Raw genomic sequence first — 57,671 nt, forward strand, 5'->3', positions numbered from 1 at the left:
TCGCCAGCCCCGCCTCAAGTGCACCCGGCGCATATAGTTTTGCGTTTGCGCCGGGGTGTGCGGAATCAGCGCGCCAACAGGTTGCGCCCCTGGCTGGCAATCTGGGCGAGCATGGCTGGGGTTGCAGGCACGGCGGCGCGCGCACGGGCCACGGCGTTGCGGAACTGGGCGATGGCAGGTTCCTGCGCCTGCGCCCAGCTTTCCACCGCCGCTACCGGCCCGGATTTGCGGCCCATCGCCCGGCGCAGGAAATCCAGCCGCATATGCTGGAAATCGCGGGCGAGGCCGTTCACCAGCAGACGCTCCCATGGGTCGGAAGGGCTCATCCGCGCGGCTGTCTGCTGCGCCCAGTCCAGCCCCAGCCTTGCGCCCAGATCGATGAAGGCGCGGGTCAGCTCCAGCGTATCGGTGCCGCTGCCGCGCGCCAGCAATGCAAGGCCGATCGCACCGTCCAGATCGTAGAGATGGGCGACGGATGCGGCTTCTTTTGGCGGGGCGCCAGCGTCGATGAAGGCGTTCTGCATCCGCGCCGAAAGGGCAAGCGCTTCGGTGGCGAGCAGCCTGTCCGCCGCGCCGGACAGGGCGCTGACGCCCTTGCCCAATTCCTCCACCAGTCTCGACGGGCGCAGCGATCCCTTACCGGCGCGCAGCAGATCGGCCATGTGGTCGGTCAGGGCGGCGGCGGCACGGTCGAACAGCTTCAGCCTTGCGCCTTCGGGCATGGGGGCGGTTTCGATCCGCTTCCAGATGGCGCCCATGCCGAACAGCGCCTCCGCACCGGCGAAGGCGGCGGCGATCTGTTCCAGCGGGGCGCCTTCTTCCTCGGCCAGTTCGAAGGGGTGGATCAGCCCCATGCGGTTGACGATGCGATTGGCCAGCTTTGTGGCGATGATTTCCCGCCGCAGCCGATGGCCAAGGATCTGCTTGCGGAACTTGTCCTGCATCGGGCCGGGGAAGGCCGCGATCAGCGTGGGTTCCAGCAAGTCGTCATCGGCCAGCACGCTCTGTTCGATCGCGCTTTGCAGGGCCAGCTTGCAGCTGGACAGCAGCACGGCCAGTTCCGGCCGGGTCAGTCCCTGTCCGTCGGCTGCGCGGCGGGCGAGCGTTTCGTTATCGGCAAGGCCTTCGGTCTTCCGGTCAAGCTGACCGAGTTCCTCCAGCTTGTCGATCACCCGAAGGTAGGATGGCATGGCCGCCGCTCCGCCCGCCTGAGCGATTGAAAGGCCCAGCGCCTGCAGCCGGTTATCTTCCAGCACGATGGCCGAGACATCGTCGGTCATCTCGGTCAGCAAGGTATCGCGCCGTTTCTCGCTCAGCTTGCCGGTGCGCTTTGCCGCTGCGAATGCGATCTTGATATTCACTTCATTGTCGGAACAATCGACCCCGGCGGAATTGTCGATGAAGTCGGTATTGATCCGGCCGCCATGTCCGCCATTGCCGCGCAAAGCGAATTCGATGCGGCCAGCCTGCGTGCAACCCAGATTGGCACCTTCGCCGATCACCCGGGCGCGAATGTCCCGTCCGTCCACGCGCAGCATGTCGTTCGCCGGATCGCCGACGGCCACGTTGTTTTCGCCCGATGCCTTCACATAGGTGCCGATACCGCCGAACCACAGCAGGTCCACTGGCGCCTTGAGGATGGCGGAGATCAGGCTTTCCGGGTCGATCTGGCTGGCATTGATGCCCAGCGCTGCTTGCGCTTCGGGTGATAGCGGAATGCTCTTCATCCCGCGCGGGAAGACCCCGCCGCCGGTGGAGATCAGCGCCTTGTCGTAATCGTCCCAGCTTGAGCGCGGCAGGCCGAACATGCGCTTGCGTTCCTTCCAGCTCTTCGCCGGATCCGGATCGGGGTCGATGAAGATGTGGCGATGGTCGAATGCGGCAACCAGCTTGATTGACTTGGACAGCAGCATGCCATTGCCGAACACGTCGCCCGACATGTCGCCGCAGCCCACCACACGCACCGGCTCTTCCTGAACGTCCACACCCAGTTCCAGGAAGTGGCGCTGGACGGAAAGCCACGCACCGCGCGCGGTGATGCCCATGGCCTTGTGATCATAGCCATGGCTGCCGCCGCTGGCGAAGGCATCGTCCAGCCAGAAATCGCGCTCTTCCGCCAGTGCGTTGGCCGTGTCGGAAAAACTGGCGGTGCCCTTGTCTGCCGCGACCACGAAATAGGGATCGTCGCCATCGCGCACCACGACGCCTGCCGGATGGACCACCTTTTCGTTCACGATATTGTCGGTCAGCGACAGCAGGCTGCGGATGAAGATCTGATAGCTTGCCTTGCCCTCTGCCGCCCATGCGTCCCGGTCACGGCGGGGATCGGGCAATTGCTTGGGATAGAAGCCGCCCTTGGCCCCGGTTGGCACGATCACGGCGTTCTTCACGCGCTGTGCCTTCATCAGGCCCAGAATTTCCGTGCGGAAATCGTCGCGCCGGTCCGACCAGCGGATGCCGCCGCGCGCCACCGGGCCGGCGCGCAGATGGATGCCTTCCAGCCGGCGCGAATAGACCCAGATCTCGCGCCATGGCACCGGCCGGGGCAGGCCCGGCACTGCGGCGGAATCGAGCTTGAAGGCCAGCGCCTCGTCGCTCGCATGGCTGAAGGCATTGGTACGCAGCACCGCTCCCAGCACGGAATGGTAGAGCCTCAGCAGCCGGTCATCATTGATTGCTTCGACCCGGGTCAGCCCATCGCGGATCGCTTCTTCGGCAGCGGCGGCAGCGTTCTGGCGATTGCCCTTGAAAGCGGGATCGTGCTGCGCTTCGAACAGGGCGATCAATGCGCGGGTGACATCGGGCGCGCGGCCAAGTGCGTCCACCACAGTGTAGATTGTGTAACTGACCCCAGTCTGCCGCAGATAGCGATAGAAGGCGCGCAGCAGGTCCGCATCACGGGCGGACAAAGCCACGCCCACGGTCAGCCGGTTGAACACGTCGTTTTCCGCGCTGCCGTTCAGCACGGCGGAAATCGCCTCTTCCACGGCCTCGGCCCGGGCCATGATCTTTTCGGCATCGTCGCCCGCTGCAAGGGCCAGCGTGAAGTCGTGGACCGTGGCCAGCCGCCCGCCTTCCAGCGCGGTGGGCACTTCCGACACCACGCGGAAGCCGAAATTCTCCAGCGCAGGCACGGCATCCGACAGGGGCAGCGAGCCGCCAAGCTGATAGAGCTTCAGGCGCAGGCGGGAATTGTCATCCCCCTCGCGTCGATAGAGCCGGGCACTGCGCCCTTCGGCATGGGGCGGCTCGGCATTTTGCAGTGCGCGCAGGCGCAGGATGTCGCGCGCGGCCTCTGCCGGGCCGTAATCGGCATGATAGGCAGGCGGAAACGTTTCGGCATAGCGCGCGGCGAGCGCGGCGGCGCGGCCCGGTTCCTCGAACTGGGCCAGTTCGTTCTCTACTGCCTCGGTCCAGCCGCGCAGCATGGCCTGCAGCCTGCTGTCCAGCAGAGCTTCGTCGGGGACGGTGGCGGAACTGTCGCGGATGTCGATCAGCACGCGCAGGGTGACGAGATTGCCGCCCTCCACCGCAAGGCTCCAGTCCAGCACGTCGCCGCCGGTTTCCGCTTCCAGCATGGACTGGATGCGCAGGCGCACAGCGGTGGACAACATGTCGCGCGGGAACCAGACGAAGGCGAACAAATGCCGTTCCAGCGCGGCGGGCACGATGGCCACGCGCGGACGGGGGCGGTCCACCAGCGCCATCATGGTGGTGATGACACGCTCCACTGCTTCGTCCGAAAAGCCGATCACCACATCATGTGGCAGGGTGGCAAAGGCGTGGGCCAGGCTCTTGCCGTCATGATCGTTGGGTTCGAAATGCAACCGCTCCAGCAGGCGGCTCATTTGCAGGCGCAGGCGCGGTACACTGTCGGGCGTGGCGGCCAGCGCGGCGCTGGTCCAGATGCCGGCGTGGACGGACAGCGCCTCGACCTTGCCGTTCTCGATCACCGGAACGATGAACAGGTCCAGCGGCACGTTGCGATGCACGCGGGCAAGGCGGTTTGCCTTTACCACCAGCGGAGCACGGATAGCGCCGGTAGCATTTGCTTCGTCGAACCGGGCGAAGGCCCGCTCATACGTCGCATCGGCCAGGATTGCGCGGGCGGAGCGGCGGCAGATGCCCAGCAGGCTCGAATTGCCGCCATCGCGCCTGCGGGTGACGTGGCCAAGCTGGGTCAGCATGCCGCTGCCCAGCCAACGCAGCAGTTCGGCGCCTTCGCCATCGGCCAGTGTTTCGGCGTCGGCCTGGATCAGCGCCTGCATGCGAGGCCAGTCGGCAACGGCGGCGCGCACATCGGCCAGCGTATCTTCCAGCGCTTCGGCCAGAACCCGGCGCTGGCGCGCGTCGACCCGGGTGGTTTCGACATAGATCAGCGATTCGCGTTGCCCGGCGGAATCGTCTTCCGGATATGCGATCAGCTGGCCGTCTTCGGCGCGCTGCGCGGTCATCACCGGGTGGATCAGCTGATCGATGGCAAGGCCCTGTGCCGCGATGGCCGCCGCGACCGAATCGACCAGGAAGGGCATGTCGTCATTGATGACGGCTATGGCCATTGTGCGGTGCCCGTCCGCGCCGGAACGGATGGCGATGGAAGGCTTTTCGGGCGCGCGCTGCTGCGCTGTCTCCAGCAGGAAGTCCGCCGCTTCGGCCAGCCGTTCTGCGCCAAGCGGCGTGTCGCCGGGCAGGACCGATTCCGCCAGCGCTCTGGCGATTGCATCGGCCAGCGGGTCGCTTGCGGGGCGCTGTGATGCCGGGTCGGCGGTTTTGGAATGCTTGGATTTTGCCTTCGAACGCGACGGGGCCATCGCTTGCTCCTCTCGGGGCCGGACTTGCGCCGGCATGAAATTATCTTACGGCAATTGGTTTCATTTGATCCTAACGCTGCAATCCGGGCTGTTCAAGGCGGCACGGGCGTTTCCCGCCTATTCCTTCAGGGCCTCCATGGTGACTTGCAGCGATCGGATACGGGCATCGGGATCGTAAGTCGCGCCGGACAGGATCAGTTCGTCGGCCTGCGTACGCTCGGCAAAGCGCAGGATTGCCTCGCGCACTGTGGCGCGCCCTCCCACCGCGCGGGCAACGCCCATATGTTCCAGCATGGCCAGCGCCGGGGGCGGCAGAGTGGCCCGATAGCCGGGCAGGGGCGGGGGAAGCTTGCCAGGATCGCCGCTGCGTAGCCTCACGAAGGACTGGTCCTGCGAGGAGGCGAGCAGTTCGGCATCGGCATCGGTTTCTGCCGCGATAACGGTCATCGCCGCCATGGCATAGGGGCGATCCAGCGCCGGGGAGGGGCGGAAATTGCGGCGATAGAGTGCCAGCGCCGCGTCCAGATGATCGGGCGCGAAATGGCTGGCAAAGGCATAGGGCAGGCCCAGATGGGCGGCGAGCTGCGCGCCGAACAGGCTTGATCCCAGCATCCACATTTCAACCTGAGCGCCAAGGCCGGGCGTGGCGCGGATCGGCAATTCCAGATCGCCGGTCAGCAAGGCGCGCAGTTCCACCACATCTTGCGGGAAACTCTCGGCAGCGGCCATCAGATCCTTGCGCAGGGCCTGTGCGATCCGCCCGCCTGCACCGGGCGCGCGGCCCAGCCCCAGATCGACCCGGCCGGGAAACAGCGCATCCAGCGTGCCGAACTGTTCCGCGATCACGAAGGGATTGTGATTGGGCAGCATGATCCCGCCCGAACCGATGCGGATGGTGTTTGTCGCGTTGCCGATATGGGCCAGCACCACCGATGCCGCACCGCCCGCCACGCCCTCTGTCGCGTGATGTTCGGCCACCCAGAACCTTTTGTAGCCCGCTGCTTCGGCAGCCTGGGCATAGCGTGCGGCCTCAGCCAGAGCTTCTGACACACCGCTGCCTTCGCGGATGGGAACAAGGTCGAGGACGGAAAGGGGGATCATCCACCGGTTCCTTCGTTGGCCGGATCGGCGCCGGTTGCGGCCGCTGCCGGGGCAGGCGCTTCATTCAATTGAGCCAGATAGTCGCGCGCGGTCTGCGCTTCCGCGCTGTCGGGAGAAGTTTGGACGACCGATTGCCAGCTCTTGCGTGCGGCATCGTCCCTGCCGGAAAGGGCGGCAATCACCCCGGCTTCCAGCCCAATTGCGGGATTAACCGGGTCCAGCCCTGCGGCAGTCTGGATCTGCGCCTGGGCGCTTTCCAGATCGCCATCGCGGCGCGAAAGGGTCGCGGAAAGCAACCAGCCATCGGAATTCTGCGGGGAATCGCGCCGGGCATCGGCAAGGGCGGCAGCAGCTTCTGCAGCGCGGCCCAGCCCCACCAGCGCGCGGGCGCGGTCGATCTGGATGTCGCCCGCCAGCATTGCATCCCCGGCGGAGGCCGCATCGCCAGAGGCAAAGCCAAGATCGGTCAGCGCATCGTCATAGCGGCCTTCGGCCAGCGCCGAATTGCCCGCCATGGCGGCGAACCTTCCGCGCTGGGCGGGGTTGGTTTCCGGCACGTCCGCACGAGCGCCAAGGAATGCGTCTTCCGCGGCCTTCCAGCGCAGCAGGCGGGTGTAAGCGATGCCCAGGCATTGCTGGGGAAAGCTGCGTTCTGCATCGAGCGCTTCGCCGAGCCAGGCACTGGCGGTAACGATGGCAGTCGATGGATCGTTACGCGCCTGATCGAGGCACACGGTCAGGCGGTCCTGCTCCAGCGTAGGCGGAATCTGGTAAGTGCTGAACTCGGCGATGTCCGGTGCGGCGGCCTGAGCGAGAAGGGGGAAAAGGAAGGCGGCAGCAATCATGGGGCGACGGTCCGGCTGAGCGCGTCGACGGTTCGCAACAGCAGGGCGATATCCGCCTCGCGCGAGAGGCGATGGTCGCCGTCCTTGACCAGCACCACCTGCACATCGTCTGAACGCAAGCGCTCCGCCAGTTGCAGCGCGATGGTCCAGGGCACGTCCTCATCCGCCTGCCCGTGCAGCAGGCGGACCGGGCAATCGAGCGCGATCTCGCTTTCCAGCAGCAGCAGGGCCTGCCCATCCTGCCAGAACGCGGCATGGGTGGGGGTTGGCTCGGGGCCATAGGGATTGTCTTCCAGAAGGGTTTCGCCTGCCGCCAGCAGCGCCTTCTGGTCCGGATCGTAACCCCATTGGGTGAAGTCCGGCGCGGCGGCGATGCCCACCAGTCCGGCAAGCCTGTTGCCCAGTTGCAACCCGCAAAGCAGCATCAACCAGCCGCCCATGGATGAACCGACCAGCACGACCGGCCCCTGCGTCTCCGCTTCGAGCAGGGCCAGCACTTCGTCCCGCCAGCGGGAGAGCGTCCCGTTGGAGAAGGTGCCTTCGCTTTCTCCGCAGCCGGAATAATCCAGCAGCAGGCAAGCGCGATCTTGGCTTATGGCCCAGTCGAACAGGGCAGTCGCCTTGCTGCCTGCCATGTCGGACATGTAGCCCGGCAGGAAAACCAGCGTGGGGCCAATGCCCTCCGTCTTGCGGAAGGCGATCCGCCGGCCATTGGTTGCGAGGCTATCGGGCAGAACGTGGAAGCGTGTTTCGCTCATCTGCGGCAATGTGGTCCGGCGGTCTGCAATCGGCAAGGGGCATGGGGTGCTCAATCACGCAGGAAGATCTCCTCGATCGACAGGCCGAACAGATCGGCAATCCGGAAGGCCAGCGGCAGGGAAGGGTCATATTTCCCGGTCTCGATGGCGTTCACGCTCTGACGGGAAACATCGAGCCGGGTGGCAAGATCCTGCTGGCTCCAGCTGCGTTCCGCGCGCAGAATCTTGAGCCGGTTCTTCACTGCCGCGCCTCGGTATGAAGACTGACATTGTTGAGGATCGCACCGATGCCCAGCCCCACGAACCAGATGAAGGTTGCGCCGAAACCGTGCGTCCCCTGCGAAACCAGTTCGTAATTCTGCAGGAATTCCCACCCCGTCATGATGGTGAGGCAGAAGCCGGTGGCGAACAGGCTCTGTCTCACGAACAGCATGCGCATATATTCGTCAGTCTCTTCCGCCAGCAGCCGCATGACGGACCAGATTACCCCGATGATCGGCAGGGCGGGCGCCAGCGCCAGTGCATATGCAAGCGGGCCCTGTGGTGGATCGTGCCGGAACAGATAGCCCGCCGCGAAGATCAGCACGACATAGGCCGCCATCATCATGGTGAGGCGGCGGAGGTAACGGCGAACGGCGGGTGATTTGCTGCGCATGGTCAAGTTTCCTTGTAAATATGTAAAGGAACATTGACCAAGGCGGGCGTGTTGTCAAGCGCCCTTGACATGATGGGCGTGAGATTTCGTGATGCGTGCCGATAGGCTGGCTGAGAGGGTGATGGCCCGCGCAGTGGTGGCTTCAGGCCACGCGCCGCCGTTCCTCATGCATGCGGGCGAAATAGGGCGGCACTTCATGCGGCTCGATGGGGCGGCTGTAATGGAAACCCTGCATGTGGGTGCAGCCAGCGCGGCGAACGGGTTCCACCAGCTCCTCGTCGCTGATCCCCTCGGCGACCACTTCGGCGCCGATCTTCAGCGCCATGGTTACGGCGGCATCGAACACAGCCTGAGACGTGGGATCCTTGCCCAGATCGGCGATCAGGCTGCGATCCAGCTTGAGCCGATCGAACTTGAACGTCTTCATCAGACAAAGCGAGGAATAGCCGGTGCCGAAATCGTCGAGCGCGATGCGGAAGCCGGCATTGCGCAGCAGGTTGAGCGTCATCAGCGCGCGGGTATTGCGTTCGATGGAAAGCGATTCCGTCACTTCCAGGATCACGCGCCGCGGCGTGATATTGTGCTTGCGGCAACAGCGCATCAGGAAGCCGACGAACCCTTCCTGCTGCAATTGCAGCGAGGAGATGTTGAGGCTCATCGAAAGGCCCGGCCACCCCGCAAGGTCTGCCAGCGAACGTTCGATGATCCAGCTTCCCAGGCGGACGATCTGGTTGGAGCGTTCGGCGGCTGGGATGAAGCGCGAAGGCGATATTTCGCCGAGTTGAGGATGGGTCCAGCGCACCAGCGCCTCCACCTCGTCCTCGCGTTCGACATTCGCGTGGATCGGCTGGTAGACCATGCGCAACTGGCCGCGTTCGAAAGCAGAGGCGAGGTCGCGTTCCAGCCCGCGATCTGCCTCGCGTTCGTTTTCGAGTGCCGCTGTGTAGGACGATGCACGGTTGCGGCCGTTGTTCTTGGAGGCATAGAGCGCCAGGTCCGCGCGGTTGAGCAGATTATGCACAGCCGCCTCGCCGGTTTGCCCTTCCGCCTCTGCCAGGCCGAGCGAAATGGAAATCGTGACCATGAAGCCGCCAAGGTCGAACGGCTCGCGCATGGCAGTGACGAGCCGGGCGCCAACGGCATAGGCCGAGGCAGTGTCGTAAAACGGCGCGCAGATCACGAACTCGTCGCCGCCCGAGCGGCCGACGATGGCGTGTTCGCCCAGCACAGCCTGCATCCGCTCGCCAGCCAGCCGCACCAGCAGATCGCCGCAGGCGTGGCCGTAATCGTCATTCACATGTTTGAAGTTATCGACGTCGGCGACCATCACCGCCAGTCCGGTTTCACCGTTGCGCGGCCCGGCATCCAGCCGGGCGCAGGCCAGTTCCATGAAGGATCTGCGATTGGGCAGGCCGGTGGCGGGATCGGTATAGGCAAGGTTCTGCACTGCCAGCGCGTTGCGGCGGAAGGTTTCCAGCGGCCCGGCGAGGGCGGCCAGCTCCTTGAGCGCGAAGTGCCCGATTTCAACGTCGAGATCGCCGCTGGCAAGGCGGCGGATGATCAGGTTGATCCGCCGCAGGGCAGGCAGGATATTGGCGATCAGATCGGCCAGGATCACCAGAGCGAGCACCATCATCAGAATGCCGATGACGCTGATCTGTGTATGCCAGCCATAGGTGGAGGCGCTGATCTGGGAATATGCGCGGTCGCGTTCCTTATCGAGCTTCGCTTCGATCGCGCGGGCCAGTGTCTGCATCTGCGCTGTGCGCGCTTCGATGGAAACCAGCAGCGCCAGATCGCGGCCGCCCAGCGAGGCTTCAAGCCGGATGTCCTCCACCAGCTTGCCCAGATCGTCGAAGGCAGAAGTGTGCTGCGGCAATCTGAAGAGCTCGACGCCGTTGAGGCGCAGCGCCGTGATCTGCTGGTCGATGCGCACTGCCGTATCGGTCAGCACGGCTTCGGAATTATCGGGCCGGTTGGGCATGAGCGCAAAATGCGACTGCATGTGAAAATCGGCGACCGAGCGAATCAGTTCGCCTGCATGTTCTGAATTTTCGGAGGCGATGCGCATGGCTTCGCTCTCTTCGCGCAGGGTGATCGCGCGTTCGTCCGAAACGATCTGCAGAGCCGCGGCGGCAACCACGATCAGCATCAGCGCACCGGAAAGCCGCCGTTCGAGCGACCCGAAGATCCAGCGGTATGCGCGCAAGGGGCCCATCCGCCACAAATGCCACATCAGCTATTCCCCCTGCCCCGAGCGTTCCGGCTGAAAAATGGCCAAGCCATGCGATTGAGAACTGAGCTTCGGCATAGGTGGAAAAGGTTGAGAAATTCTGCCTCGGGGCACTGCCTTGTGCCGGTTGGGCAACTTAGTGACTTTCTTGCGAAGTTTGCCTATATGGGCGCCGATGACGCAAAATTGTCTCACGCCGCTGACTACCACCACCACCCGGGTTTCCCGGGGGCGGGCGGTCGCCTAACGAAGCGTGCCGCCGCCCGGGTTCGGGCGGTGCGGCGTCTCCCTCCCGAACCTTGCCGATCCGAATGACGCCGGGCCTTTGCGCGCACGGCCAATTCTGCCATGGCGCCCCCACTGGAATGAAAGACGGGTTCGATGAGCGAGATGTTGAAGATCAGCCTGCCTGACGGTTCGGTTCGCGAAATGCCGGTCGGGTCCACCCCGGCGGATGTTGCCGCGGCCATCGGGCCGGGCCTTGCCAAGGCAGCGCTGGCCGCGCGCGTGGATGGCGAACTGGTCGATATTACCCGGCCCTTCACGGGCGATGCGCAGCTCGCGCTGGTCACGTCGCGCGACGAGGCAGAGGCGCTTGAACTGGCCCGCCACGATTTCGCGCATATTCTGGCCGAAGCGGTGCAGAGCCTGTTTCCCGGCACGCAGATCACGTTCGGCCCGTCGACCGACGATGGTTTTTATTATGATTTCGCCCCGAAAGACCGGCCCTTCACGGATGAGGATCTTCCGGCGATCGAGGCAGAGATGCGCAAGATCATCGCGGCGGACAAGCCGCTGCGCCGCGAAGTGTGGAGCCGCGAACAACTGATCAGCCGCTGGAAGCAGCAGGGCGAAAGCTTCAAGGCCGAATGGGCCGCCGAACTGCCCGAGAACGAGGAACTTTCGGTCTACTGGTCGGGCGATGACTGGCTGGACATGTGCCGCGGGCCGCACCTTGCCTCCACCGGCAAGCTGGACCCGGCGGCCTTCAAGCTGACCCGCGTTTCGGGCGCCTATTGGCGCGGCGACCAGAAGAACGCGATGCTCAGCCGCATCTACGGCACCGGCTGGCTGAACAAGAAGCAGCTCGACGCGCATCTGACGCGGCTGGAAGAAGCCGCCAAGCGCGACCATCGCAAGCTGGGCCAGGAAATGGACCTGTTCCACCTCCAGGCCGAAGCCCATGGTTCGGTGTTCTGGCACCCCAAGGGCTATCTCATCTGGCGCGAGCTGGAAGCCTATATGCGCCGCGCGATCGACGATTCCGGCTATCGCGAAGTCAAGACGCCGCAGGTGATGGACGCCCGCCAGTGGGAACAGTCCGGCCACTGGGGCAAATATCGCGAGAACATGTTCGTCATCCCCGACGAAGTTCCCAACGTGGATGACGAAGGGCCGATCATCTCGGGCGATGCGGACTGGATGGCGCTGAAGCCGATGAACTGCCCGGCCCACGTGCTGATCTTCAAGCAGGGCATCAAAAGCTATCGCGACCTGCCGCTGCGCATTTACGAAAATGGCTGCTGCCACCGCAACGAACCGCATGGCGCGCTGCACGGGCTGATGCGCGTGCGCCAGTTCACGCAGGACGATGCGCATATCTTCTGCCGTGAAGACCAGATCGTCCACGAAGTGCAGAAGTTCTGCCAGCTGGCGGACCGGGTCTACAAGCACTTCGGCTTCACCTATTCGATCAAGCTCGCCCTGCGTCCGGAACAGCGTTTCGGCACGGACGAGATGTGGGATCAGGCGGAAAACGAACTGCGCAACGCGGTCGCCGCTGCAGGCCTGAACACCGAGGAATATGGATGGGAAGAACTGCCGGGCGAAGGCGCCTTCTATGCGCCCAAGCTGGAATGGCACCTGACCGACGCCATCGGCCGCACCTGGCAGGTGGGCACGATCCAGTCGGACCGCGTGCTGCCCGAACGTCTCGATGCCAGCTACATTGCCGAGGATGGCGAACGCCATCGTCCGGTGATGCTGCACCGCGCGATCTTCGGTTCCTATGAACGCTTTATCGGCATCCTGATCGAGCATTTCGCCGGTCGCATGCCCCTGTGGCTGGCCCCGGTGCAGGCCGTGGTGGCCACCATCGTTTCCGATGCGGACGATTATGCCCGCGATGTGGAAGCGAAGCTGAAGGCCGCGGGCATTCGCGTGGAAACCGATCTTCGTAACGAGAAGATCAACTACAAGGTGCGCGAACATTCCGTGGCCAAGGTTCCGCACCTGCTGGTGGTGGGTAAGCGCGAAGCCGATGAAGGCACTGTTGCCATGCGTACGCTGGGTGAACAGCAGCAGGAATTCCTCTCGCTCGACGATGCGATTGCCCGGCTGGTGGCAGGCGCCAAGGCGCCTGACCTGCGCAACTGATCGCGAAATCCCCGCCGGGCCGACCGGCGGGGCCAACCTCCCCCCTGTGAACTCCCCCCGGTGAAAACGGGCGCTTGCGGCCCGCGTGGTTCCGCCTATTGTGCGCTCGCATAAGGGCGAAACGCCCCGGGATCGGGAGGATGGATGTTCAAGCGCGCATTGGCGGCAGCGGCACTGGCCCTGCTTGCGGCCTGCAGCCAGCAGGCAGATAACGGAGCAATCGACGAGCAGCGGCTGCTTGCCGCTGAGGACGATCCCGATAACTGGCTGTCCTATGGCCGCACCTATGCCGAACAGCGCTTCTCCCCGCTCGAAGATGTGAACGACGGTAATGTGGGCAAGCTGGGGCTGGCCTTTGCCGTGCAGCTGGACACCAACCGCGGGCAGGAAGCCACGCCCATCGTGGTGGATGGCATCATGTATTTCTCCACCGCATGGTCAAAGGTGATGGCCGTCAAGGCCGATACGGGCGAAGTGCTGTGGCAGTACGATCCGAAGAATATCGGCGCCAAGGGCGTCCATGCCTGCTGCGACGTGGTCAATCGCGGTGTCGCGGTGTGGGAAGGCAAGGTCTTCGTCGGCACGATCGACGGCCGGCTGATTGCGCTGGATGCGGCCAGCGGGAAGGAATTGTGGTCCACCGTCACGGTTGACCAGAAGAAGCCCTATACGATCACCATGGCCCCGCGGGTGGTGCGCGGGAAGGTCATCATCGGCAATTCGGGCGCCGAACTGGGCGTGCGCGGCTATGTCAGCGCCTATGATGCCAATTCGGGCAAGCTGGTCTGGCGGTTCTACACCGTGCCCGGCAATCCGGCCGACGGGCCGGACGGGGCCGCTTCGGATGAAGCCTTTGCCAAATTCGCAGGCAAGACCTGGAACGGCAATTGGTGGGAAATGGGCGGCGGCGGCACCGTGTGGGATTCGGTGGTCTACGATGCCGATTTCAACCAGCTGATCGTGGGCGTGGGCAATGGTTCACCCTGGAACCACCGCGCGCGCTCGGCAGGCAAGGGGGACAATCTGTTCCTCTCCTCGATCCTCGCGCTCGATCCGGATACGGGCAAGTACAAGTGGCACTATCAGGTGAACCCGGGCGAGACCTGGGACTTCACGGCCACGCAGCAGATCACGCTGGCGGATCTGACCATCGACGGGAAGCCGCGCAAGGTGCTGATGCAGGCGCCGAAGAACGGGTTCTTCTATGTGATCGACCGCAGCAACGGGAAGCTGATCAGCGCGGAGAACTTCGTTCCCCAGAACTGGGCCGAGAAGATCGACCTCGTCACTGGCCGCCCGGTTGAAAAGCCCGAGGCGCGTTTCGCCAACAAGCCTTACATGATCTATCCGTCCGGCCTCGGCGCCCATGCCTGGATGCCGATGAGTTATTCGCCCAAGACCGGGCTGGTCTACATCCCGGCGATGCACGCGCCCATCGTGATGTCGGACAATGTGAATTACGAACGCCACCCCGGACGCTGGAACACCGGCGTCAATATGGGCGGCCCGCCGCCCAAGGGCCAGGAGCACGAGGCCGCCTTCATGGGCTGGCTGGTTGCGTGGGATCCAGTGAAGCAGAAGGCCGCATGGAAGGTCGAGCGGCCATGGCCGTGGAATGGCGGCACGCTGGCGACCGGCGGCAATCTGGTTTTCCAGGGCGATGCCCATGGCCAGTTCCACGCCTATGACGCGCGAAACGGCAAGGAATTGTGGACCTTCAATGCCGGGCAGGGCGTGATGGCCGGGCCGATCACTTACCGGGTGAATGGCGTGCAATATGTCGCGGTGCTGGCCGGTTACGGCGGCTCCATGGGCATGGCGCGTCCGGCGGACTGGATGGAAACCCCGCCCCCGCCGGGCCAGTTGCTGGTGTTCAAGGTTGGCGGCACGGCCAAGCTGCCGGAACGTCCGCCCTATACGCCCCCGCCCTTCGCGGTGAGCGACGAGAAGTTCACGCCTGCCCAGCTGGAAGAAGGCCAGAAATGGTATCTGACCTATTGCAGCATCTGCCATGCCGGGCCGACCAATCCGGACCTGTTCCGATCGCAATATGCGCTGAGCGCGGATGCGTGGCGTTCCGTGGTGATCGACGGTGCCTTGCAGGACAACGGCATGGCCAGCTTCTCCGAACAGCTGACGAAGAATCAGGCCGAATCGATCCGCGCCTATATGCTCAAGCTGGGCAAGGAAGGTGCGGCGGCGGAGGCAGCACGCGCAGGCAAGGGGAAAGCCGGGCCTTAGAACAGCGCGGGAAGCGCAGGCCCTGCGGCAATCAGGGCCAAAGCGCAGCCCCAGACCACGACGCGGCGGAGGACTTCCACCGGATCGGGTGCCATGTCGTAAGCGAGGGCGAGCGCGCGTGCCATGCACGCTTTCTCGCCCCGAATGCCCTAATGAAGCGTTAAGCCTCGTTTCCGGCGCTGGCGCTGGGCATTTGCTGGCTGGCGCAGTGGAAGCTGCCGCCGCCCGCCAGCACACCGTCGGCGGGAAGGCCGATGGTCTCGCGATCCGGGAAACAGGCCGCCACAGCCGCCACGCCTTCGGCATCCATTGCCGTGCCGTAAGTGGGCACCACCACCAGCTTGGAAGTGATGGCGAAGTTCATGTAGCTGGCCGGTTCGGCATCTTCATCGCCGACCAGGCCGGGCGAGGGAATGTCGCGTACTTCCAGTCCGAAGGCCTTCGCCCGTGCCCGCGCATCGTCATAGACTGCGGCATTGGGATCGCTTGCCCCGCTGGCCACCGGCAGGGCCAGCACGCCCGGGGCCACGAAGCGGGCCAGATTGTCGACATGGCCGTCCGTATGGTCGTTCAGCAGCCCGTCGCCCAGCCACAGCACCCGGCCAAAGCCAAGGTCGCGAGCCAGCCGCATTTCGATGTCCGCGCGGGATAGCTGCGGGTTGCGATTGGGGTTGAGCAGCACCTGCTCGGTCGTCACGACAAGGCCGGTCCCGTCATTGTCGATCGCGCCGCCTTCCAGAATCCAGTCGCAACTTTCCACGGCCAGCCCGGCATCGCGCGCGATTTCGGCGCCGATTTCCTGATCGCCCTCCATCAGATATTTGCCGCCCCAGCCGTTGAAGCCGAAACGCCGGGCAATGCGGTTGCCGCTTTCGTCCATCACCACCAGCGGGCCGGTATCGCGCAGCCACACATCGCCATAGACGCGCCGCTCCACCGTGACGGCGCTGCTCACCAGAGAGCGGGCGCGGGCCTCGTTTTCCTCATTGCGCACCAGCAAGCGCGCCTGCTGCCCGCTTTCAGCCACGGCGCTGGCGAAGGCCGCGATCTGTTCCTGCGCGCGCGGCAGCGAATCCGGCCATTCCACCGGATCGTGGGGAAAGCCGATCCACAGCCAGTCCTGCGGGGCGAATTCTGAAGGCATTCGAAAGGTCATTATCTGTCTCAGCAACCGCCCTTGGTCTTCTTGCAACTGGCATCGCGGATACGGCGGAATTCGTCGCCTGCTACCCAGTTGGGCCAGGCAGAGCTTTCGGCCAGCATCCGCCCGATCATGTAATAGAGTTCCATGTCCTGCTTCATCGATCCGAAGTCCCACTTGGGATCGAATTCGTCATTCGCCGCGTGATAGGCATTGGCCGTGTAGCGTTCCTGCCAGGCGCCGCCAGCAGCGGGGCCGCCGTCCACGAAATCCTCGCCCCCTTCGACATAGAGCATCGGCACGCCGCGCTTGGCGAAGCTGAAATGGTCCGACCGGTAATAGAAACCCGCCTGCGGGGACTGGTCTGGCGTGGCGGTGCGGCCCTGCTTCTTCAGCACCTTGGCAAGGAAGGCGTCCAGTTCGCTCTTGCCGCCGCCGATCACGCTGACATCGCGCGCCGGGCCGGCCAGCAGCGGCGTGTCGATATTCAGGCCGCCCACGATATGGTCGAGCGGGAAGACCGGATTGGCCGCCAGATATTCGCTGCCCAGCAGGCCCTGCTCCTCTGCCGTCAGCGCCACAAAGGCCATGCTGCGCTGGGCTGGACCGGATTGCGCCTGCGCCTTGGCCAGCGCGACCATGGCGGCAACGCCCGCCGCATTGTCGATCGCGCCGTTGCAGATGTCGTCGCCCTTATCGTCGGACGTGCAATGGCCAAGATGGTCCCAATGGGCGGAATGCAGCACAAATTCGTCGGGCCGCGTGGTGCCCGGCAATATGCCGATCACGTTCCTGGAGGTATAGCGGCGGATGTCGTTGCCGAAGGCGGTGGAGACAGACAGGCCCAGCGGCACCGGCTTGAACCCCTTCTGCATCGCCGCGCCTTCCAGCGTGTGCAGATCCTTGCCGGCGGCCTCCATCAGCTTTCTGGCGGCATCGTTCTGCAGCCAGCCATTCATCAGGGTCTGCCCGGCCCCGCCATCGGCGCGTTCGGCAAAGGCCTGCGGGCCGGTCCAGCCTTCCTGCACCACATTCCAGCCATAGGATGCGGGGAAGGTGTCGTGCACGATCAGCGCGGCGGCCGCGCCCTGCCGGGCGGCTTCCTCGAACTTGTAGGTCCAGCGCCCGTAATAGGTCATTGCCGCACCGCCGAAGGGGCCTTCCAGCCCATCGGTCAGCCAGTCCGGATCGTTGACCAGGATCACGGCGGTCTTCCCGCGCATGTTCACCCCGGCATAATCGTTCCAGCCCTTTTCGGGCGCGACGATGCCATAACCGACGAAGACCAGCTCGCTGTCCTTCAGCTCGACCTGCGGTTGTTCGCGATAGGTGACGCCAACCCAGTCCGCATTATGCGCAAGGTCGAAGCTCCGGTCGCGCCCGGAGACCTTCATCGGCCCGAAATCGCGCCCGGTGATTTCCACCAGAGGCACGTCCTGGAACCAGCTGCCCTTGTTGCCCGGCTGCAGCCCGGCGGCAGTGAACTGCTTCACCAGATAGTCCAGCGTCTTGGTTTCGCCCGTCGTGCCGGGGAAGCGGCCCTCGAACTCGTCGGACGAGAGCACTTTCGTCACTTCCCGGATCAGCGCCGTGTCGATCGGGGCGGGTTCCACATCGGGAATGTCCATCGCCGCCACATCGGTCATGCCTTTGGCCATTCCCGATCCTTCGGTTCCGGTGGTGGCACAGCCGGCCAGCAACAAGGCTGCACCTGCGGGTAGGAGAAAGCGTAGCATCGCGGACCCTGTTCGAATGCGTGAACCGCCCCAGCCTTGGCAGAGCGCAAGGTGCGACACAAGCAGGTGCCCGCTGGCGCCTGTCCGTTGGCGCCTGTCCGTTGGCGCCTGTCCGTTGGCACCTGTCCGTTGGCACCTGTCCTTTGGCACGTGTTCGCTGGCACTGGCCTGCCCGCCCTTGCCCGCCCCGGCGCGGCAGTGCAGGGAAGGGGCGATGGAACGTTCCTGGCAATCCGCGCTCGAAAGGGCCCGCAAGCATTCGCCCTTCCTCTCGCTGGGTCTGGACCGGCAGCCGCAGCTTGTCGCCCTGCTTGAAGCGGGCAGGGGCGAGGATGCGCTGGCATGGGCCAAGGCTGCAGGCGAAGGCGCGCCGGATGTCGCCACGGCCTTGCGGCGCGAGAAATGGGGGCTGGCCGTCGCGCTCGGCATCGGCGATCTGGCAGGGGCCTTCCCGCTGGCGCAGGTGATGGCGGAACTGTCCTCTTTCGCTGACCGGGCAATGGATGCGGCCATCGGCGCCGCGATCCGTGCGCGGGTGGAAGATGCAGAGCCGGCAGGCTTCACCGCGCTGGCGCTGGGCAAGCATGGCGCGGGCGAGTTGAACTATAGTTCCGACATCGACCCGATCCTGCTCTACGATCCGCAGACCCTGCCCCGGCGCGAGCGGGACGAACCGGGCGAAGCCGCGCAGCGCATTGCCCGCACTCTGGTGGAAACGCTCTCGCGCCAGACGGCGGATGGCTATGTTTTCAGGGTCGATCTGCGGCTGCGCCCGGCATCCGAAGTTTCGCCCCTGGCGATTTCCTTCAATGCGGCGCTCTCCCATTACGAATCGCTGGCGCTGGCGTGGGAACGGGCGGCCTTCATCCGCGCGCGGGCCTGTGCGGGGGATATTGCGGCTGGCGAGGAATTTCTGCGCCAGATCCGCTCCTTCGTCTGGCGGCGCAATCTCGATTTCGGGGCGATCGAGGAAATCCGGCGGCTGACCGCGCGCATCCGCTCGCACCATGGCGGGCCGCAGGCGCCGGGGCCGGGCTTTGACGTCAAGCGCGGGCGCGGCGGCATTCGCGAAGTGGAATTTTTCGCCCAGACCCATCAGCTGATCCATGGCGGGCGCAAGCCCAGCCTGCGGGTGCGCGGCACACGCGCCGCGCTGGATGCGCTGGCGGATGAAGGGATCATCGCGGGCGAGGACGCGCTGGTTCTGGGCGAAAGCTATGACCGGCTGCGCGAGATCGAGCATCGGCTGCAGATGGTGGCGGACCGGCAGACGCACAGCCTGCCAATTGATAGCGATGCGCTGGATAATGTCGCCCGGCTGGACGGTCTTGCCGATGGCGCGGCCCTGTTGGGCGAACTGGCGGAGATCACCGAACGGGTGGCAAGCCGGTATGACGCGCTGCTGGATGGGCCGGACAGTGCAGCCTCGCCTGTCTCGCTGGGCCAGGATGGCGCACTGGCCGAACGGCTGGGCCAGCTCGGCTTTTCCGATCCCGTGCATCTGGCCGAACGGATCGCGGGGTGGAGCGACGGGCGCGTGCGTGCCTTGCGCAGCGAAGCGGCCCGCGCCGCCTTCGAGGCTGTGTTCCCTGCCCTGCTGGAAGCCCTAGCCAATGCGCCGGACCCGGACCGGGCCGTGGCGCGGTGGGAGACCTTGCTGGTCAATCTGCCCAGCGCCGTGAACCTGTTCCGCCTGCTGGAAGCGCGCCCGGGCCTGATGGAACAGCTTGTGGCGATCCTCACGCTCGCCCCGCCGCTGGCGGATGAACTTGCCCGGCGGCCGGACCTGCTCGACGCGCTGATCGATACGACCGCGCTCGATCTGCCCGGCAGTGTCGATGAACTGGCCGCGCGGATGCGCAGCCTGCCCGAAGGCGTGGGCTATGAAGAACTGCTCGACCGGGTGCGGCGCGTGGTGGGTGAAACCCGCTTCGCGCTGGGCGTGCAATTGATCGAGGCCGCGCAAGACCCGCTGGAGATCGCCGAGGCATTGTGCCGCACGGCGGAGGCCGCGCTGGATGTGTGCCTCAAGGGCGCGGAAGAGGAATTTGCCCGCGTCCATGGCCGGATTCCGCAGCACGATCTGCTGGTGCTGGGCCTCGGGCGGCTGGGCGGCGGGGCGCTGACCCATGCCTCCGACCTCGATCTGATCTATCTGTTCAGTTCTGGTGACGGGACAGATGAATCCGGCCTGCAGTCGGACGGGGAACGTCCGCTGGGCGTCACGCTCTATTTCAACCGGCTCGCCCAAAGGGTGACCGCGGCGCTCAGCGTGGCAACGGCGGAAGGCCCGCTTTACGAAGTGGACACCCGCCTGCGCCCGCAAGGCAATCAGGGGCCGCTTTCGGTCAGCCTCGACAGCTTCGAACGCTACCAGAAGGAAGACGCCTGGACCTGGGAGCATATGGCGCTCAACCGCGCCCGCGTGCTGGCCGGCCCGCCACAGGCGCGCGCAAGGCTGGAAGCGATCCTTGCCGAAGTGCTGCACAGGCCGCGCGATCCGGAAAAGCTCAGGGCGGATGTGCTGAAGATGCGGCATGAAATGGCCGCGCATAAGCCCCCCAAGGGCGTGCTGGACGTGAAGCTCCATCGCGGCGGGCTGGTCGATCTGGAATTCCTGATTCACTATCTGCAATTGCGCGAACGGATCGCGATCACGCCTGAAATGGTCGGCGCGCTGACCGGGTTGATCGAGGCGGGGCTGCTGCCTGAAAATCTGCTCAAGGCGCAGAAAGTGCTGATCCGCGTGCTGGTCGCCGCACGGCTGCTGGCGCCCGATTCACAGGAACCCTCGGCTGCTGCCTGCGGTGTGCTGGCGCGCAGTTGCGGCGCGGCCAGCTATCCCGATCTGCTTGAACTGCTGGCCGAAGCGCGCCACGGCGTCGCGGCGGCCTGGGCTGCGACCTTTGGTGAAACACTGGAGATGGAATGATGAGCGAACGCCCCGATATCGGCGATGCCGTGCCCGACATTGCCCTCGAAAAGCCCGAAGGCGGCGTGGTGAAAGCGTCGGACTACAAGGGAAGCAAGCTGGTTCTGTTCTTCTATCCGAAGGACGATACGCCCGGCTGCACTACCGAGAACAAGGATTTCTCCGCGCTGGCTGGTGAATTCGCCGAAGCCGGGATTGCCCTGTTGGGTGTCAGCAAGGACCCGCCGAAGAAGCACGCCAAGTTCATCGAAAAGCACGCCCTGTCCGCTCCGCTCGCTTCCGATCCGGAAGTGGATGGCCTTGCCGATGCACTGGGCATCTGGGTGGAAAAGAGCATGTATGGCCGCACCTATATGGGCATGGAACGCACCACCTATCTCGTCGATGCCGATGGGAAGATCGCCCGCGTCTGGCGCAAGGTGAAAGTGAAGGGCCACGCGGAGGAAGTTCTGGCCGCCGCAAAGGCGCTCTAGGCTCCGTTCGGTTGCCCTAAGGCCTCCTTATGTCCCGTTCTGTCGCCTTTGCGATTCGCTCCGCCCTGCTCACCGCAAACCCGCGGGAAAAGGTCTTTGCCACGCGGGAAGTGGCGCGCAGCTGGCGGCTCGGGCGGCTGGATTACGCTTTTGACGTCGCCATGCCGGACAGGCCCGCATGGCCGGAAGTGCCGGAACTGCTGCCGCCCAACCGCATGCCCAAGCGCGGCAAGGGCGGCTCCGAACGGGCGCGCATCGCCCTGTGGCATGCGCTTTGCCACATCGAATTCGTCGCCATCGATCTCGCGCTCGACATGGCCGGGCGATTCGGCGCGGAGATGGGGGAAGGCTTCGTGTCGGACTTCCTCTCCGTCGCAGCGGATGAAGCGATGCATTTCGCCCTGCTGGAACGCAAATTGCACTCGCTGGGCAGCTTTTACGGCGCCCTGCCCGCCCATGGCGGCCTGTGGGAAGCGGCGGAAAAGACCCGCCACGATGTCGGCGCGAGGCTCGCCGTGGTGCCGATGGTGCTGGAAGCGCGCGGGCTGGACGTGACCCCGGCCACGCTCGAACGGGTGCGTGCGCAGGGTGACGAAGGCGGTGCCCGCATCCTCGAACGCATTCTAGCCGATGAAATCCGCCACGTTTCTACCGGGACGAAACACTTCACCGCATGGAGCGCCAGAGTGGCAAAAAGCCCGGAAATCCTGTGGCGGGAACTGGTCACGACCCATTTCACCGGGGCTATTAAGCCACCGTTCAACGACTCAGCGCGTTCCGCAGCCGGTTTATCGCTGAGCTACTACGGCGCGCTTGCCACCTGAGCACGGCCCTGTTTACGTCCCTGTCAACAGGGGGCACGGGGTCACTTTCCCGGCTTTTGAGAATAAACATCCGGCCTGTTCCTGGGCCATCGCTCTTGGGGGATCGAGGGCGGCGAGAGCCGCGCAAGATTTTTAGGACGGGACAGACAGGTCGCACATGGTATTCTCGCTTTCGCTTCGCACCCTGCCGGCAGCACTACTTGCCGCTCTGGCTATCATGGGTGCCAGCCCCGCCTCGGCTCAGACCGAAGCTACCGCCGCCCAGATCACCACCAACGTTCATAACCTGACCGAAGGCCCCGATGCCCAGCTCGGCAAGGGTGACGAGGAATTCAGCCAGCTCTTCGCAAGCTGGAAGTCTCTGGATAACGGCACGGGCGTTGCAATGCCCGCCGCGCGCCCGACCATTTCGGTGCCGTCGCGTTCGCCGCTCGCCAAGATGACGCTCACCAGCGGCTTTGGCATGCGCAATCACCCGGTTCTGGGTGGCCGCCGCAACCACAAGGGTATTGATCTGGCCGCCCCGTCGGGCACGCCGGTTTATGCCCCGGCTGATGGCCTGATCGCCCGTGCAGATTGGTTCTCCAGCTACGGCAATTACATCCAGATCGAACATGGCGGCGAACTGCAGACCCGTTATGGCCACCTTTCCGGTTTTGCGGTCCAGTCCGGGCAGCGTGTCCACAAGGGTGACCTGATCGGTTATGTCGGCTCGACCGGCCGTTCCACCGGCCCGCACCTGCACTATGAAGTGCGCGTCGGCGGCGTTGCGGTGGACCCCAGCCCCTATCTCGTCGGCGATGTCTCGCTGGCCAACCTCGACCAGAAGGTTGCCGAAGGCGCCATTGGCGGCCCGGACGACGACGAGGAATAACAGACCGGCTCATAGCGGCCAGTTCAGAAGGCGGCAGGGGCATCCCTCGCCGCCTTTTTTGCTGTCTGCGCTCCGCGCCCCCTTTCACATTACGCACCAGTTCTGGGCGCAAGATGGCATCCGGATTCGCTGCGATGTGATGTTTCGGAGGGCAATTGCGCTGCCCGGCGCGGTCAGCCCAGCAGGCGCTTTGCGATGGCGCGTACTTCCTCGCCCATATCCTCACGCTCCAGCGCGAGGGCGAGGGTGGCTTCGATGAAGCCGGTCTTGCTGCCGCAGTCGTAGCGGCGGCCGGCGAAGGTCACGGCGTGGAAGGGCTGGTGGCCGATCATCTTTGCCATGGCATCGGTAAGCTGGATTTCCCCGCCGGCGCCCTTTTCCTGGCTTTCCAGCGTGCGCATCACTTCCGGCTGCAGGATGTAGCGGCCAGAGATGATCTTGTTGGAAGGCGCATCCTCGCGCTTCGGCTTTTCGACCAGCCCGGTAACCTCGGTCAGCGCGCCATGCGCCTCGCCCGGGGCGATCACGCCGTAAGAGGAGACTTCCTCCATGGGCACTTCCAGCACGGAAATCAGATTGCCGCCCACTTCCTGATAGGCTTCCACCATCTGCTTCATGCAGCCCGGCGTGCCGATCATCAGCTCGTCCGGCAGGAAGATGGCGAAGGGATCGTCGCCCACGATGGCGCGGGCGCACCAGATGGCATGGCCCAGACCCATCGGCACCTGCTGGCGCACGGTGATGATGTCACCCGGAGTGGCGCGCGTCGGCTCCAGGATCGAGAGATCCTTGCCGCGTTCCGCCAGGGTCGATTCCAGTTCATAGGCGACGTCGAAATGTTCGACGATGGCCGATTTGCCGCGCCCGGTGACGAAGATCATCTGTTCGATCCCCGCCTCCCGCGCCTCATCCACTGCATATTGGATCAGCGGACGGTCGATGACCGGCAGCATCTCCTTTGGGATAGCCTTGGTCGCGGGAAGGAAGCGCGTGCCCAGTCCGGCGACCGGAAAGACGGCTTTCTTGATCGGTTTGCGGCTGCTCATGGATGGGATGTATGAACGCCCTGCGCGCAGCGTCAACCTGCTGAAATTAACTATCGGCGATCCACCGCTTGCCCCGTTCTGCATTCAGGTTAAACGGCATCATGGACAAGATCATAATCGAAGGCGGCCGCCGCCTTTCCGGCACCATTCCCGTCTCCGGCGCGAAGAATGCCGCACTTACCCTGCTCCCTTGCGCCCTGCTGACCGATGAGCCGGTGACCCTGCGCAACCTGCCGCGCCTGGCCGATATTGACGGCTTCCAGCACCTGATGACCCAGTTCGGCGTTTCGACCTCCATCGCGGGTGCGCGGCCGGAGGATTTCGGGCGGGTGATGACCCTGGAGGCGACGCGCCTCACTTCCACTACCGCGCCTTACGATCTGGTCCGCAAGATGCGCGCCTCGATTCTGGTGCTCGGCCCGATGCTGGCCCGTGCGGGCGAGGCGACCGTCTCGCTGCCCGGCGGCTGTGCCATCGGCAATCGCCCGATCGACCTGCATTTGCGCGCGCTGGAGGCCTTCGGCGCCGAGATCGAGCTGGCGGCAGGCTATGTCCGCGCCCGCGCGCCTGATGGCGGCCTGCCGGGTGGGCGCTATTCCTTCCCGGTCGTGTCGGTCGGCGCCACGGAAAATGCGCTGATGGCGGCCGTGCTGGCCAAGGGGAAGAGCACGCTGCACAATGCCGCGCGCGAACCTGAGATCGTCGACCTGTGCAACCTGCTGGTGGCGATGGGGGCAGAGATCGAAGGTATCGGCACGTCCGACCTGACCATCCACGGCGTGCCACGCCTGCATGGCGCCACTTACAAGGTGATGGCAGACCGGATCGAAGCGGGTTCCTATGCCTGTGCGGCGGCGATCACCGGCGGTGAAGTGACATTGCAAGGCGCCAAGTTCGAGGAAATGGAAGCCACGGTGCAGGCCCTGCGCGATGCAGGTGTGACGGTGGAGGCCGTGAAGGACGGCATCCATGTCGCGGCGGATGGTCCGCTGAAGGCAGTTACCCTGTCCACGGCCCCCTATCCCGGTTTCGCCACGGATATGCAGGCCCAGCTGATGGCGCTGCTCTGCCGCGCGGAAGGCACCAGTGTGCTGACGGAAACCATCTTTGAAAACCGTTACATGCATGTGCCGGAACTCAACCGCATGGGCGCCCAAATCGAGACATCGGGCCGGACGGCTATCGTCCACGGGGTGCAGAAGCTCACCGGGGCTGAAGTGATGGCAACCGATCTGCGTGCTTCCATGAGCCTGGTGATCGCGGGCCTTGCGGCCGAGGGCGAGACCAAGGTGCACCGGCTCTATCACCTCGATCGCGGTTATGAGCGACTGGAAGAAAAGCTGGCGCTGCTCGGCGCACAGATCGAACGCGTCGGCGACGGTTAAGGCCCTGTTCGGACCCATGGGCCGAGCCTGTGCGTTGGTTGAACGAACCTAGCAAAGGAGCGACTCATATGGGAATCGTCAGGCTTGGAATCTTCGCCGCACTGGGCGCCTTCGTCTACAAGAGCTGGCAGAAGTCACGCCGTGCTGCCCCTGCGGCCTTTGCCGATGGGCAGGGTGAGCCGGGCAACCAAACACAAGTGCGCGACGCAGGCCCCGAAGCTATGCGCGACGGCCCGCGCCGTCCGTGGACCAGGGAAGACGAGGCAAGCGACGAGAGCTTTCCCGCCAGCGATCCGCCAGCGACCTATTGAGCGCCGTAGCGCGCCGCCAGCCAGAGCCGGATGGCGCCAGCCAGCCCGGGCGGCGTTTTTGCAGCAATCCGCTCTGCGTCGATCCGGGCGACCAGCGCATTGATCGGCACACCTTCGTGTGCGGCGGCATTGCGCAGCAATTCCCAGAAAAGCGGTTCCAGGCTGATCGAGGTCTTGTGTCCGGCGATTTCGACCGAGCGTTTGACCGGCGGGTGATAGAGATCGTCCATCGATGTCAGGCGCGGTCCGGCCCCAGCATCTTTTCCGGTCGCACGATCCGGTCATATTCCTCTGCCGAAACCGCCCCGCTGGCCAGCGCGGCCTCACGCAGGGTCATACCTTGCGCATGGGCATTCTTGGCGATGGCGGCGGCCTTGTCATAGCCGATGGTCGGGGCCAGCGCGGTGACCAGCATCAGCGATCGTTCCACCCCGGCGGCAATATTGTCTTCACGCGGTTCCAGCCCGTCCAGCAGGTTTTCGGTGAAGCTTTCCGCCGCATCGGCCAGCAGACGCACCGATTGCAGGAAGTTCTGGGCGATGACCGGGCGATAGACGTTCAGTTCGAACTGCCCCTGGCTGCCCGCAAAGGTGAGCGCGGCATTATTGCCGAACACCTGGGCGCAGACTTGCGTCATCGCCTCGCATTGGGTCGGGTTCACCTTGCCCGGCATGATGGACGATCCCGGCTCGTTTGCAGGCAGGGCCAGTTCGCCCAGCCCCGAACGCGGGCCGGAGCCGAGCAGCCGGATGTCGCTGGCGATCTTGTACAGCCCGGTGGCCAGCGCGTTAAGTGCGCCATGGGCGAAGACGAGGCCGTCCTCGCTCGCCAGCGCCTCGAACTTGTTGGGCGCGCTGGTGAAGGGCAGGCCGGTGATGGCGGCGATTTCCTGCGCCATCGCTTCGCCGAAGCCTGCCGGCGCGTTGAGGCCGGTGCCCACGGCAGTGCCGCCCTGCGCCAGTGCAAGGATGCCGGGCAGGGTCAGTTCGATCCGCTCGATCCCTGTGGACACTTGCCGGGCATAGCCGGAAAATTCCTGCCCCAGCGTGAGTGGCGTCGCATCCTGCGTATGCGTGCGGCCGATCTTGACGATCCTGTCCCACGCTTCCGCCATGGCGGAAAGCGATACATGCATCAGCCGCAGGGCGGGCAGCAGGCGGTGAGACACTTCCCTTGCGGCCGCGATATGGATCGCGCTGGGGAAAGTGTCGTTCGATGACTGGCCCAGATTGACGTGGTCGTTGGGGTGAACCGGGCTTTTCGCGCCCAATTGCCCGCCAAGGGCGAGGTTGGCGCGATTGGCGATCACCTCATTGGCGTTCATGTTGCTCTGCGTGCCAGAGCCTGTTTGCCAGACGACCAGCGGAAAGTGATCGTCCAGTGTGCCGGAGGCGACTTCACCAGCGGCCACCGTAATGGCATCGGCCAGGCGGGGATCAAGCAGGCCGAGCCGGGCATTCACCCGTGCGGCCGCCTGCTTGATCACCCCCAGCGCATGGATGACGGGAAGCGGAATGCGTTCGCCGCCGATGCGGAAATTCTCGAGGCTGCGCTGCGTCTGCGCCCCCCACAGCCGGTCGGCCGGGACGGCGATTTCGCCAAACGTGTCAGTCTCGATCCGCGTCCCTGCCATTCCGATACCTGTTCCGAAGCGCAGGTGCGCCTCAATACATATGCTGGCCACCATTGAGCGACATGGTCGATCCGGTGACGAAGCCGGCTTCCTCGGCAGTGAGGAAAGCCACGCCGCGCGCGATTTCTTCCGCATGGCCCAAACGGCCAACGGGGATCTTGGCGACGATCTTTTCCAGCACCGGTTCCGGCACGGCAGCAACCATGTCGGTATCGATATAGCCGGGGGCAATCGCGTTCACGGTCACGCCCACGCGGGCGCCTTCCTGCGCCAGCGCCTTGGTGAAGCCGTGAATCCCGCTTTTGGCCGCGGCATAGTTTACCTGACCATATTGCCCGGCCTGTCCGTTGATCGAACCGATGTTGACGATGCGGCCCCAGCCACGTTCGCGCATGCCGGGGAAGCAGGCCTTGGCCATGTTGAAGCAACCGCCGAGGTTGATTCGCATCACCTCGTTCCAGTCGTCGAAGCTCATCTTGTGAAGCGTGGCGTCGCGGGTGATGCCGGCATTGTTGACCACGATTTCAATCGGGCCGACTTCGGCTTCAACCTTGGCGCAGCCCGCCAGCGTCGCTTCATGGTCGCCTACGTCCCATTTGTAGGCGGGGATACCGGTCTCTTCGGTGAAGGCGCGGGCCTTTTCTTCGTTGCCGGCATAATTTGCCACGACGGTGCGGCCCTGTTCCTTCAGTGCAAGGCAGATTGCCTTGCCGATGCCGCGAGTGCCGCCAGTGACGATTGCGACGCGTGCCATGTATGCTCCTTTTCAGATGTTATTTTCGTACCTCACTCTCCTCGGTGCCATCGTTACGGTGAACCGGGAAAGCAGGCAAAGAAAAACCCCGCATTGCTGCGGGGTTCTTTCAAACTCGCGACAATTGCATCCGATCAGAAGCGGAACTGCGTCCCGACATAAACGGCCTGGCTATCCTGTTTGCCATTGGTAAGCGGCTCAAGCCGGTCACGATCCTGCGAATAGCGCACACCTGCGGTGACGTTGAGGTTGCGGGTGAGCGAGTAGCTGCCACCGACATCCACCGTCTGATCGCCAAGCGAATCGCGGGTGCGGGCGCCACGGCCGGTCTTCTCTTCCTGATCGAGTGCGATTCGCGCGGCAAAGCGGCTCGGCTTTTCAGCAACACCAGCGGAGGGCTGGTAAGCGGCCAGATCGGGAATCGCCGCATCGCTCAGCGTGTCAGACAGCAGCGGCGGGCGGGCAAAGCTCTGATAGCCGAGCGAGCGGCCCAGATTGTAGCGCGTCGGTGCGATGCGGGGGGCGGCCACGCTGGCTGACGAATCGCCAGCAGCGGCGAGTGCCTGACGCACCGAAATCGCACGGGCAGTATTCTCATCTACGCGCACGGCCACGGTAACGGCCCGGTTCGTGCGGTCTGACGCGCCAGCCGGCGTGAAACGCATCAGCTTGCTGCCCGGCAGGGACTTGTGTGAAATCAGTTCCGCCAGGCGCGGATCGACCGAAGCGGGTGTAAAGGAAGCGAGCCGTGCGGAAGCAGGCAGGCTGATGCTTTCGGCATCCAGGGCGCCAAGCGCGAAGCCGGCGCTGGGAATGGCCACCAGCAGTGCGGCACCGGCAAATGCGAGCGCTGCGGGAATCCCGCTACGCCGTGCCGATTTACGCTGCTTTGCCATTACCCCTTACACCTTGTCCCAGTGTGCGACCGCATCAAACGCCCGAGATCCTGAACCTTCCCTTACAGGTTAAAGGAATCGGCCCATTAACTCTCACCTGACACCGATAGTTTTTCCACAAGCGGATGACCAGATTCGAATTTGATCTACGACGCCTGTTTTGCAGGAGTGTTGCAGCACATCCACAATTAGCATTTTCCCGGAAGCAGTCTCGGTTGGGCACGGTTAAGCGCGCATTCACGCCCAGGCTGCGCATTGCGGCCTGTCCGCGAGGCCTCGCGCGCACTTGCCGCACAGTGTGTGGCGGCTATAGAGGCTCGGATGCGGTGAAGGCCCTGCAAGGGGCCGTGCGCCTGCCTTTGATGAGCAACGGGAATGACATTCGTGATGACGGTCAGCAGCGGGAACGGGATTTCTTCGATGAAGCGCGCAGGCCGGGTCCTGCTGGTCGTGGGTGCGCTTGGCGCCCTCGCTGCCTGCGGCGGTGGCCGCGACGAACGGCCGCAGGCCGATTATTCTTCCGCGCAGGTTACTTCGATCGGCGTCAATTCCTATCTCTGGCGCGCCACGCTGGAAACGCTGGTCTTTATGCCGCTGACGCAGGCAGACAGCGCGGGCGGCGTGGTTGTGACCGATTGGTATGCCAACCCGTCCAACCCCAATGAACGGATGAAGGTTTCCGTGACGATCCTCGATCAGGATCTGCGGGCCGATGCCGTGCGCGTTGCCGCCAGCCGGCAGGTGCTGCAGGGCGGCGTCTGGGTGGAAGCCCCGGTCGAGGCCGCCACTGTCCAGAAGCTGGAAGACATCATTCTTACCAAGGCCCGCGACCTGCGCCGTTCCTCGGTCGGCTGATCCGCATAGAAGGCCTGGGCGCCTCGGCCGCGGTGCAATTCCGCGCGAGGCGCTTCAATCTGTGCCGTTGAGGCACTAGGGGCACATCATGAGCGAAACACGATTCGATCCGTCGCAGGCCGACGGGCGCTGGCAGCGCGCGTGGGACGAAGCACAGAGCTTCCGTGCCGACGACAGTTCCACCAAGCCGCGCAGCTATGTGCTGGAGATGTTCCCCTATCCTTCGGGGCGCATCCATATCGGCCATGTCCGCAATTACACGATGGGCGACGTGCTGGCCCGCTACAAGGCGATGACTGGCCATGAAGTGCTGCACCCCATGGGGTGGGATGCCTTCGGCATGCCGGCGGAAAACGCCGCGATCGAAAAGGGCGTGCATCCTGGCGCCTGGACCTATCAGAACATTGCCAACATGAAGGCGCAACTCCAGCGTCTGGGCTTCGCGCTCGACTGGAGCCGGGAAGTCGCGACCTGCGATCCTTCCTACTACGGCCACGAACAGGCGCTGTTCCTCGATCTTTATGCGGGCGGGCTCGTCTACCGCAAGGAAAGCGCGGTTAACTGGGACCCTGTGGACCAGACCGTGCTGGCCAATGAGCAGGTGATCGACGGGCGCGGCTGGCGTTCCGGGGCATTGGTGGAGAAGCGCAAGCTTTCCCAATGGTTCCTCAAGATCACCGATTTCGCGCAGGAACTGCTCGACGGCCTCGGCTCTCTGGAGCATTGGCCCGAGAAGGTGAAGCTGATGCAGGAAAACTGGATCGGCAAGAGCCAGGGCCTGCAATTTGCCTTCACCCTGTCCGATGGGGAGAAGCTGGAAGTCTACACCACCCGGCCCGATACGATCTTCGGCGCGAGTTTTGTCGCCGTGGCGGCGGATCACCCCGTGGCGCAGAAGGTCGCGGCGGACAGCGCCGAGGCGCAGGCCTTCATTGAGAAGTGTCGCGAAGGTGGAACGACGGCAGCCGAACTGGAAACCGCCGAAAAGCTGGGCTTCGATACCGGCCTTACCGCGAAGCACCCCTTCACCGGGGCCGATTTGCCGCTCTACATCGCCAATTTCGTGCTGATGGATTACGGCACCGGCGCGATCATGGCTGTGCCCGGGCATGACCAGCGCGACTTCGATTTTGCCACCAAATATGGCTTGCCGATCACCCGCGTGGTTGCCGCCAGTGCTGAAGACGCCAGCAAGCCCTTCGCAGGGGCGGCCGAGGCGGGCGACGGCGTGTGCGTCAATTCCGGCTTCCTTGACGGGATGAGCGTGGCCGATGCCAAGGCCGCGGTGATCGCACGTGCGGAAGGCGAAGGCTGGGGGCAGGGCCAGACCGTGTGGCGCCTGCGCGACTGGGGCGTTTCGCGCCAGCGTTACTGGGGCACGCCGATCCCCTTCATCCACTGCCCCAGCTGCGGCGTGGTGCCGGTGCCGAAGGATCAACTGCCGGTCACCCTGCCGGAAGACGTGGACATGGCGATCCCCGGCAATCCGTTGGTGCGCCACCCCACGTGGAAGCATGTCGACTGCCCGGCCTGTGGCGGCGCTGCCGAGCGGGAGACCGATACGCTCGACACTTTCGTCGACAGTTCTTGGTATTTCCTGCGCTTCGCCAGCCAGCCGGCCGACCGGCCCTTCGATCCCGAAGAGATCGCGCGCTGGATGCCGGTGCAGCAATATATCGGCGGGATCGAGCATGCGATTCTACATCTGCTCTATGCCCGTTTCTGGACCCGCGCGCTCAAGGCGATCGGCAAGCTGGACGTGGCCGAGCCGTTTGCCCAGCTCTTCACGCAGGGCATGGTGACGCACGAGACCTATTCGCGTGAGGAAGATGGGCGCCCGGTCTATTTCAGCCCGGGCGAAGTGGAACGCAGCGCCGATGGCGCCGTGCTGAAGGACGATGGCCAGCCGGTAGAAATCGGCCGCGTCATCAAGATGTCCAAGTCGAAGAAGAACGTCGTCGATCCGGACGAGATCGTCGCGAAATACGGCGCCGATGCCGTGCGCTGGTTCATGCTGTCCGACAGCCCGCCCGAGCGTGACCTGCCGTGGTCCGAGGCCGGGATCGAAGGCTGCTGGCGCTTCGTCCAGCGCCTGTGGCGCCTGTTCGGCCAGTTCGATGCCGCCGCTACTGGCGAGGATAAGGCGCTCGATCGCAAGGTGCACCAGACTATCGCCGCCGTGGCCGACGATATCGAGGCGCTGAGCTTCAACAAGGCCGTCGCCCGCATTTATGAGCTGACCAGCGCAGCCGAAAAGGCCGCGCCTTCGGCCAGCCGTTCAAATGCGATTCGCGTCGTGCTGCTGCTGGCTTCGCCCATGATGCCGCACCTTGCCGAAGAAGGCTGGGCCGCGATGGGTGAAACTGGGCTGGTGGCCGATGCCGAATGGCCCGAAGTCGACCCGGCTCTTCTGGTTGAAGACGAGGTCACGGTGGCTGTTCAGGTGAAGGGCAAGCTGCGCGACACGCTGACTGTCGCCAAGGGCACACCCAAGGAAGAGCTTGAGGCGCTTGCTCTCGCTTCCGAGAAAGTGCAGCGTGCACTTGATGGTGCGGAAGTGCGCAAGGTGATCGTGGTGCCCGACAGGTTGGTCAATCTCGTCGCATGAGGCGCGCAGGCGGCCTCCTCGCTCTGGCGCTGATCGCTGCGTCGGCACTCGCTTCCTGCGGCCTGCAGCCGATGTATGCGGGCGGGGGCAGCGGCGAGGTCGCCCGTTCGCTCGCCTCGGTCGATATTCCCTCAATCGAGGGTCAGGCCGGCTGGTTGGTGCGCAACGCTCTGCGTGACCGGCTGGGCGAGCCGGACGGATCGGCGCGCTATCGGTTGGACGTGCGGCTCGACGATAATCTCGAAGGCCTCGGCCTGCTGACTGACGATACGATCGGGCGCGAACGCCGCACCCTGCGCGCGCGCTATCAGCTGGTCGATACGGCCACGGGTGAAGTGTTGCTGGATGCCAGCGATGGGTCCGACGCCGGCATCGACGTCGTCAGTTCCGAATATGCGACCATCGCGGCAGAGCAGACTGCGCTTGAGAACCTCGCCCGCGACGTGGCTGACCGCATTGTTACGCGGCTGGCGCTGACGCTGCGCAAAGAGCCGTGAAGGCAACCCAGCGCGATTTTGCCAATGTCGCCCAACGTGCGGCGGGCGCCTGCAAGGTTTTCTTCTTCTGCGGTCAGGACGAGGCCGGTGCGTCGGCTGCTGCTGAACGGATCGTGTCGCTTTTCCCCGACGCCGGTGAGCGAGTGGAGATGCAGGGCGGCGATCTGCGCAAGGATCCGGTCCTCCTGGGCGACGAGGCCCGCTCGACTTCCCTCTTCGGCGATACCCGCCATATCGTGGTGCGCGCCAATGGCGATGAAGTGCATGACGCGCTCGCGCTATTGCTGAAGGCGATTGACGCCAAGGAAGGGGAGCCATGCCCCGTTCTGGTGATTGCCACTGCCGCCACCGATAAATCGCGCACGGCCAAGCTGCTGGAAAAGCGCGAGGATGCGCTGGTGGCAATGTTCTATCCCCCGGATCTGGCGCAGGTGACGCAATCCGTGCGGACGATGGCCAGTGCGGCAGGCCTGCGGCTTTCGGGCGATCTTGCTGAGCGGATTGCCCGTGCGGCAGGGCTGGACGTGCGGCTGGCCCAGTCGGAAGTGACCAAGCTGGCCCTCTATCTCGATGCCAGTCCGATCGAACCGAAGGATGCCAGTGTCGACGCACTCGATGCAGTCGGCGCGAAGACCGAGGAAGACGGGTTCATGCCGTTGGTAAACGCCGTGCTTTCCGGGGAGACGGGCAAGCTGGCGGGCGAATTGCACCGCATGCGCGAGACGTCGATGAACCCGGTGGGCCTGCTGCTTGCGTTGGAACGCCGCGCGGCACAACTTGCCGCGCTGGCGGCAAAACTGGGGCCGCGCGGCGACGTCAACGGCCTGTTGGAAGCGGAGAAACGCGCCCGCCGGATATTCTGGCGCGATGAGCGAGACCTTTCGGTGCAGTTGCGTCGCTGGCGCGGGCGCAAGCTTGACCGGCTTGTCGCCAAACTGGTGGAACTGCACCGTGCCCTGCTCGCCAACAACCAGTCGGCTGAATTGCTTCTCTCGCAAGGCCTCGCGGAAATTGCACGGGCCGCCGCGCCGAAGCGTTGACGAGAAAGCCTGCGGTAACCTTATAAATCACTGATTTATAACAGATTATATGGTGATTTCCGTCACGAAAGGCCTGTTCTGCGCTAACCAACGAATTGCTGCGCATGCGAGAAAACGGGTGGCCGGGCGTTTCTTAATGGGATAACAATTGCCCTGTTCCAGAAAGTGGGCGGTGGGTTTTGTGCCCAGTGAGGGAATGGAAATGATCAGGAAATTCAACATCGGTCTGGCGGTCTGCGCGCTGGGTGCGATGGTTTCGGCCAATCCTGCCTTTGCCGCCGGGGCAACCCGCTCGGCACAGGCGCTTCCGATGCTCGCTGCCAGTGTTGGCTCGGTCGCCTATTCGCCGGGCGTCGAAAATACCTGGCGCTGTGTCCAGGTTTCCGATGAGGCGCTGAAGCTCAAGAAGAAGCACGTCAATGTCGATCAGGCAGGCCGCGTGGTCCTCAGCCCCAAGGGCGCACCCTATGGCTGCAAGCCCAGCCCCAGCGGCTACAAGGTCAGCTCCGGCGGCGGCTTCCCGTTTGAAATCGTGCTCGGTCTTGCCGGCCTCGGCGGTGCGCTGCTGGCGCTCGCCGGTTCGAAGGGCAGTGACAGCCCGGGTTGAACTCGGGCGGCGCCCTAAAGGAAGGGGGAGCGGCGATGCCAATTGCATGCCGCGATTTCCCCGGCGGCGCCTGTTGCCACAAAATCTGACCATGGGCTTCCACCAGCCCTGATTTCTTAACCGTTTTTGCGGCAGTCTGTCCGCGTGCTTGTTCGAAGCAATCCGACTTTCAGAATCATGCGCCATCGTCCCGGCGCCTAATGAGAAGTCGGAAGATTAGTCGAGGCCGGGAGGGAATTGGTCTTCCGGTCGTGCCTGAAGGGGAAACAGTGCGAATAGCCCAGCCTTTCAGCCTCTTGCGGCTTGCCCCATTTGCCCTGCTGGCGGCCTGCCAGCCGCAGCTGCATCCCGATCTGCCGACTGGAGCGGCCGCCTATGAGGTGCTGAACGCTGCCACAGCGGAACAGAACGGAGCCTACCTGCTCCATTCAGGTGACATCCTGTCGGTCAATGTCTTTCAGGAACCGGACCTGACGGTCGAGGAAGTGTCGATCGACGGCATGGGCAATCTATACCTTCCGCTGATCGGTGAAGTGCGTGCGGCCGGCCTTAGCCAGACCGAGCTTTCGCAGCAGATCGAGCGTGCTTATGGCGAAGGCTATCTGCGCAATCCGCGCGTTGCCGTTTCAGTGAAGCAGGCGTTGTCTGCCACGGTCTCTGTGGAAGGCGATGTCATGCAACCGGGCGTCTACCAGATCCAGCCCGGTGCCACTTTGCTTACAGCGATGGCGCTGGCGCACAGCCCCACGCGAACCGCCAAGATGGATGAAGTGCTGGTCTTCCGTATGGTCAATGGCCAGCGGATGGGCGCGCGCTTCAATCTGACAGATGTGCGTTCGGGCACGGCGCCCGATCCGCAGATCCTGCCCGGCGATGTCGTCGTGGTTGGCTTCTCGGCCGTGCGCGGCGTGTGGCGCGATATTCTGGAGGCGGCGCCTCTGTTCAACATCTTCACGCGGTTCTGATGGCCGTGGGGTTCAGCGGTCCGATGGATGCAAGGAGCGACAAGTGAACGTGCCCGCGCCTGAGACACACGAGCCGGCCTATGGCGGCCAGCAACCCTATGGCTTGCCGATGGGCGTCTATGGCCCGGGGGCCATCGGCGAGGTCATCCGGTACATTCTCGCACTGATCCGCCGTAATCGCTGGCTGATCGCGGCAGTGATCGGCCTCGCTGTGATCGCGGCAGTGGCGCTCACCATGCTCGACACGCCACGCTATACCGCTTCGGCGACGGTTCAGATCAACGACCAGAGCGAGCAGGTTCTGGGTGAGGAACTCGACGCGCAAACCGAAGTGAACAAGGCTTCCGATGTCGAGCGGTTCCTCAACACGCAGATCGAAATCCTGCGCAGCCGTGCGCTGGCCCAGCGGGTTGCACGGCGCCTGGATCTGATCGGCAATGAACGCTTCTATGCTGCCATGGGCCTTCCGCTGCCTGGGCAGGATGCTTCGGAAGCGGCCCGCCGCGAACAAGTGATCGGCCTGCTGCAAACCAATATGGAAGCGGTTCTGCCGCGCAACAGCCGCATCGTGACGATCAGCTTCTCCAGCACCGATCCGGCGCTGTCGGCGCAGATCGCCAATACTTTCGCGGACGAGTTCATTCAGGCGAACCTCCAGCGGCGCTTCGACAGTTCGGCCTATGCCCGCAGCTTCATCGGCGAACAGCTCGAAGAAGCGCGTGTGCGGCTGGAAACTTCCGAGCGTGAGGTCAATGCTTACGCCCGTAACGCCGGCCTGATCCGCATGCGCGAAATGACGCCGAACGGCGAGAATGCCGACGCGGTTTCCAGCAGCGTTACGACTTCCAGCCTCATGCAGATCAACGAGGCCGCCAATCATGCCAAGGCTGATCGGATCGCCGCGGAAGGGCGCTGGCGGGCAGAACAATCGACGCCGCTCTTCGCTTCGGCTGCCGTGCTTTCCAACCCGACGGTGCAGGATCTGATGACCCGCCGGGCCGAACTGGACGCAGAACTGAAGAAGAACCGCGAACGCTATCTCGACGATCACCCTTCGGTGCTGCAGGGCAAGGCGCAGCTTGCGACCGTAAACCAGCAGCTCAATCAGGTTGCCGCGAATGTGCGGGATTCGATCCGGGCGCAATATACGGCCGCACTTGCGGCGGAACAGCGCCTGACTTCGCAGGTCGAACAGTTGCAGGGCGCCACGCTGGCCGAACAGGACCGCGCGGTGCGTTACAACACACTTGCACGCGAAGCGGATACGAACCGCTCGCTCTATGACGGCCTGTTGCAGCGCTTCCGCGAACTCAATGCTGCCGCCGGGATCGCAACCAGCAATCTGGCGATTATCGACCGGGCCGATGCGCCGCTGGCGCCTTCCTCGCCCAGCCTGCCCAAGAACCTTGCCATTGCGCTGGTGCTGGGCGTGGTGGTTGCCGCAGCGGTCGTGTTCATGCGCGATCAGCTGGACGATGCGATCCGCATCCCCGAAGACGTGGAAGAAAAGGTCCAGCTGCCCTTGCTGGGGATCATCCCCAATACAGGCGACATCTCGCCAGCCGAAGCCATGGCCGATCCGAAATCGGCCGTGGCGGAAGCCTATGGCTCGCTGCGCGGTGCCTTGCTTTATTCCACCCGTCAGGGCCTGCCTCGCCTGATGCTGGTTACCAGCGCGCAGCCGACCGAAGGCAAGAGCACCACCGCCTTCGCCATCGCCACCGGTTTTGCGCGCATGGGCCGCACTGTGCTGCTGATCGATGCGGATATGCGCCGCCCCTCGGTCCATGGACGTATCGGGCATGACAATCGCAAGGGCCTTTCCAGCCTGCTCGTTTCACAGGATCCGGCAGATAGCGCGCTGGTGGCGACCACGATCCCCAATTTCTACGCCTTGCCCTCCGGCCCGATTCCTCCCAGCCCGACCGAACTCCTCACGTCGCCGCGCATGCCTGCCCTGCTCGATGAGTTCCTCGGCCGGTTCGATGTGGTGATTTGCGATAGTCCGCCAGTGCTCGGCCTCGCGGACGCCCCTGCCCTGTCGGCGTTGGCTGATGGTGTGGTGTTTGTCATCGAGGCGGAACGGGGCCGTCGCGGGGCTCTCAAGACTGCGCTCAAACGCCTGCGGGCCGTGAATGCCGTGCTCTTGGGTGCAGTGCTGACGAAGTTCGATCCGAACAAGTCCGGCAACCGCTATTCCGAATATTACGGCTATTCCTATTACCGCTACGAAGCGGATGATGAGTCCAAGAGCTGAGTTGCATGGGCGCTTCCGGACCAGCCGTGCGCCTGCTTCTCTCGGCCCTCCCGCTCGGCTGCCTCATCGCCGCATGGGGCAGCGGTCTGGATCGCGCCAGCGCCGATTCGCCCGGACTGGAACGGCTCGTGCCTGGTCCGCTGCGCGCGCAGGCCGATCGCAGTGCCGGGGCCATGGCACTGGTGCGGGGCGATTTGCCGGGCGCGCTTGCCCATGCGGAAGATGCGGTACGCCGTGATCCAGCCGAGGCGCTGGGCAATTCGTTGCTCGGCACCGCACGCGTCATGACCGGCGACACGCAGGGGTCAGAGGCTGCGTTTCGCGTTTCCGCCGAGCGTGGCTGGCGTGACCGGTTGACCCAGCTTTACTGGTTCGATGCGGCGATGCGTGCGGACGATGTTGAACGGGCGGCACTGCGTGCGGATGCGCTGTTGCGCGCAGACCCCGTACTGCCTGCTGCCGATGACCTGCTGACGCCGCTGGAGGCAAGCCCGCAGGGCCGTGCCGCGCTTGCGGCAAGGCTGGCGCAGAAGCCCGGCTGGAGTGCGGCCTATTTCCGCCCCAGAAACGATCCCGATCCAGCAATGTTGCAGCACCGTACGCAGGTGGCACTGGCCGTGGCGGCGTTGGGCACGCCGCTGGAATGCGGCATGATCGGTGATTTCTCCGCCATGCTGATCGGCAATGGAATGCGCCGCGAGGCAGAGCAGCTCAGGCGCGCCAGTTGTCCTGGCTCCGGCCCTGGCGCTGGTGACGGCATTCTGGCCGATGGCGGCTTCGGGCAGCTTGCGCGCAAGCAGGATGGCGGGCCGTTTGGCTGGAGCCGGTTCACCTCCGGCGATCTTGCCGTGGAAGTGACTGAACAGGCGAAGGGCGATTACGCCGTGAAGGCTCGCAACTCGGCCTCTGTCACCCGGCTGATTCTGTCGCAGGCAATCGACCTGCCGCCAGGTGCATGGCGGGTGAAGGCAAATGCCAAGGCGGAGCCGGGCAGCCTTGTCGCTTCGCTCGATTGCGACGGGCGCGCCCGCCGGCCCGCGCAGGTCGATGGAGAGCTGACCGGGGCTGGCCAGTTGCTGAAAGCTGAAACATGCGACCGCGCCGTTCTTGGCGTGTGGCTCCGGCCCGGCGAAGGCGAAGCCGTGATCGACGACATCGCAATCACCAGGGTGAATTGACGTATCTGCCTTCGCCCCGCCCGCAAGCCGGGGCCGGGCGGATCAATTCTTGGGAACGGTGAAGCTGCCGGTAACGCGGCCGGATGAGGAAGGCGTTGCAGCCGTGCCGCCTGCCTTGCCGTCCACGCTGGAAAGGCCGGTGCGCAAATCGATCACCAGTCGCCCGCCGGAAAGCGAATCGCTGCCGCGGCGAAGCTGCACGCCGCCCGACATCACGATCACCCGGCGATTGAAATCATAGACCGCCGCCGCACCGCGCGCGGATTCATTACCGCGCGTCACCACTACGCCGCCGGTTGCGTCCAGCCGCTGGATTTCCAGCGAACCGCTATCCGTATAGGCCACCGTGGTGCGCCCCGCGGTCAATTTGAGGTCGCTCTGCGTGATGACCACGTTGCCCGACAGCACCACGCGGTTCTGCTTGTCCTGCAATTCGATCCGGTCGGCGCTGAAGTTCACCGGGGCGTCGGTGTTATGCGATCCGAGTGCCTGTGCGGCAGGTTGCTGCAGGCCCGCCACTGCTGCGGCGGTAACGGCGAAACCGGCAAGCGCGGAACGGACAGAGCCGCTTCGAAGCAGGGCAGGCAGGGAAAAATTGCGGTCCATTATGGCATCCTGAGCTTGCCGGGTTCCATATGGAGCCGGGCATTGCCGTCCAGCATGATCGTGCGCTCATCGAGATTTGCCACGATCCGGTTGGCGCTGAAAGTTCCGGCGGGAATCGCGCCTTCAACCCTGCCTTCGCCTACCAGCGTCTTTTTCTCAAGGTCGATCGCGACGTCGCGTGCGGAGGCGCGATAGCCGTCGGCGGCGGAGAATTGCACAAGGCCATTGATCGCCACCTTCTGCGTCTCGAAATCATATTCGCCCGCTTCTGCGCTCAGCAGGGCGGGGCCTTCCGACAGCAGGATGCGTGCCTGCAGGTCGCGCATGCGCACCACGGGCACGCGGGCGCTCTGTTGCACGGCCTCGCCGGCGGTGAGCGAGAAGGGGCGGCCCTTCTCGTCCTCGCCGCGATACATGGCGTTCTGGACCCGCAGCCGGTCTTCCGCGATGGCCACCTTGTTGCGGTCGAGGATGAAGCTCACTTCGCCGCGCGGGGCGAGCGGAGTGAAGATCATCAGCGCCACCACCACGCCGATCAGCGCGGGAAGGAACCGAGCGAGCACTGCCACCAGCCGGTCATGCGAACCGCCGGGCCAGGCAAAGCGGCGCCTGTCCTTGCGCAGGATGTCGGCTTGTTCAGTCATGATCGCGGCCGGTCATGGGCGGGGCTTTCATTCAGCCTATTCGTGGCTGAAAATATCCTTGTCCGCCCAGCCCGCAATGTCGAGCCGCGCGCGGGCGGGGAGGAAATCGAAGCAGGCCTGGGCGAGTTCGGTCCGCCCTTCGCGCTCCAACCGCTCGGCCAGAATATCGCGCAGGCGGTGGAGGAAGCGCACGTCGGATGCGGCATATTCCCGCTGCGGTTCGGTCAGCGTGGGGGCACCCCAGTCGGAACTCTGCTGCTGCTTGGAAATATCCGTGCTCAGCAGTTCAGAGACGAGATATTTGAGGCCGTGCCGGTCCGTATAAGTGCGCGTCATCTTGCTGGCGATCTTGGTGCAGAACACCGGCGCCGCCGTGACGCCCAGATAATATTCGATTGCCGCCAGATCGAAGCGGGCGAAGTGATAGATCTTCACGCGCGCAGGATCGGCCAGCACCGCCTTCAGGTTCGGCGCATCATAGGCGCTGCCCTTGGCAAAGCGGACAAGGTGTTCGTCACCCTTGCCGTCGCTGATCTGGACCACGCACAACCGGTCGCGCGGGGTGATCAGCCCCATGGTTTCGGTATCGACGGCGACCGGGCCGGGCGCGAGCACGCCTTCGGGCAGGTCTTCTTCATGAAAATAGACAGCCATGGCTTTCCCTAGAGCATTTTCGGCACCGGTGGAAACACCTGTCCGTGCGGAAAATGAACCGGCACCGCGCCGAGGCCATTGGGGAAAGGGTGAAAGGGATGCTGGAAGGGAGTGACGCGACAGGATAGCAGGGGCGCATGGCCGAAAATGCGCTTCCCCCGTCGTGGCAACCGGAACTTGGCAGCGTGCTGCAGACGCCGGAGGCACGGAGGCTGGGCGGATGGCTGAAGGCGGAGGAAGCCGCTGGCAAGCAGGTCTTCCCCCCGCGAGGTGCCCGGTTGCGCGCGTTGGAACTGACCCCGCTGGATCAGGTGAAGGTCGTGATCCTGGGGCAGGATCCCTATCATGGGCCCGGCCAGGCCCACGGACTGGCCTTTTCCGTGCCCGAAGGGGTGCGGGTGCCCCCTTCGCTGGTGAACATCTACAAGGAACTGGCCAGCGATCTGGGTGTGGCGGCCCCGCCGCATGGCAATTTGGAGAACTGGGCGCGGCAGGGCGTGCTGCTGCTGAACAATGCGCTTACCGTGGAGGCCGGGCAGGCCGGGTCGCATCAGGGACGCGGCTGGGAAGCCATCACGGATGCAGCGGTGGCTGCCGTCGCCCGGCGCGAGGAGCCTTGCGTGTTCATCCTGTGGGGCAGCCATGCCAAGAAGAAGGCGATGCGTGTGCCGGAACTGGCGAACAATACTCGCCATCTGATCCTCACCGCTCCCCATCCCAGCCCTCTTTCGGCGCATTCCGGATTTTTCGGGTCGAAGCCGTTTAGCAAGGCCAATGCCTTCCTCACTGCCCATGGGCGGGGCGCGATCGACTGGTAGGCGGAAAAATTCTGCGCTCAATTTGTCCCCGATCAATTCGGCAACATCATTAGCTCGCTATCCAAACCCCAAGAGAAATGGGGAGAGAGATACGTCATGGCTATCAAGGTTGAACCGATCTCCGAACGTTTCGGAGCAGAAGTTTCCGGCGTCGACATTACCAAGCCGCTCGACCGGGCGACCCAGCGCGAAATCGTCGACATCCAGAACAAATGGGGCGTCACCGTGTGGCGCAATACTGGCCTAACCGATGCCAGCCATGTCGCCTTTTCCCGCATTTTCGGCCATGTCGAACTGGCTCCGCGCCATTCCGGCAAGCCCTGCCGGATGAGCGAGCCGGAGCTGTTCGACGCCTCCAATCTCGATATTGAGGGCAACATCGTCAGCAACGAGAGCATAAGGCTGGGCGCCAAGGGCAATCGGCTGTGGCATTCGGACTCCTCTTTCATGGATGTCCGCTCCGCACAGGCCCTGCTGCTATGCCACGAAGCGCCCCCGCATGGCGGGCCGACCTGGTTTGCCGATACGCGCAGCGCCTATGACGATCTGCCGCAGGCGATGAAGGACCGCCTTGAGGGGCTGGAAGCCACGCATTCCTATTTCTGGTCCCGCCGCCGGGCCGGCTATCCCTATACGGAAGAAGAAATCGACGCGAAGCCGCAGGCCACCCATCCGGTGGTGCATGTCCATGCCGGTTCCGGCCGCAAGGCGCTGTTCGTGGGTGCCCACACCCGTGACATTCTGGGCATGGACCGCGAGGAAGGGCGCAAGCTGATCGACGAACTGGTCGAATGGTGCACCCAGCCGCAATATGTCTTCGCGGTGCACTACAAGCCCGGCGACATGACGATCTGGGATAATCTGTGCACGCTGCATCGCGGCGGCGAATATGACGATACCCAATATCGCCGCGATATGCGCCGCACGACGGTGCGCGATCCGCTGGCCCCTGCCGCGGCGATCGATCACTTCACCAAGATGTTCACAGCTGCTGGCGACACGCCCTTCTCTCCGGCCGAAAAGACCAGGGAACGCGTTCTCGCCGCGAGCTGAAACGGACTCTCCCCCCGGTGCGGCCCGGCTTTCCAGAGCATCGGCCGGGCTGCACTACCCTTTCTTCCGCCCCGGCCCCATTTCCAGATTTTTTCCGGTGGGCCTTGCCTGCCCAATGCGAATTGCCTAATGGCCTGAGCATATAATTAGCAGGCTAAGGGTTAGAGGCATGTCGCTCACGGTCAAACCGATCCTGGAACGCTTTGGCGCCGAAGTGTCGGGCGTGGATATTTCCCGTCCGCTGGACGAGGAAACGCAGCGCGAAATCATCGACATCCAGAACAAATGGGGCATCACCGTGTGGCGCGACACGGGGCTGGACGATGCCAGCCACGTCGCCTTCTCGCGGATTTTTGGCGAGGTGATCCTTGCGCCCGCCACTCGCGGCAAACCGCGTTTTGCCTTTCCGGAACTGTTCGACGCCTCCAATCTGGATGCGGAAGGCAACATCATCGATGACGAACATCGTCGCCTGACCAATCGCGGAAATCGTCTGTGGCATGCGGACAGTTCCTTCGTACAGGAACGCGCCGCCCAGTCGCTGCTGCTGTGCCATGAAGCACCCAATGGCGGGCCGACCTGGTTTGCCGATACGCGCAGCGCCTATGACGATCTGCCGCAGGAAATGAAGGACCGTCTGGAAGGGCTGGAAGCACGCCATTGCTACTTCTGGTCGCGCCGCAAGGCGGGCTATCCCTATACGGAAGAGGATGTCGACCGCTTCCCCCATTCCACCCATCCGGTGGTGCATGTGCATGCAGGTTCGGGCCGCAAGGCGCTCTTCCTGGGGGCGCATGCGCGCGACATCGTCGGCATGAACCGCGATGAAGGCCGCGCCCTGATTGACGAGCTCAATGCCTGGACCACGAAGCAGGATTATATTTTCCCGGTCGAATATCGCCCCGGCGACATGGTGATCTGGGACAATCTGTGCAGCTATCACCGCGCAGGCGATTTCGATGAAGCCCTGCATCGCCGGGATATGCGCCGCACCACTATTCGCGATCCGCAGGCGCCCGGCTCGGGCGAAGGCTCAGTCCAGGCGATGTTCAGTCAGGCCAGCATGGCCGATGCGCGGATTGCCGGGCTGGCACCGCTGAAGAAATAGGCGATTGCTGTAGGGCCGGCGCAACCCGGCCTTAACCACGCTCGTCCGTGAGGCGATAAGGCTCGGCGGCATAGTTTGCCGGACCATGCTGCACGAAGATCTCCTTCGACGCCGGCCGGCCCATGCAGGCGTCTCGCTTGCGGAGGTGATCCGTGCTTTCGCCCATGCGCTGGATCTGGCTGAGGGGCAGCCGGAAGGGCACAGCACTCGTGCCTGCTACTTCGGCTGCCTTCTGGGCCACGAAATCGGCCTCGATGCCGGGCAGATGGGCGATCTATTCTTCACCCTGCTGCTCAAGGATCTGGGCTGCTCCAGCAATGCCGCGCGGATATGGGAACATTACCGGGCAGACGATCTGCGCTTCAAACAGGACGCCAAGACATTGCCTGCTGGCCTCTCCGCCAATCTGGGGTTCGTGCTACGCAAGAGCGCGGAAGGCGCGCCCTTTTCCCGCCGTGTCGGGGTGATTGCCAGTGTTCTGCGCCATGGGGACAGCTTCGCGCAGGAAATGGCACTGGCTCGCGCCGGGCGCGGTGCCAGCCTTGCCGCGCAGCTGGGCTTCTCTCCCGCCATTTGCAGCGGCATCTACCATCTGGATGAGCATTGGGACGGTTCGGGCCGCCCCAGCCACCTTTCCGGCGAAGCCATCCCGCTCAATGCCCGCATCGCCCAGATCGCCCAGCTCGCGGATGTGTTCTACATCCATGGCGGGCCGGAAGCGGCGATGGACGAAGTGGCAGCGCGGGCGGGGAACTGGCTCGATCCGCATCTGGCCGCAACCTTTCAGACAATTGCCGAACGGGCCGAAAGCTGGGTCGATCTCGGTTCTCCATGGTTGGTGAGCAAGCTGCTGGCGCTGGCGCCGGAAGCGGCGGGCGAAGAACTGGATGAAGACGGGCTGGACCGGATCGCGGGCGTGTTCGGCCAGGTGATCGATGCGAAAAGTCCCTATACGGCGGGCCATTCGGTGCGAGTGGCAGATCTGGCCGACCGGCTAGCCCAGCGGTTGGGCGTGATCTCGGCCCGCCGTCGCCCGTTGCGCCGCGCGGCGGCCCTGCATGATATTGGCAAGCTCGGCGTGCCCAATGCGATTCTGGACAAGCCGGGTGGGCTGGATGAGGCCGAATGGCGCGCCATGCGCGGCCATGCGGCGCAAACCAAGGCGATCCTCGGCCGCATCACTGCCTTTTCGGACATGGCTGCATTGGCGGCGGCTCATCACGAACGGCTGGACGGCACCGGCTATCCGCTCGGACTGGAAGATGCCGCCATCGCGCGCGAGACGCGCATCATTACCGTCTGCGACATTTACGATGCGCTCACCTCACCTCGCCCCCAGCGCCCGGCCATGAGCCGGGCGGAAGCGCTGGAAGTGATGCAGGCGGAAGTCGGCCAGGCGATCGACGGTGAAGTGTTCGAGGCGCTGAAGGCGCTGGTCTGAGCTGCCTTCAGGCGGCGATCAGCCCCTGTCGGATCATCCATTCCAGTGCCGAGGTTTCCGGGCCGCTTTCGTTGATCGTCGTGCGGCGCATGTCGCGGCGATAGGCATCGCTCAGCAGCGGGGTCGCCGCGTGCATGGTGCAGCGATTGTCCCAGATCACCAGATCCCAGCGTTTCCACTGGTGGCGGTAGATGTATTTTTCCTGTGTGGCGTGAGCGTAAAGTTCTTCCACCAGTTCGCGGCCTTCCGCTTCGCCCCAGCCCTTTATGCCGATGCAGTGCCCGCCGACGTAGAGGCATTTGCGGCCATTGGGCCCCGAACCATTCACGCTGCGGACCAGCGGGTGCTCCACTTCGGGGAAGGGGATGATCCGCTTTTCCTGGGGTGTGATTTCGCCCTGCAGCCCCGCGCGGCGGCGGCCTTCCCAGAAATCGTGCACGCCGATCAGGCCTTCGATCCGGTCCTTCATCGCCTGCGGCAGATCGTCATAGGCGGCGCGGGCATCGGTGAACCATGTGTCGCCCCCGGCACTGGGCGGCGGGGTTTCGACGCCATGCAGCAGCGACCATTTGGTGGGCATGAGGTGGAAGGAACTGTCCGTGTGGAAGCGTTCCGCGCCCTTGGCCAGCTTCGCCGCATCGTCGCCATAGGGAATGATCTCGCCATTGTGGTCGAGATTGCCGGCATAGAAGATGCCGGGCGTAATCACCCGGCGGCCCTGCGGGCGCGGTGCGGCATCCTTGGCACGGCTGGGGATTTCGAGCGGGCCGAAGGCGCGGCTGAAGGCCTTCTGCTGTTCGTCCGTGATTTCCGCGCCGCGGATCGCCAGCACGCCATATTGCGCCATGGCCTGCTCCACCAGATCGACCAGCGCACTGTCGGGCGCATTGGTCAGATCGGCGCCGATCAATTCGGCCGCGAACACCGGATGAAGGGGTCTGACTTCCATGGACTGTCCTCTCTCATGCCCGGTTTACCGGGTCTTGGCGGCATAGAGCCGCTCTATATCTGTAACGCGGCACAGATCGGTACCCGGCGTGAGTACCGCTGCACTGCCTGCCGCCATGCCATAGCGGAAGGCCTGCACCGGGTCGCGCCCATTGGCGAGGGCATAGACCATGGCGGCCAGAAAACTGTCGCCCGCGCCCACCGCGCTCTTCGCATCGACCTTGATCGCAGGCAGGACTTGCGCACCATCTCGGGTGGCCAGAAGGCCGCCCCGCTCGCCCAGCGTCACCGCGACGATCTCGGCGGCGCCTCGCTCGATAATCGTCATGGCTGCGGCCATGTAATCCTCCGGCGTATCGAGCGGGCGGCCGGCAAGCTGATTCAGCTCGTCCTCATTGGGTTTGACCAGATAGACCGGCGCGCCGGAAAGGCCGGCGCTCAGCGCTTCGCCTGAACTGTCGAGCACGAATTTATAGCCACGATCCCGCGAGATTTCGGCCGCCATGGCGAAGAAATCCACCGGCACGCCGCGCGGCAGCGATCCGCTGGCGACCAGATAGTCGCAGGGCACCGTGGCCAGTTGATCGAGGCATGCGCGCCATTCGGCCTCGGCCACTTCGGGGCCTTCGGGCACGAAGCGGAACTCCTTGCCGCTCTCCATCTCGTGCACCGTGCAGGCAACGCGCGTGGCGCCTGCGATGCGCACCGGTCGGCGAACGAGCTGGTGCAGGTCCAGCAAGCCGTCCAGCGCGACCCCGGTCGCTCCGCCGGACAGGTAATGGCACACAGCATTGCCGCCCAGCCGCACGAAGACGCGGGCGACATTGATGCCGCCGCCGCCCGGATCGTAATGCTCGTCATGACTGCGCAGTTTGCGCGTGGGTTCCAGGCGCTCGACGTCATAGGAGACGTCGAGCGTCGGGTTCATGGTGATGGTGGCGATGGTGGGCATCGTGCCGGCCCCCTATCGCCGCCGGATCAGCGCGGCAGCTCGGTGACGCCCATCAGGGCTTCATCCACCGCGCGGGCGCACTGGCGGCCTTCGCGGATCGCCCAGACGACAAGGCTCTGCCCACGGCGCATGTCGCCGCAGGAGAAGACCATGTCTTCGCTGGTGCGATAGCTTTCCGTATCGGCCTCGACATTGCCGCGTTCGGTCAGCTTGACGCCTGCCTGATCGAGCAGCCCGGCCTTCTTGGGGCCAAGGAAGCCCATGGCGAGCAGGATGAGGTCCGCCTTGAGGACGAACTCGCTGCCCGGCACTTCCGTCAGCTTGCCTTCCGACCAGTCGGCGCGGACGCACTTCAGGCCGGTGACGACGCCGTTTTCGCCCACCACTTCCTTGGTCAGCACGGCCCAGTCACGGTCCACGCCTTCTTCATGGCTGGTGGAGGTGCGCAGCTTCATCGGCCAATCCGGCCAGGTCAGCAGCTTGTTTTCCTTCACCGGCGGTTCCGGCATGATTTCGATCTGGGTGACCGAAGCCGCGCCCTGGCGGTTGGAGGTGCCGACGCAGTCGCTGCCGGTATCGCCGCCGCCGATCACGACGACATGCTTGCCGGTTGCCAGCAGGCTGCCACGCGGTGCGGCGCGGATTTCCTCGTCACCGGCAACGCGCTTGTTCTGCTGGGTCAGGAATTCCATCGCCAGACGCACGCCGGACATTTCGAAGCCGGGGATGTTGAGCATGCGCGCATCTTCCGCGCCGCCCGACAGCACGATGGCGTCGAAGTTTTCCTTCAGGCTCTTGAACGAAACGTCCACGCCCACTTCTGTGGAAGTCTTGAAGGTCACCCCTTCGGCCTGCATCTGGACCAGACGCCGGTTGATGAGGTGCTTTTCCATTTTGAAGTCGGGGATGCCGTAACGCAGCAACCCGCCCATCCGGTCGTTCTTTTCGAACAGGGTCACCGAATGGCCTGCCCGCGCAAGCTGCTGGGCGCAGGCCATGCCTGCCGGGCCGGAGCCGATCACGGCCACGGTCTTGCCGGTGCGCTTTTCGGGCACCTGCGGCTGAATCCAGCCTTCCTTCCACCCGCGATCGACAATGGCGCATTCGATCGACTTGATCGTCACCGGCTGGTCGATGAGGTTCAGCGTGCAGCTTGCCTCGCACGGGGCGGGGCAGACGCGGCCGGTGAATTCGGGGAAGTTGTTGGTGGAGTGCAGAGTCTCCAGCGCGCCTTCCCAGTTCCCTTCATAGACCAGATGGTTCCAGTCCGGGATGATGTTGTTCACCGGGCAGCCGTTGTGACAATAGGGAATACCGCAATTCATGCAGCGGCTGGCCTGCTCCTGCAGGGCCGGTTCCGCATGCGGAATCACGAATTCCTTATAGTGCTTCACCCGTTCCTTGGGATCGTCATAGGTGCGATCCTGGCGGTCGACTTCCAGAAAGCCGGTTTCCTTGCCCATGTTCTGTAACCCTTATTCGGCTGCCACGGAGGCGGCTTCTTCGCGCTCGGCCTCGATCTGCTGAAGCGCGCGGCGATAATCGCGCGGCATCACCTTCACGAACTTCGTGAGCGCATTGTCCCAATCGGCGAGCAGAGCGGCAGCGCGTGCCGATCCGGTGTGCAGCTTGTGGCGTTCCACCAGAATCTTCAGCCGTTCCGCATCGTGGTGCAGCATGTCGCCCATGCCGAAATCCTCGATGCTGACGGGGCGCTGCTGCGGACGGCCGGCGTAATCGTCTTCCTCGATGCCCGGGGCGATGCTTTCCAGATCAACCTGGGCCGGGTTGCAACGCTGGGCGAAGCTGCCGTCCTCGTCATAGACATAGGCGATACCGCCGGACATGCCCGCCGCGAAGTTGCGGCCGGTCTTGCCCAGCACCGTCACCACGCCGCCGGTCATGTATTCGCAGCCATGATCGCCAGTGCCTTCGACCACCGCGACGGCGCCCGAATTACGCACTGCGAAGCGTTCGCCGGCAACGCCGTTGAAATAGGCTTCGCCCGCGATGGCACCGTACAGCACCGTGTTGCCGACGATGATGTTCTCGGTCGGCTCGCGGTTCACGGAGGCAGGCTGGCGCACGATCACGCGGCCGCCGGACAGGCCCTTGCCGACATAGTCGTTGGCATCGCCGACGAGGTCCAGGGTCACGCCATGGGCCAGCCATGCCGCGAAGCTCTGCCCCGCAACGCCGGTGAAGTTGATCCGCACAGTGTCGGGCTTCAGGCCGGCATGGCCGTACTTCTCGGCAATCCGGCCGGACAGCATGGCGCCGACGGTGCGGTTCACGTTCACGACCTTGCGGTCGATCACAACCGGTTCGCCCTTTTCGATGGCAGGCTTGCAGGCTGCGATCAGATCGTTGTCGAGCGCCTTTTCGAGCCCGTGATCCTGATTCATCGAGTGGTGGAGCGACTTACCTTCGGCCAGCGGCACCTGGTAAAGCAGCTTCGACAGGTCGACGCCCTGCGCCTTCCAGTGGTTGATGGCCTTCTTCATGTCGAGCCGGTCGACCCGGCCAACCATTTCCTCGACGGTGCGGAAGCCCATCTCGGCCATGATCTGGCGCAGTTCTTCGGCCACGAAGAAGAAGTAATTGATCACATGTTCGGGCTGGCCGACGAAGCGCGCCCGCAGCACCGGATCCTGGGTGGCGACGCCAACCGGGCAGGTGTTGAGGTGGCACTTGCGCATCATGATGCAGCCCGCCGCGATCAGCGGAGCGGTGGCAAAGCCGAACTCTTCCGCACCCAGCAGCGCGCCGATGGCAACGTCGCGGCCGGTACGCAGACCACCGTCGACCTGAACGACGATGCGGCTGCGCAGATCGTTCAGCAGCAGGGTCTGCTGGGTTTCGGCAAGGCCGATTTCCCACGGCGAACCGGCATGGGTGAGGCTGGTCAGCGGCGAAGCGCCGGTACCACCTTCGTAGCCGGAGATCGTGACGTGATCCGCACGCGCCTTGGAAACGCCCGCAGCCACGGTGCCCACGCCTACTTCGGAAACGAGCTTCACCGAAATGCGCGAGGCCGGCTGCACGTTCTTCAGGTCGTGGATCAGCTGGGCCAGATCCTCGATCGAGTAGATGTCGTGGTGCGGCGGCGGCGAGATCAGGCCGACGCCCGGCGTGGAGTGCCGGGTCTTGCCGATGGTCTTGTCCACCTTGTGGCCGGGCAGCTGGCCGCCTTCGCCGGGCTTCGCGCCCTGCGCCATCTTGATCTGGATGTCGTCGGAATTGACGAGATATTCCGTCGTCACGCCGAAGCGGCCCGATGCAACCTGCTTGATCGCGCTGCGCATCGTGTCGCCATTGTCCAGCGGAGTGAAGCGCTTGGGGTCTTCGCCGCCTTCGCCGGTGTTCGACTTGCCGCCGATCCGGTTCATGGCCATCGCCAGCGTGGTGTGCGCTTCCCAGCTGATCGAGCCGTAGCTCATCGCGCCGGTGGCGAAGCGCTTCACGATGTCCTTCGCCGGTTCGACTTCGGAGATGTCGATCGGCTTGTCGGCCTTCTTCAGCTCCATCAGGCCGCGGATCGTCAGCAGCCGTTCGGACTGCTCGTTGATCGACTTGGCGAATTCCTCGTAATTCTTGGCGCTGTTGCCGCGCACTGCATGCTGCAGATTGGCGATGTTCGACGCCGTCCAGGCGTGCTCTTCGCCGCGGATACGGGCCTGATACATCCCGCCCACGTCCAGCATGTGCTTGTAGATCGGGTTGTGGCCATAGGCAGTGGCGTGGCGGCGCACTGCTTCTTCGGCAACCTGCTGAACGCCGATGCCTTCGATGGTGGTGGCCGTGCCGGTGAAATAGGCGTCGATGAACGACTGGTTGAGGCCAACCGCGTCGAAAATCTGCGCGCCGCAATAGGACTGATAGGTCGAGATGCCCATCTTGGACATGACCTTCAGGATGCCCTTGCCCACGGCCTTGATGTAGTTCTTCTTCACCTCGGCCGGGGTCAGGCCAGGGTGCTTCTCACGGCGGATCTGTTCCAGCGTTTCGAAGGCGAGATAGGGGTTGATGCCTTCCGCGCCGTAGCCTGCCAGCACGCAGAAGTGGTGCACTTCACGCGCTTCGCCGGTTTCCACCACGAGGCCGGTCTGCATCCGCAGGCCCTGGCGGACGAGGTGATGATGCACGGCGGCCGTTGCCAGCAGGGCCGGGATCGGAATGCGATCTTCGCTCTGCGCCCGGTCGGACAGGATCAGGATGTTCTTGTCGGCCAGCACCGCTTCGGTGGCGGCCCAGCACATTTCCTTGATCGCCTGTTCGATGCCGTCGGCACCGGCAGTGGCATCCCAGGTCATGTCGATCGTGGCGGTGCGGAAGGCGCCGTCCAGCGCCTGTTCGACCGAGCGGATCTTGGCCACATCCTCGTTCGTGAGGATCGGCTGCGACACTTCAAGGCGCTTGTGCGTGCCCGCTTCGCGGCCCAGCAGATTGGGGCGCGGACCGATCATAGAGAGCAGGCTCATCACCAGCTCTTCACGGATCGGGTCGATCGGCGGGTTGGTCACCTGCGCGAAGTTCTGCTTGAAGTAATCGTACAGCAGGCGCGAGCGGCTGGAGAGCACGGCAATCGGCGTGTCCGTGCCCATCGAACCGATCGGATCGTCGCCATCGACGGCCATCGGTTCAAGGAACTTGGCCACGTCTTCCTGCGTGTAGCCGAAGGCCTGCTGGCGCTGCAGCAGGGAGCCCTGTTCGGCAACCTGGCCGCCCAGTTCCGGGTCGACCGCGTCAAGGTCTTCCAGCTTGTACTGCGCCTGCGCCAGCCACTTGTCATAGGGCTGGGCGTTGGCGAGTTCGGCTTTCACTTCCTCGTCTTCGATGATGCGACCCTGTTCGAGGTCGATCAGCAGCATGCGGCCGGGCTGAAGACGCCACTTGCGCACGATGTCCTCTTCCTTGAACGGCAGCACGCCGCTTTCGGAAGCCATGCAGACCAGATCGTCCTTCGTTTCGCACCAGCGTGCGGGGCGCAGGCCGTTGCGGTCCAGCGTGCCGGCGATCTGGCGGCCATCGGTGAAGGCCACGGCGGCCGGGCCGTCCCAGGGTTCCATCAGCGCGGCGTGATATTCGTAGAAGGCGCGGCGGGCCGGGTCCATTTCCGGGTTCTTGGCCCAGGCTTCCGGCACCAGCATCATCATGGCATGGGCCAGCGAATAGCCACCCGCCAGCAGCAGCTCGAGCGCGTTGTCGAGGCAGGCCGTGTCGGACTGGCCGTGCGGGATGATCGGCCACAGCTTGTCGAGATCGGGGCCGAGCAGGTCCGATTCCATGGTGCGGCGGCGCGCATTCATCCAGTTCACATTGCCGCGAACCGTGTTGATCTCGCCATTATGCGCGATCAGGCGGAACGGCTGCGCCAGCTTCCAGCTGGGGAAGGTGTTGGTGGAGAAGCGCTGGTGGACGAGGCCGAGTGCGGAAACGCAATCGGCATCCTGCAGATCCTTGTAGAAGCTGCCCACCTGGTTCGCCAGCAGCAGGCCCTTGTAGACGATGGTGCGGCTGGAGAAGCTCGGCATGTAGAGCTGAGCGATCTCGGGCATTTCGTGCTTTTCGGCCAGTTCGGCCAGCGGGTTCTGCAACTGCTTGCGGATGGTGATCAGCTTGCGTTCGAACGCGTCCTGATCCGGCGTGTTGGCGCCGCGTCCGATGATGCACTGGCGGATCATCGGCATGGATTCGAGCACGGCAACGCCAAGGCCTGCCGTATCAGTGGGCACATCGCGCCAGCCGACCAGTTCCTGGCCTTCCTTGGCGATGAACTTCTCGAACTGCTCGACCACGAAATTGCGCGCCTTCTCGCTCTGCGGAAGGAAGCACATGGCCACAGCGTAATCGCCGGGGGCAGGCAGGGTCTTGCCTTCGGCGGCGGCCCATTTGCGCAGCAGCGGATCGGGAATCTGAATCAGCAGGCCCGCGCCGTCGCCCAGCAGCGGGTCTGCACCCACTGCGCCGCGATGGTCGAGATTCTCCAGAATCTCGAGCGCCTGTTTCACGATAGTGTGCGATTTCGCGCCTTTAATGTGAGCAATGAAGCCCACACCGCATGCGTCATGTTCGTTCACTGGATCGTAGAAACCTTGAGGCGGCGGATAACCCATCAAATTCCCATTCCTGTCTTGCGCCGTATGGGCGCCGCCATGGGGCAGCGCTTCCGGCAATGAAGCACGACTCACCCTGCCGCGCCGGGCAGCAAAAATGTCGCGAGTTTTTGCCATGGCGACAGGAAACTGTTTTTGCAACTATGGCGGGGACGCAAGGGGACGAATTTTGCCCTGCGTGGCGCAAGTGCAGCGCGCTGCGGAACAGGCCGGACCGCGATGATTCAATGGTTAAGCGGGCTTCAGCAGGCCTGAAATCAGGCCGCGCCGCTCATTCGCCGGTTTTGCAGCCGCTGGATCGATTCAAGGGCGGAACGAAGCACCCGTTCGGTTTCGGCGCGGTCGGGATGGACGCGCGAGACCGAATCTTCGCCAGGAGCGTCGAACGGGCGCACATCACCACGCGGAGTAGGCATTTCGACAGCCTGCTGCGGGATGGCCGGTTCGGTGGCGACCGGTTCCGCATCGGCACCGGCGGTTTCATCCCCCGCCCATTCCTTCCCCAGGGCAGGTTCGCGTAGTGGCTGGCGCATGGCTAGCAGCGAACTGTATCGTTCGGGCTGGTCGCCGGAATCCCAGCTTTCCTCATTCTCGATCGGTTCGTCCTCGATCGGACCTTCGGCAGGACTCAGTCCGGCCAGCGGAAGGGACTGCACGAAATAGTCCTCTTCCTCATAGTCGTATTCTTCCTCGCCGAAGGCCTGAAGCTCCGGCGCGGGCAGCGGCGGGACGGACAGGCTGTCTTCCGGTTCCTGCGCCGAGGTTACGGATGCTCGACCGAGGATGCGCTCCGCCGCAGCCAGCGGCTCGACCTTTGCAGTCTGTTCGGGCTGAGCCATGGCCTGCTCAGGGGCCGGGGCAGAAGGCGTGGGTGCCGCAGCGGCAGCAGCGGCCAGACTGGAAGGCGCATCCGCCGGTTCGCGCGCTGGCCCGAAGGTTGGCTCCGGTTCGGCAAGCTGGCGGGTCAATTCTTCGAAATAGGCGGGGGGGGTGCCCTGTGGCCGGCCGGGATGGCGCTGCATGGCAAGCGCCAGTCGTTCGGCAAGCTGGACAGTGCCCATGCGCTCCAGGTTGGCCGCCGGATCGGAAGGCAGCACGGCGCGGGCAGGGGTGGCCTGATGCAGCAACTTGCCGCGCGCCGGTTCGGGTTCCGGTTCGAACTCCGGCTCCGCTTCCGGTATGGGCGCACCGGGCGCTTCCGGCACAGGCTCGACGGCAGGCAGAGGCGCGACAGCAGGCAGAGGCTCGGGCGCTGCATCGGGCAAAGCCGTCACCTCATATTCCGCATATTCGTATTCGGGCTCGAATTCGTCTGCGCGCACTTCCAGCTCAGCGGGAAGTGCGCGCACTTCATAGGCCAGATCCGGCTCCGGTTCGGGCCAGTAATCTTCGGCCACCGGTCCTTCTTCCACTTCGACTTCCGCGACATCGTCAGGCATCGATGTGGGGGCGATGATCGGCGGGCCGAGATCTTCCATCGCGGAGAGCGGACGGCGGCCGGCTTCGGGCGCCATGCGTCGGCGTTGCACGGGCACCGTCTTGATGTGGTCCTTCTGGGCGCGATCCTTGCGTTCACTGCGCGGACGACGCGGCGCCAGCATTTTCGCGGCGAAATAGCCAGCCAGAGCGCCGCCGCAGGCGGCGACGAGCGCCAGCAGAAGGTGTGCCGTGAAGCCCAGAGGCGGGGCGGCGGCAGGGATAATCGCGGCCATGCCGCTGGCACTGACGATCCGTTCGACCGCAGTGGAGGGCAGCACGATCAGGCCCAGCCCGAAAAGCGCGGCGAACCATAGCGCAACCACCGCCGGAAACAGGCGATGGGCGCTGATGGAAGGCTTTGGCTGATTCGCTGCCACGATGTACCGATTCCCTGTCTGTACGGACCTGATGCCGCAGCTTCCCTGCTTTTGCGAGGGTCAGGCTGCGGCGTGAAAACGGCCCTTTGCCGGTGGTGCTAACAAGGCTTGGTAAACAGGCAAATAACGAAGCACGTTGTGCGCCCAGTCGTGGTTCTGCTCCACATTGGCGCGGCCTGCATTACGCATGGCTGGCCAGTTTTCGCGGGCCGAAATCAGGGCGGCGAGGGCTTCAGCGCAGCCTGCCGGATCGTCGGGCGGGAACAGGATGCCGGTTGTGCCGTCGGCGATCAGCTCTCGGTGTCCGCCAACGTCGGAAGCAGCCACGATCTTGCCCTGCGCCATGGCCTCCAGCGGCTTGAGCGGGGTGACCAGATCGGTCAGGCGGCTCTTCTTGCGGGGATAGGCCATCACGTCGCACAGTGAATAATAGCGTTCCACCTCGCCATGCGGCACCCGGCCGGTGAACAGGATCGCATCGCGCGCCGGGCTGGCTTCCACCTGCGCCTTCAGCGGGGCTTCCACCGGGCCGCCGCCCACCAGCAGCAGCCGCGCGGCGGGATGCCGTTCGATCAGGGCAGGCATGGCGGAAACCAGATCGTCCAGCCCTTCATAATCGTAGAAGCTGCCGATGAAGCCGATCACCGGGCCATCCGTGATGCCCAGTTGCGCCGCCAGTGCCTCGTCGCGCGGCAGGGGTTGGCCGAACAGGGCAAGGTCCACCCCGTTGGGGACGATGGAGATCTTTTCCGGTTCCACGCCGCGTTCGATCAGATCGCCGCGCAATCCTTCGCAGATGGCGATCACATGGCCCGCACCTTCGACCACCCGGTTTTCCAGGCTGCGCGTCATGCGGTATTTGAGCGAATTCTCGCGTCCCGTGCCGTTGCCCACGGCGGCGTCTTCCCAGAAGGCGCGTATTTCATAGACCAGCGGAATGCCCAGTTTCCTGCCCACCCGCTTGGCCGCCAGCCCGCACAGGGCCGGGGAATGGGCATGGAGGATGTCGGGGCGCCATTCCTGGCACAAGGCCTCTATCGACTTGGCCAGCGCCCCGATCTCGCGCCATTCGCGCAGGCCGGAAGGCCCTTCCGCCACGCCTGTGGTGCGATGGAAGGCCAGCCCATCCACGATCTCGGCGTCTGGTCCCGGCGCCACATGCCGCAGGCCCGTGATCGCGCGAACTTCGAGGCCAGCGGCTTGCTGCGCCTTGAGGATGGCGCGCGTGCGGAAGGTATAGCCGCTATGCATGGGCAGCGAATGGTCGAGGACGTGCAGGATCCGGGTCATCGCGGATTTCCTTGCCATGACAGGCTTAACATCGCGTCAACCGAGCGGTGCTAGGGGCAGGCTTCGTATTGTTCGGGAACCGCCGCTTGATCGACTATTTCGCGATTGGCCTGACGCATGGATTGATTGCGCTCGCCGCATGGCGATTGCTGTCGCGCGCCGATCTGGATGACGATGCGGCCGATCCCCACGCGCCGCGCCGCAAGTCGTGGCGCCGGGGCAAGCCCGCCGAACCGGAAGCGGACGCTTCCGATGCTTGACGCGATCCTGTTCCTGTTCGTGATGGGCATGCTGGCGCTGGGCCTGCGCAAGCCGTTCATCTGGGTGCTGGCCTATCTCTATATCGACGTGGTCGCGCCGCAGAAGATCGGCTGGACGCTGATGCAGCTGCTGCCCTTCTCGCTGATCGCCTTCGTGGCTGCCTTTGCCGGCTGGCTGCTGGCCGACAGCAAGGAGGGCAGCCGCTTCACCTTCCGCCAGGGCCTGATCCTCGTGCTGCTGATCTATTGCGGCATGACCACGCTGATGGCCGACTTCCCCAAGGAAGCGATGGAGAAATGGGGCTGGGTCTGGAAGGCAATGGTCTTCGCGATCTTCCTGCCGCTCACACTGCGCACCAAGCTGCGGATCGAGGCTGCCGCGCTGGTGATGGTGCTCGCCGTCGGGGCAATCATCATTTCGGGCGGGATCAAGACGGTGCTGGGCGGCGGCGGTTATGGCGCGCTCTATTTCTTCGTGAACGACAATACCGGGCTTTATGAAAGCTCGATCATTTCCTGCGTGGCCATCGCGATCATCCCGCTGATCCTGTGGCTGGCGAAATATGGCACGATCTACCCCACCGACTGGCGGGTGAAGCTGTTTGCCGCCGGGCTGATCTTTGCCGCCCTGCTGATCCCTGTCGGCACGGAGGCGCGCACCGGCCTGCTGTGCATCGGCGTGCTGGCGGTGCTGATGCTGCGCAGTGTGAAGCGGCGGTTTCTCTACATGGCGCTGGGCGGCGTGGCGCTGCTGATGGCGGTGCCCTTCCTGCCCAAGAGCTTCACCGACCGCATGAGCACGATCGAGAAGCATGAGGGCGACGAATCCGCCTCCACTCGCGTGGCGGTGTGGATGTGGACGCTGGACTATGTGAAGCATCACCCGCTGGGCG

The 57,671-nt window shown here is 64.3% G+C and carries 46 protein-coding genes (1 of these 46 only partly in view); 22 read left to right on the forward strand and 24 right to left on the reverse strand.

What is annotated here, in order from left to right:
* Window positions 1-65: 65 nt before the first annotated feature.
* The 7 genes from SZ64_RS14420 to SZ64_RS14450 all read right to left on the reverse strand — a co-directional run bounded on the left by SZ64_RS14420 (window position 66) and on the right by SZ64_RS14450 (window position 10,379).
* Window positions 66-4,811 (reverse strand): NAD-glutamate dehydrogenase domain-containing protein, encoded by a 4,746-nt coding sequence (locus SZ64_RS14420; protein ID WP_054531463.1) that lies wholly within the window; start codon window positions 4,809-4,811, stop codon window positions 66-68.
* A 117-nt stretch (window positions 4,812-4,928) separates the two neighbouring features.
* A complete protein-coding gene (locus SZ64_RS14425; protein WP_054531464.1) occupies window positions 4,929-5,912 on the reverse strand; it encodes an LLM class flavin-dependent oxidoreductase in 984 nt (327 codons plus the stop codon).
* Window positions 5,909-6,757, reverse strand: a complete 849-nt coding sequence (locus SZ64_RS14430; RefSeq protein ID WP_054531465.1) for a tetratricopeptide repeat protein — start codon at window positions 6,755-6,757, stop codon at window positions 5,909-5,911. Before SZ64_RS14430 ends, SZ64_RS14425 begins: the two co-directional genes overlap by 4 nt.
* Window positions 6,754-7,515: an alpha/beta hydrolase gene (locus tag SZ64_RS14435; RefSeq protein ID WP_054532283.1), complete on the reverse strand. Its 762-nt coding sequence runs from the start codon at window positions 7,513-7,515 to the stop codon at window positions 6,754-6,756. Before SZ64_RS14435 ends, SZ64_RS14430 begins: the two co-directional genes overlap by 4 nt.
* A 50-nt stretch (window positions 7,516-7,565) precedes the next feature.
* Window positions 7,566-7,757 carry a helix-turn-helix transcriptional regulator gene (locus SZ64_RS14440; RefSeq protein ID WP_054531466.1) on the reverse strand — a complete coding sequence of 64 codons (192 nt, stop codon included), beginning with the start codon at window positions 7,755-7,757 and terminating at the stop codon, window positions 7,566-7,568.
* On the reverse strand, window positions 7,754-8,170 hold the full coding sequence (locus SZ64_RS14445) for a hypothetical protein (RefSeq protein WP_054531467.1): 417 nt from the start codon (window positions 8,168-8,170) through the stop codon (window positions 7,754-7,756). Before SZ64_RS14445 ends, SZ64_RS14440 begins: the two co-directional genes overlap by 4 nt.
* Before the next feature lie 142 nt (window positions 8,171-8,312).
* Complete coding sequence (locus SZ64_RS14450) at window positions 8,313-10,379, reverse strand: EAL domain-containing protein (RefSeq protein WP_241773046.1); 2,067 nt, start codon at window positions 10,377-10,379, stop codon at window positions 8,313-8,315.
* 405 nt (window positions 10,380-10,784) lie between these two features.
* Between SZ64_RS14450 and thrS the strand changes: the two genes are divergently transcribed.
* Both thrS and SZ64_RS14460 read left to right on the forward strand, forming a co-directional pair.
* A complete protein-coding gene (gene thrS, locus SZ64_RS14455) occupies window positions 10,785-12,779 on the forward strand; it encodes a threonine--tRNA ligase (protein ID WP_054531469.1) in 1,995 nt (664 codons plus the stop codon).
* 144 nt (window positions 12,780-12,923) lie between these two features.
* Window positions 12,924-15,020: a PQQ-dependent dehydrogenase, methanol/ethanol family gene (locus tag SZ64_RS14460; RefSeq protein WP_054531470.1), complete on the forward strand. Its 2,097-nt coding sequence runs from the start codon at window positions 12,924-12,926 to the stop codon at window positions 15,018-15,020.
* On the opposite strand, the gene SZ64_RS19035 is transcribed toward SZ64_RS14460, so the two are convergent.
* Genes SZ64_RS19035 through SZ64_RS14470 form a run of 3 tightly spaced genes read right to left on the reverse strand, consistent with a single transcriptional unit; the run spans window position 15,017 to window position 17,819 of the window.
* Window positions 15,017-15,145 (reverse strand): hypothetical protein, encoded by a 129-nt coding sequence (locus SZ64_RS19035; RefSeq protein ID WP_277813742.1) that lies wholly within the window; start codon window positions 15,143-15,145, stop codon window positions 15,017-15,019. The genes SZ64_RS14460 and SZ64_RS19035 overlap by 4 nt on opposite strands.
* A gap of 35 nt (window positions 15,146-15,180) precedes the next feature.
* On the reverse strand, window positions 15,181-16,176 hold the full coding sequence (locus SZ64_RS14465) for an agmatine deiminase family protein (RefSeq protein ID WP_082384605.1): 996 nt from the start codon (window positions 16,174-16,176) through the stop codon (window positions 15,181-15,183).
* Between the two features lie 8 nt (window positions 16,177-16,184).
* Window positions 16,185-17,819 carry a M28 family metallopeptidase gene (locus SZ64_RS14470; RefSeq protein ID WP_241773047.1) on the reverse strand — a complete coding sequence of 545 codons (1,635 nt, stop codon included), beginning with the start codon at window positions 17,817-17,819 and terminating at the stop codon, window positions 16,185-16,187.
* A gap of 292 nt (window positions 17,820-18,111) precedes the next feature.
* On the opposite strand from SZ64_RS14470, the gene SZ64_RS14475 reads away from it, so the two are divergent.
* The 4 genes from SZ64_RS14475 to SZ64_RS14490 all read left to right on the forward strand — a co-directional run bounded on the left by SZ64_RS14475 (window position 18,112) and on the right by SZ64_RS14490 (window position 23,000).
* Window positions 18,112-20,829, forward strand: coding sequence for a bifunctional [glutamine synthetase] adenylyltransferase/[glutamine synthetase]-adenylyl-L-tyrosine phosphorylase (locus SZ64_RS14475; protein ID WP_054531472.1), 2,718 nt, complete (start codon window positions 18,112-18,114; stop codon window positions 20,827-20,829).
* Window positions 20,829-21,302 (forward strand): peroxiredoxin, encoded by a 474-nt coding sequence (locus SZ64_RS14480; protein ID WP_054531473.1) that lies wholly within the window; start codon window positions 20,829-20,831, stop codon window positions 21,300-21,302. The genes SZ64_RS14475 and SZ64_RS14480 overlap by 1 nt, the downstream gene beginning before the upstream one ends.
* Before the next feature lie 29 nt (window positions 21,303-21,331).
* Window positions 21,332-22,126, forward strand: coding sequence for a ferritin-like domain-containing protein (locus SZ64_RS14485; RefSeq protein ID WP_054531474.1), 795 nt, complete (start codon window positions 21,332-21,334; stop codon window positions 22,124-22,126).
* 217 nt (window positions 22,127-22,343) lie between these two features.
* Window positions 22,344-23,000: a M23 family metallopeptidase gene (locus SZ64_RS14490; RefSeq protein ID WP_347230266.1), complete on the forward strand. Its 657-nt coding sequence runs from the start codon at window positions 22,344-22,346 to the stop codon at window positions 22,998-23,000.
* Window positions 23,001-23,173: 173 nt separating this feature from the next.
* On the opposite strand, the gene galU is transcribed toward SZ64_RS14490, so the two are convergent.
* A complete protein-coding gene (gene galU, locus SZ64_RS14495) occupies window positions 23,174-24,046 on the reverse strand; it encodes a UTP--glucose-1-phosphate uridylyltransferase GalU (protein ID WP_054531476.1) in 873 nt (290 codons plus the stop codon).
* A 101-nt stretch (window positions 24,047-24,147) separates the two neighbouring features.
* Here galU and murA point away from each other — a divergent pair, with 101 nt between their 5' ends.
* On the forward strand, window positions 24,148-25,431 hold the full coding sequence (gene murA, locus SZ64_RS14500; protein ID WP_054531477.1) for a UDP-N-acetylglucosamine 1-carboxyvinyltransferase: 1,284 nt from the start codon (window positions 24,148-24,150) through the stop codon (window positions 25,429-25,431).
* Window positions 25,432-25,499: 68 nt separating this feature from the next.
* Window positions 25,500-25,742: a hypothetical protein gene (locus tag SZ64_RS14505; protein ID WP_054531478.1), complete on the forward strand. Its 243-nt coding sequence runs from the start codon at window positions 25,500-25,502 to the stop codon at window positions 25,740-25,742.
* On the opposite strand, the gene SZ64_RS14510 is transcribed toward SZ64_RS14505, so the two are convergent.
* The 4 genes from SZ64_RS14510 to SZ64_RS14525 form a co-directional block, all read right to left on the reverse strand.
* Complete coding sequence (locus tag SZ64_RS14510; RefSeq protein WP_193391529.1) at window positions 25,736-25,972, reverse strand: ribbon-helix-helix domain-containing protein; 237 nt, start codon at window positions 25,970-25,972, stop codon at window positions 25,736-25,738. The genes SZ64_RS14505 and SZ64_RS14510 overlap by 7 nt on opposite strands.
* Window positions 25,973-25,977: 5 nt before the next feature.
* Entirely contained in the window at window positions 25,978-27,375 is a 1,398-nt protein-coding gene (gene fumC, locus SZ64_RS14515; protein ID WP_054531480.1) for a class II fumarate hydratase, read from the reverse strand.
* Window positions 27,376-27,406: 31 nt separating this feature from the next.
* Window positions 27,407-28,129 (reverse strand): acetoacetyl-CoA reductase, encoded by a 723-nt coding sequence (phbB, locus tag SZ64_RS14520; protein WP_054531481.1) that lies wholly within the window; start codon window positions 28,127-28,129, stop codon window positions 27,407-27,409.
* Window positions 28,130-28,263: 134 nt separating this feature from the next.
* On the reverse strand, window positions 28,264-29,025 hold the full coding sequence (locus tag SZ64_RS14525) for a hypothetical protein (RefSeq protein ID WP_054531482.1): 762 nt from the start codon (window positions 29,023-29,025) through the stop codon (window positions 28,264-28,266).
* A 420-nt stretch (window positions 29,026-29,445) separates the two neighbouring features.
* Here SZ64_RS14525 and SZ64_RS14530 point away from each other — a divergent pair, with 420 nt between their 5' ends.
* The 8 genes from SZ64_RS14530 (at window position 29,446) to SZ64_RS14565 (ending at window position 39,032) form a co-directional block, all read left to right on the forward strand.
* On the forward strand, window positions 29,446-29,880 hold the full coding sequence (locus SZ64_RS14530; RefSeq protein WP_241773107.1) for a DUF3576 domain-containing protein: 435 nt from the start codon (window positions 29,446-29,448) through the stop codon (window positions 29,878-29,880).
* Between the two features lie 88 nt (window positions 29,881-29,968).
* Window positions 29,969-32,488 (forward strand): leucine--tRNA ligase, encoded by a 2,520-nt coding sequence (leuS, locus tag SZ64_RS14535; protein WP_054531483.1) that lies wholly within the window; start codon window positions 29,969-29,971, stop codon window positions 32,486-32,488.
* Window positions 32,485-32,985, forward strand: coding sequence for an LPS assembly lipoprotein LptE (lptE, locus tag SZ64_RS14540; RefSeq protein ID WP_054531484.1), 501 nt, complete (start codon window positions 32,485-32,487; stop codon window positions 32,983-32,985). Before leuS ends, lptE begins: the two co-directional genes overlap by 4 nt.
* Window positions 32,982-34,025 carry a DNA polymerase III subunit delta gene (holA, locus tag SZ64_RS14545; protein WP_054531485.1) on the forward strand — a complete coding sequence of 348 codons (1,044 nt, stop codon included), beginning with the start codon at window positions 32,982-32,984 and terminating at the stop codon, window positions 34,023-34,025. The genes lptE and holA overlap by 4 nt, the downstream gene beginning before the upstream one ends.
* Window positions 34,026-34,227: 202 nt before the next feature.
* Window positions 34,228-34,632, forward strand: a complete 405-nt coding sequence (locus tag SZ64_RS14550) for a hypothetical protein (RefSeq protein ID WP_156313650.1) — start codon at window positions 34,228-34,230, stop codon at window positions 34,630-34,632.
* 269 nt (window positions 34,633-34,901) lie between these two features.
* Complete coding sequence (locus SZ64_RS14555) at window positions 34,902-35,597, forward strand: polysaccharide biosynthesis/export family protein (RefSeq protein ID WP_162225121.1); 696 nt, start codon at window positions 34,902-34,904, stop codon at window positions 35,595-35,597.
* A gap of 43 nt (window positions 35,598-35,640) precedes the next feature.
* Window positions 35,641-37,854: a polysaccharide biosynthesis tyrosine autokinase gene (locus SZ64_RS14560; protein WP_241773048.1), complete on the forward strand. Its 2,214-nt coding sequence runs from the start codon at window positions 35,641-35,643 to the stop codon at window positions 37,852-37,854.
* A gap of 5 nt (window positions 37,855-37,859) precedes the next feature.
* Window positions 37,860-39,032, forward strand: coding sequence for a hypothetical protein (locus SZ64_RS14565; RefSeq protein WP_054531488.1), 1,173 nt, complete (start codon window positions 37,860-37,862; stop codon window positions 39,030-39,032).
* Window positions 39,033-39,074: 42 nt separating this feature from the next.
* Here the strand turns inward: SZ64_RS14565 and SZ64_RS14570 are convergent, their stop codons facing one another.
* The 3 genes from SZ64_RS14570 to SZ64_RS14580 are packed head-to-tail and all read right to left on the reverse strand — an operon-like array spanning window position 39,075 to window position 40,936.
* A complete protein-coding gene (locus tag SZ64_RS14570; RefSeq protein ID WP_054531489.1) occupies window positions 39,075-39,638 on the reverse strand; it encodes an LptA/OstA family protein in 564 nt (187 codons plus the stop codon).
* Complete coding sequence (locus tag SZ64_RS14575; protein WP_054531490.1) at window positions 39,638-40,282, reverse strand: hypothetical protein; 645 nt, start codon at window positions 40,280-40,282, stop codon at window positions 39,638-39,640. Before SZ64_RS14575 ends, SZ64_RS14570 begins: the two co-directional genes overlap by 1 nt.
* A gap of 36 nt (window positions 40,283-40,318) precedes the next feature.
* On the reverse strand, window positions 40,319-40,936 hold the full coding sequence (locus tag SZ64_RS14580; RefSeq protein ID WP_054531491.1) for a ribonuclease D: 618 nt from the start codon (window positions 40,934-40,936) through the stop codon (window positions 40,319-40,321).
* Between the two features lie 137 nt (window positions 40,937-41,073).
* On the opposite strand from SZ64_RS14580, the gene ung reads away from it, so the two are divergent.
* The 4 genes from ung to SZ64_RS14600 all read left to right on the forward strand — a co-directional run bounded on the left by ung (window position 41,074) and on the right by SZ64_RS14600 (window position 45,356).
* Window positions 41,074-41,754, forward strand: a complete 681-nt coding sequence (ung, locus tag SZ64_RS14585) for a uracil-DNA glycosylase (protein WP_054531492.1) — start codon at window positions 41,074-41,076, stop codon at window positions 41,752-41,754.
* A 96-nt stretch (window positions 41,755-41,850) separates the two neighbouring features.
* On the forward strand, window positions 41,851-42,807 hold the full coding sequence (locus SZ64_RS14590; RefSeq protein WP_054531493.1) for a TauD/TfdA family dioxygenase: 957 nt from the start codon (window positions 41,851-41,853) through the stop codon (window positions 42,805-42,807).
* Between the two features lie 169 nt (window positions 42,808-42,976).
* A complete protein-coding gene (locus SZ64_RS14595; protein WP_054531494.1) occupies window positions 42,977-43,915 on the forward strand; it encodes a TauD/TfdA family dioxygenase in 939 nt (312 codons plus the stop codon).
* Window positions 43,916-44,000: 85 nt separating this feature from the next.
* Window positions 44,001-45,356 (forward strand): HD domain-containing phosphohydrolase, encoded by a 1,356-nt coding sequence (locus SZ64_RS14600; RefSeq protein ID WP_054531495.1) that lies wholly within the window; start codon window positions 44,001-44,003, stop codon window positions 45,354-45,356.
* A 7-nt stretch (window positions 45,357-45,363) separates the two neighbouring features.
* Here SZ64_RS14600 and SZ64_RS14605 read toward each other — a convergent pair whose 3' ends face one another.
* From SZ64_RS14605 to SZ64_RS14630, 6 genes are all read right to left on the reverse strand, one after another.
* Window positions 45,364-46,305, reverse strand: coding sequence for a TauD/TfdA family dioxygenase (locus tag SZ64_RS14605; RefSeq protein ID WP_054531496.1), 942 nt, complete (start codon window positions 46,303-46,305; stop codon window positions 45,364-45,366).
* Between the two features lie 24 nt (window positions 46,306-46,329).
* Window positions 46,330-47,256: a 1-phosphofructokinase family hexose kinase gene (locus SZ64_RS14610; RefSeq protein ID WP_054531497.1), complete on the reverse strand. Its 927-nt coding sequence runs from the start codon at window positions 47,254-47,256 to the stop codon at window positions 46,330-46,332.
* Window positions 47,257-47,282: 26 nt separating this feature from the next.
* The gene (locus tag SZ64_RS14615) at window positions 47,283-48,719 is read right to left on the reverse strand and encodes a glutamate synthase subunit beta (RefSeq protein ID WP_054531498.1); all 1,437 of its coding nucleotides are present in this window, start codon (window positions 48,717-48,719) and stop codon (window positions 47,283-47,285) included.
* 12 nt (window positions 48,720-48,731) lie between these two features.
* Window positions 48,732-53,372, reverse strand: coding sequence for a glutamate synthase large subunit (gltB, locus tag SZ64_RS14620; protein ID WP_054531499.1), 4,641 nt, complete (start codon window positions 53,370-53,372; stop codon window positions 48,732-48,734).
* A gap of 257 nt (window positions 53,373-53,629) precedes the next feature.
* The gene (locus SZ64_RS14625) at window positions 53,630-55,228 is read right to left on the reverse strand and encodes a hypothetical protein (RefSeq protein WP_054531500.1); all 1,599 of its coding nucleotides are present in this window, start codon (window positions 55,226-55,228) and stop codon (window positions 53,630-53,632) included.
* Between the two features lie 60 nt (window positions 55,229-55,288).
* Window positions 55,289-56,518 carry a TIGR04063 family PEP-CTERM/XrtA system glycosyltransferase gene (locus tag SZ64_RS14630; protein WP_054531501.1) on the reverse strand — a complete coding sequence of 410 codons (1,230 nt, stop codon included), beginning with the start codon at window positions 56,516-56,518 and terminating at the stop codon, window positions 55,289-55,291.
* 86 nt (window positions 56,519-56,604) lie between these two features.
* Between SZ64_RS14630 and SZ64_RS18830 the strand changes: the two genes are divergently transcribed.
* Both SZ64_RS18830 and SZ64_RS14640 read left to right on the forward strand, forming a co-directional pair.
* Window positions 56,605-56,778 (forward strand): hypothetical protein, encoded by a 174-nt coding sequence (locus tag SZ64_RS18830; protein ID WP_193391530.1) that lies wholly within the window; start codon window positions 56,605-56,607, stop codon window positions 56,776-56,778.
* On the forward strand, window positions 56,771-57,671 hold the 5' portion of the coding sequence (locus SZ64_RS14640) for a DUF5935 domain-containing protein (protein WP_054531503.1). Its footprint extends 512 nt past the window's final position; the window shows 901 of its 1,413 coding nt (coding positions 1-901); it begins with the start codon at window positions 56,771-56,773; the stop codon falls past the right edge of the window. The genes SZ64_RS18830 and SZ64_RS14640 overlap by 8 nt, the downstream gene beginning before the upstream one ends.

Origin of the sequence: Erythrobacter sp. SG61-1L (assembly GCF_001305965.1) — a bacterium.
Classification (GTDB): Bacteria; Pseudomonadota; Alphaproteobacteria; order Sphingomonadales; family Sphingomonadaceae; genus Andeanibacterium.

Excerpts from the sequence above, each read along its gene's own strand:
- SZ64_RS14420 (WP_054531463.1), bottom strand. The coding sequence starts at position 4,811 with ATGGCCCCGTCGCGTTCGAAGGCAAAATCCAAGCATTCCAAAACCGCC.
- SZ64_RS14425 (WP_054531464.1), bottom strand. The coding sequence starts at position 5,912 with ATGATCCCCCTTTCCGTCCTCGACCTTGTTCCCATCCGCGAAGGCAGC.
- SZ64_RS14430 (WP_054531465.1), bottom strand. The coding sequence starts at position 6,757 with ATGATTGCTGCCGCCTTCCTTTTCCCCCTTCTCGCTCAGGCCGCCGCA.
- SZ64_RS14435 (WP_054532283.1), bottom strand. The coding sequence starts at position 7,515 with ATGAGCGAAACACGCTTCCACGTTCTGCCCGATAGCCTCGCAACCAAT.
- SZ64_RS14445 (WP_054531467.1), bottom strand. The coding sequence starts at position 8,170 with ATGCGCAGCAAATCACCCGCCGTTCGCCGTTACCTCCGCCGCCTCACC.
- thrS (WP_054531469.1), top strand. The coding sequence starts at position 10,785 with ATGAGCGAGATGTTGAAGATCAGCCTGCCTGACGGTTCGGTTCGCGAA.
- SZ64_RS14460 (WP_054531470.1), top strand. The coding sequence starts at position 12,924 with ATGTTCAAGCGCGCATTGGCGGCAGCGGCACTGGCCCTGCTTGCGGCC.
- SZ64_RS19035 (WP_277813742.1), bottom strand. The coding sequence starts at position 15,145 with ATGGCACGCGCGCTCGCCCTCGCTTACGACATGGCACCCGATCCGGTG.
- SZ64_RS14465 (WP_082384605.1), bottom strand. The coding sequence starts at position 16,176 with ATGACCTTTCGAATGCCTTCAGAATTCGCCCCGCAGGACTGGCTGTGG.
- SZ64_RS14470 (WP_241773047.1), bottom strand. The coding sequence starts at position 17,819 with ATGGCCAAAGGCATGACCGATGTGGCGGCGATGGACATTCCCGATGTG.
- SZ64_RS14475 (WP_054531472.1), top strand. The coding sequence starts at position 18,112 with ATGGAACGTTCCTGGCAATCCGCGCTCGAAAGGGCCCGCAAGCATTCG.
- SZ64_RS14480 (WP_054531473.1), top strand. The coding sequence starts at position 20,829 with ATGAGCGAACGCCCCGATATCGGCGATGCCGTGCCCGACATTGCCCTC.
- SZ64_RS14485 (WP_054531474.1), top strand. The coding sequence starts at position 21,332 with ATGTCCCGTTCTGTCGCCTTTGCGATTCGCTCCGCCCTGCTCACCGCA.
- SZ64_RS14490 (WP_347230266.1), top strand. The coding sequence starts at position 22,344 with ATGGGTGCCAGCCCCGCCTCGGCTCAGACCGAAGCTACCGCCGCCCAG.
- galU (WP_054531476.1), bottom strand. The coding sequence starts at position 24,046 with ATGAGCAGCCGCAAACCGATCAAGAAAGCCGTCTTTCCGGTCGCCGGA.
- murA (WP_054531477.1), top strand. The coding sequence starts at position 24,148 with ATGGACAAGATCATAATCGAAGGCGGCCGCCGCCTTTCCGGCACCATT.
- SZ64_RS14505 (WP_054531478.1), top strand. The coding sequence starts at position 25,500 with ATGGGAATCGTCAGGCTTGGAATCTTCGCCGCACTGGGCGCCTTCGTC.
- SZ64_RS14510 (WP_193391529.1), bottom strand. The coding sequence starts at position 25,972 with ATGGACGATCTCTATCACCCGCCGGTCAAACGCTCGGTCGAAATCGCC.
- fumC (WP_054531480.1), bottom strand. The coding sequence starts at position 27,375 with ATGGCAGGGACGCGGATCGAGACTGACACGTTTGGCGAAATCGCCGTC.
- phbB (WP_054531481.1), bottom strand. The coding sequence starts at position 28,129 with ATGGCACGCGTCGCAATCGTCACTGGCGGCACTCGCGGCATCGGCAAG.
- SZ64_RS14525 (WP_054531482.1), bottom strand. The coding sequence starts at position 29,025 with ATGGCAAAGCAGCGTAAATCGGCACGGCGTAGCGGGATTCCCGCAGCG.
- SZ64_RS14530 (WP_241773107.1), top strand. The coding sequence starts at position 29,446 with ATGAAGCGCGCAGGCCGGGTCCTGCTGGTCGTGGGTGCGCTTGGCGCC.
- leuS (WP_054531483.1), top strand. The coding sequence starts at position 29,969 with ATGAGCGAAACACGATTCGATCCGTCGCAGGCCGACGGGCGCTGGCAG.
- lptE (WP_054531484.1), top strand. The coding sequence starts at position 32,485 with ATGAGGCGCGCAGGCGGCCTCCTCGCTCTGGCGCTGATCGCTGCGTCG.
- SZ64_RS14550 (WP_156313650.1), top strand. The coding sequence starts at position 34,228 with ATGATCAGGAAATTCAACATCGGTCTGGCGGTCTGCGCGCTGGGTGCG.
- SZ64_RS14565 (WP_054531488.1), top strand. The coding sequence starts at position 37,860 with ATGGGCGCTTCCGGACCAGCCGTGCGCCTGCTTCTCTCGGCCCTCCCG.
- SZ64_RS14570 (WP_054531489.1), bottom strand. The coding sequence starts at position 39,638 with ATGGACCGCAATTTTTCCCTGCCTGCCCTGCTTCGAAGCGGCTCTGTC.
- SZ64_RS14575 (WP_054531490.1), bottom strand. The coding sequence starts at position 40,282 with ATGACTGAACAAGCCGACATCCTGCGCAAGGACAGGCGCCGCTTTGCC.
- SZ64_RS14580 (WP_054531491.1), bottom strand. The coding sequence starts at position 40,936 with ATGGCTGTCTATTTTCATGAAGAAGACCTGCCCGAAGGCGTGCTCGCG.
- ung (WP_054531492.1), top strand. The coding sequence starts at position 41,074 with ATGGCCGAAAATGCGCTTCCCCCGTCGTGGCAACCGGAACTTGGCAGC.
- SZ64_RS14590 (WP_054531493.1), top strand. The coding sequence starts at position 41,851 with ATGGCTATCAAGGTTGAACCGATCTCCGAACGTTTCGGAGCAGAAGTT.
- SZ64_RS14595 (WP_054531494.1), top strand. The coding sequence starts at position 42,977 with ATGTCGCTCACGGTCAAACCGATCCTGGAACGCTTTGGCGCCGAAGTG.
- SZ64_RS14600 (WP_054531495.1), top strand. The coding sequence starts at position 44,001 with ATGCTGCACGAAGATCTCCTTCGACGCCGGCCGGCCCATGCAGGCGTC.
- SZ64_RS14605 (WP_054531496.1), bottom strand. The coding sequence starts at position 46,305 with ATGGAAGTCAGACCCCTTCATCCGGTGTTCGCGGCCGAATTGATCGGC.
- SZ64_RS14610 (WP_054531497.1), bottom strand. The coding sequence starts at position 47,256 with ATGCCCACCATCGCCACCATCACCATGAACCCGACGCTCGACGTCTCC.
- SZ64_RS14615 (WP_054531498.1), bottom strand. The coding sequence starts at position 48,719 with ATGGGCAAGGAAACCGGCTTTCTGGAAGTCGACCGCCAGGATCGCACC.
- gltB (WP_054531499.1), bottom strand. The coding sequence starts at position 53,372 with ATGGGTTATCCGCCGCCTCAAGGTTTCTACGATCCAGTGAACGAACAT.
- SZ64_RS14630 (WP_054531501.1), bottom strand. The coding sequence starts at position 56,518 with ATGACCCGGATCCTGCACGTCCTCGACCATTCGCTGCCCATGCATAGC.